The organism is Duganella sp. GW822-FHT06D06 (assembly GCF_058799615.1).
Genome location: NZ_JBXALQ010000010.1, coordinates 115,344 through 171,542 on the forward strand (window position 1 = coordinate 115,344; position 56,199 = coordinate 171,542).

The following is a 56,199-nucleotide window of genomic DNA, read 5'->3' on the forward strand; positions in this document are numbered from 1 at the left end:
GGCCGTGTCCGGTTCCATCAGGCCGTGGCGATCCTTGGGGGCGCCGGCCAGCACCAGTTCTGTCTGCCTCAGGGCGAGCGCCGCGAAGAACACCGCCAGGAAGCCCGACGCCTTGCACAGAGTCGCAACGGCATACACCACGGCGATCATGCCCAGCCCCACCAGGTCGTCCATGATTTCGTGCTTGGGATCGCAGCCGCGCAGACGCCAGCTCAGTCGCGCCACCAGCGCGCCGGCCGCCACGCCGATCAGCAGCGCGCCCGCCGTGGCCCACAGCACGTCGACCAGCAGCCAGCGCAGGTAGTATGCGCCGGTATCGAACACGCCCAGCATGCCGAGGCCGAGAATGACGAAGGGGAAGGCGCTGCCATCGTTCATGCCGGCCTCGCAGGTGAGGGTGAAGCGCAGCTGATCCTTGTCGCCGGCATGGCGCACCTGGACGTCGGTGGCCAGCACCGGATCGGTGGGCGCCAGGATGCCGCCCAGCAGGACGGCGGCCCCGGCCGGCAGATGCAGCACGTAGTAGCCGAACAGCGCCACCAAGCCCACGGTCAGCGACATCGACAGCCATGCCAGCCGCAGCGGCGCGTCCCAGCGCTGGCGCTTGAACGGCACCGGCATCTTGATGCCGGCCGAGAACAGCGAGATCAGCAGCGCAGTCTCGGTCAATATTTCCAGCAAGGCCGATTGCAGCTTGGGATCGAAGCCGAAGATGTTGAGAAAGGTCGGCCCCAGCAGGATGCCGACGCCCAGGTAGACGATGGCGGAGGTAAAGGGCGACTTCGAGATCGTGGAGGCCGCCAACCCGCGCGCCAGCATCAGGCAGCCGACGAGCAAGTACCATAGGGTGGTGTCCACACGCTCTCCTTCGCAGTGACGGGTCAGATGCTAGGCGCGTTCCGTGTTGCGGTCTGTGGGGTAGTGCACCCTGCGCGGAGCGGCAGGAAAGCGGGGGGCGCCGGCGAGGCATCTGCCTCGCCGGGCTGACAGCGGGTTTAGTTCAGCAGCGAATGCTTGCGGGCATAGCCGAAGTAGATGGCCAGGCCGATCACCAGCCAGATCGCGAAGGCGACCCAGGTGAACCAGCTCAGGTAGGTCATCAGCATGACGCAGAAGATCACGGCCAGGCCAGGAATCACCGGCACGCCAGGGCAGCGGAACGCGCGCTTCAGGTCGGGACGCTTCTTGCGCATGATGACCACGGCGATCGACACCAGGCTGAAGGCGGCCAGCGTGCCGATGTTGATCAGCTCGGTCAGCACGTTGAGCGGCACCACGGCGGCGATCAGGCCGAACACGATGCCGACCAGCCAGGTGGCGAAGAACGGCGTGTGGAAGCGCGGATGCACGGTCGACAGGCGTTTCGGCAGCAGGCCGTCGCGCGACATGGCGAAGATGATGCGGGTCTGGCCGTAAGCCATCACCAGGATCACGGTGGTCATGCCCAGGATCGCGCCCAGGTCGACGAAGCCGGCGAACCAGTTTTCACCGGCGTGTTTCAGCGCCAGCGACACCGGATGGTCGACGCCCAGATACTGTTGGTAAGGCACGATGCCGGTCATGATGGCCGAGACCACCACGTACAGCACGGTACAGGCGGCCAGCGAGCCGATGATGCCGATCGGCAGGTCGCGCTCGGGACGCTTGACTTCCTCGGCGGCCGAGGTCACCGCATCGAAACCGATGAAGGCGAAGAACACCAGCGCAGCGGCGCTCAGCATGCCGTTGTAGCCATACGGCAGGAATGGCTGCCAGTTGGCTGGCTCGACGTGGCGCGCGCCGACGACGATGAACAGCAGCACCACGCCGACCTTGATGGCCACCATGATGTTGTTCAGGCGGGCCGATTCACGCACGCCCCAGCTCAGCATGGCGGTCAGGATCAGCATGATGCACAGCGCCGGCAGGTTGATCAGCGTATGCACGCCGGGCAACGCGCCGGGCGCGGCCGTGAGCTCGACCGGCAGATGGATGCCGAAGCCGGAGATCAGCGACTGGAAGTAGCCGGACCAGCCGACCGACACGGCCGAGGTGGCCAGGCCGTATTCCAGCAGCAAGTCCCAGCCTATCATCCAGGCGGCCAGTTCGCCCAGGGTGGCGTAGGTGTAGGTGTAGATGGAGCCGGCCACCGGCACGGTGGAGGCGAATTCGGCGTAGCACAGGGCGGCGAAGCCGCAGGCGATCGCGGCGACCACGAAGGACAGGGTCAGGGCCGGGCCGGCGGTCACCGCGCCGGTGCCCGTCAGGACGAAAATACCGGTGCCGACAATGGCGCCGATGCCCATGAGAATCAGGTCGAAGGGACCGAGTACTTTCGCCAGGCCGCCGGGTTTGCGGCTGTTGGCGATCATATCGTCCAGGTTCTTAGTGCGAAAAAGGCTCAAAATGGCTCCAGTTTTATTTTGGTTATCTCCGTACCCGAGTCTGTGCCTTGTGGGCGCTCGGGCGACGGCAAATAATACAGTAAGTTTCTGGCTATGCCGAGAGCGTTAGGTTGTTAATAACGATGAGATATATAGCAGGAAACGATCCTCCAGCTTGCCCAGGTCCAGGCCGGTGATCTCGCCGATGCGGCGCAGCCGGTAGTCCAGCGTGTTGCGGTGCACGTGCAGGGCCCCGGCGGTGGCGGCCGGGTGACCGTCGTGTTCAAACCACACATTGAGCGTCCGCCGTAGTAACTCCTTGTTTTTATCCTGCGCCTTGAGCCTGGCGATGGGCAGGCGCAGCTGGGTCGCCTCCCAGCCCGAACCCAGTCCCGACAGCAGCACCGGCAGGGTCTGCTCGTAGTAGCTGTAGCGGGTGCGCCGCGGATGACGGGCGCGGCCGATGCGGGCGGCCGTCTGCGCGCTCTGGTAGGACGTCGCCACCCCGGCCATGCCGGACTGGGCGATGCCCAGCGTCAGCGTGTGCGGTTGCTGGCATTCCTCGTGCAGGATGGCGGCCAGCGCCTGCAACTGGCGCTGCGGACTATGGGCGTCGTGGGCGGCCGGGGCGTCGTAGAAGTCCAGCAACACCAGCTGGTGCGCGCCGGCGGAGGCCGTCAGCGCCGACGGTTGCCGGGCCAGCATGCGCAGTTGCAGCCGCTGCAGCTCGCTGAGCGCCTGGTCGGTGCCCATGGCCTTGTCGTCCAGCTCCAGCAGGAACACCAGGTGGCTGCGCTCGAAATTGACGCCCAGCCGCCGCGCCCAGGCGGCCAGGTCGGCCTCGCGCGCGGGCTCGTAGCGGATCAGGTTGAGCACGAAGGCTTCGCGGTAGCGCGAGTCGCGCTGCAACTCGCCGGCCAGGTGGGCCTGTTCCAGGATCATCTCCGCCGTCAGCCGCACCAGTTCGCCGAACTGGCGCACCTGGTCCGGCACGCCGCTCAGGCCGACCGCGCCGCAGACCTGGCCGTTGACCGTCAGCGGCAGGTTGATGCCGGGCTGGGCGCCGTGCATATTGCGGGCGCTGGCGCTGTCGATCTCCACCGTCAGCCGCTTGGCCAGGGCCAGCATGGCGCCGGCGTGCAGCTCGCCGATGCGGGCCGGATTGCCGCTGGCCAGGATGGTGCCGTTGGCGTCCATCACGTTGACGTTGTAGGGGATGATTTTCATGGTCCGGCTGACGATGTCCTGGGCCAGCTCGGTGCTGAGTATGTACATGGGGCGATTCTCCTCGTCTCCCATTGTGCCAAAGAACAAGGAATTCGCATAAATTCTGCGCATGCAAAAGCATTTATTGTGCAAACGCCCAACAAATGACCGAACCGCGCCGGAATTATGGTGCATTTGGCCGATGTTTTTTCGGAGTCGATTCCAGATAATCGTCTGCACAGACTACCTATAAAAACCAAGGAGACAAGCATGAACACCACCACCACCGCCACGCCGTGGCCGGCGGCGTCCGTCCTGGACGGCGCGTACAAGAAGGCCAGCTGGCATTTGATACCGTTTATCTTCATCTGCTACTTCTTCAACTACCTGGACCGCGTCAACGTCGGCTTCGCCAAGCTGGAGATGCTGGACGCCCTCCATCTGAGCAACACCGTGTACGGCCTGGGCGCTGGCATCTTCTTCATCGGCTACGTGCTGAGCGGCGTGCCGAGCAACCTGATCCTCCACAAGATCGGCGCCCGCCGCTGGATCGCGACCATGATGGTGGCCTGGGGCGCCTTGTCGGCCTGCATGCTGTTCGTGCACAACCCGACCTCGTTCTACGTGCTGCGCTTCTTCACCGGCGTGGCCGAGGCTGGCTTCTTCCCCGGCATGGTGCTGTACTTCACCCACTGGTTCCCGGCGCAGAAGCGCGGCCAGGTGATGGCGCTGTTCATGTCGGCGATACCGATTTCCGGCCTGGTCGGCGGCCCGCTGTCGGGCTGGATGTTGCAGCACTTTTCGGCCGGGCAGGGCGGCATGGCGGGCTGGCAGTGGCTGTTCCTGCTGCAAGGCTTGCCGACCGTGTTCCTCGGCGTGGGCGTGTACTTCTATCTGAACGACGGCATCGCCCAGGCCAGGTGGCTGAGCGCCGAAGAAAAAGGCGCGATGCAGGCGGCGCTGGCCAGCGACGAACAACAGCGCCAGGCCAGCAGCGATGTCGGCCAGACCTTCTCGGCCGTGCTGCGCAACGGCAGCGTGTGGATGCTGGGCGTGATCTACTTCTGCATCCAGATGGGCGTGTATGCGATCAACTTCTGGCTGCCGTCCATCATCAAGTCGCTGGGTTACCAGAATTCGGGCACGGTCGGCTGGCTGAGCGCGATTCCCTACCTGTGCGCCGCCTTGTTCATGGTGTGGGCCGGCCGCTCGGCGGACCAGCGCCGCGAACGCCGCTTGCACGTGGCGCTGCCGATGGTGATGGGCCTGACCGGCCTGATGCTGGCGGCCAATTTCTCCAGCAATGCGCTGGTCGTGATGGTGGGCCTGAGCATGGCGACCATGGGCGCGCTGGCGGCGCTGGCGATGTTCTGGTCGCTGCCGTCGGCCTTCCTCGGCAGCGCGGCGGCGGCCGGCGGCCTGGCGCTGATCAACTCGCTCGGCCAGATCGCCGGCTTCGTCAGTCCCTTCCTGGTCGGCTGGATCAAGGACGCCACCCAGAGCACCGACACGGCGCTGTATATTTTGTCCAGCGTGCTGCTGCTTGGTGCGATACTGGTGTTGCGCGTACCCGCCAAACTGGTCAACCGTTGATAGAGTTTTTTAATGAAAATAGTCATTGCGCCCGATTCGTTTAAGGAGAGCCTGACCGCGCTGGCGGTGGCCAACGAAATCGAGGCCGGCTTCCGCGAGTTCTTCCCCGACGCGGAATACGTCAAGCTGCCGGTGGCCGACGGCGGCGAAGGCACGGTGCAGGCGATGATCGACGCCAGCGGCGGCCGCCGCGTGGAGCTGCAGGTGTCCGGTCCGCTGGGCGAACCGGTGGCCGCGTTCTACGGCCTGATGGGCGACGGCGCGACGGCGGTGATCGAAATGGCCGCCGCCAGCGGCCTGGAACTGGTGCCCACGGCGCAGCGCGATCCGCTGCGCACCAGCAGCTACGGCACCGGCCAGTTGATCCGCGACGCGCTCGACGCCGGCGCCCGCCGCTTCGTGCTGGGCGTGGGCGGCAGCGCCACCAACGACGGCGGCGCCGGCATGCTGCAGGCATTGGGCGGACGCTTGCTGGACGCGGCCGGCCGCGACCTGCCACCCGGCGGCGGCGCGCTGGACGGCTTGCAGCAGATCGACCTGTCCGGCCTGGACGCCCGCATCAGGGACTGCGTGTTCGACATCGCCTGCGATGTCAGCAATCCGCTGGTGGGGCCGCAGGGCGCCTCCCATATCTTCGGCCCGCAAAAGGGCGCCACCCCGGCGATGGTCGAGCAACTGGACGCCAACCTGCGCCACTACGCCGACGTCATCTCTCGCGAGCTGGGCCGGCAGGTGGCCGACGTGCCGGGCGCCGGCGCGGGCGGCGGCATCGGCGCGGCGATGCTGGTATTCCTGGGCGGTAGCTTGCGTCCTGGTAGCGAGATTGTCACGGCGGCGGTGGGGCTGGACGCGGCCGTGGCCGACGCCGACCTGGTCATCACCGGCGAAGGCCGCATCGACAGCCAGTCCATCCACGGCAAGACGCCGATCGGCGTGGCCCGCGTGGCACAGCGGCACGGCAAGCCGGTGATCGCGATCGCCGGCTGCCTGGCGCCGGGCGCGGCCGTGGTGCACCAGCACGGCATCGATGCCGTGTTCGGCGCGGTCAGCCGGCCGTGCACGGTCGAGCAGGCGCTGGCCGAAGCGGCGCAGAATGTGCGCAGCGCCGCCCGCAATATCGCGGCCGTGCTCAGCCTGGGCGCACGACTGTAGAACAGGCGGCGCTAAGCGCCGCTCATCTGTGCTAGAGTCGTCCTGGTCCCGTAACCGTCGCCGAGCATGAAGCCAGCACTCCGTCGCCCCCTGCCATCGATCCGAGCGCAAATCTATACGCTGGTATGGGCCTGCGCTTTGCCGGCCGTGGTCGGGGTCGCGCTGCTGGCGCATCATTTCTATCAGCGGGAACGGACCCAGATCCAGCAAGGCACACTGGTCACGGCGCGCGCGCTGATGCAGGCGGTTGATCGCGACCTCAATACCGGCATCACCATGGCGATGGCGCTGGCTAATGCGCCCAGTCTCGACGACGGCGACCTGGCGGCGTTCCACACCCTGGCCAGCAAGGCCCTGCGCCCCGAATTCCCCGGATTTAATTTTGTGCTGAGCGACGGCGATGCGGTCCAGTTGCTCAATACCGTGCGCCCCTACGGCGCGACGATGGCCGATCCCGCCAGCCGGGAGCGGATCCGCAAGGTGTTCGACACCGGCCAGACGGTGGTCTCCGACGTCTTCATCGGCGGCGCCCTGAAGCGGCCGCTGGTCGCGGTGCACGTGCCGGTGATCCGCGGCGGCAAAGTGATTTACTGCCTGTCGGTGGCTTTCGTGCCGGAGCGCCTGGGCCAGGTGCTGCGGGAGCAGGACCTGGCCGGCGACCGGGTGGCCGGCATCTTCGATTCGCGTGGCGTGATTGTGGCCCGTTCAAAGGATGCGGAACGCTATGTGGGCAAGCTGGCGTCGCCGACGCTGCGGGCCAGGATGGCCGACAGCAGCGAGGCGGCGTTTGAATCGGTGACGCTGGACGGCACGCCGGTGTATTCGATGTACAGCCATTCGAAGATGTCCGGCTGGGCGGTGGCGATTGGTGTGCCGCGCAGCACGGTGCTGTCGGAAATGCTGGCCTCGATCCGCTGGATCATCGTGGTCGTGGCCGGCCTGCTCGGCTTAGGCCTGGCAGCCGCCTGGTATTTCGCCCGCCGCATCAATCATTCGGTTAGCGCGCTGTCGCGCGCCGCCAGCGCACTGGGCAAAAAAGGCGACCTGCGGCTGGAGGGCGTGAAGCCGATATTCCGCGAAGTCGACGAGGCGATCCGCACCATGCAGGCGGTGCAGTCGGAACTCGAGCAGTATCGCAACCGCGTGGAGAGCGCGATCGAAGAACGCACCTTGCAGCTGCAATCGGCGCAGCGCGAAGCGATCAACAAGGAGCTGCGCACCCGCACCGTGATGGACAATGTCGGCGACGGCATCATCACCATCAACGCCGACGGCGTCATCGAAGCTTTCAACCACGCGGCGTGCAGCATCTTCGGCTACACGCCGGAAGAGGCGATCGGCGCCAACATCATGCGCATGATGCCGGACAGTCTGCGCGGCGCCCACCATGCCGGCATGGCGCGCTACCTCGCCGGTGGCCTGCCCAAGGTGGTGGGCAAGAACAACGTCGAGCTGCAAGGGCTGCGCAAGGATGGCGCCACATTTGTGCTGGAGCTGTCGATACGCGCGTTGCTGGTCGAAGGCCAGCATCTGTTCGTCGGCATCGTGCGCGACGTCACGGAACGCAAACGGGCCGAGAGGGAGCTGCGGCTGGCGATGGAGCAGGTGCAGATGGCCAGCGCCGCCAAGGACGTCTTCGTGGCCAACATGAGCCACGAACTGCGTACGCCGATGAATGCGGTGCTGGGCATGGCGCACCTGCTCAACACCACCGGCTTGTCGCCGGAGCAGGGCCGTTATCTGGAAATGATACGGGCGTCGGGACAGTCCCTGCTCGGCATATTGAACGACATCCTCGACTTCTCCAAGATGGAAGCCGGGAAGATCGAAGTGCATCCGGTGCGCTTCCTGCTGGAGGAGGTGCTGCATTCGCTGGCCAGCATCATGAGCGTCACCGTCGGCGAGAAGAACCTGGAACTGTGCCTGGGCGTGGAGCCGGATGTGCCGCGTACCTTGGTCGGCGACGCGCTGCGCCTGCAGCAGATCCTGGTCAACCTGGCCGGCAACGCCATCAAGTTCACCGAGCAGGGCGAAGTCTCGGTGCTGGTGGAGCGCGCCGGCGGCGAGGGCGCGGCGCTGCTGCTGCGCTTTACCGTGCGCGACACCGGCATCGGCATGAACGAAGAACAATTGGCGCGGCTGTTCTCGCCGTTCACGCAGGCCGACCTGTCGACCACGCGCCGCTACGGCGGCACCGGATTGGGCCTGACCATTTCCAAGGGGCTGATCGAACTGCTGGGAGGCGCCATCGAAGTGCGCAGCGAGGTCGGCGCGGGCAGCGCCTTCTCCTTTACGCTGCCGATGAAACAGGCCGACGTGGGCGAGGCGCCGCGGACCGGCCGGCGCCGGCACTTGCTGGTGGTGGACGATAACTCGACCAGCCGCGATTTCCTCGGCAAGACCATCCATGCCTGGAACTGGAGCTGCGACGTGGTCGCCTCGGGGGCGGAAGCGTTGGCGCTGATCGGCTCCGGCCGCGTCTACGATGCGGCGCTGGTCGACTGGCAGATGCCAGGCATGGACGGCCCGGCCACCATGCACGCGCTGCAGGCGGAATCCGGCATGCCGGTGATCTGCATGGTCAACGCCTACGGCCGCAGCAAGCTGGTGCAGGACATGGCCACCGTCAGCGCGCCGGTGTTCCTGACCAAGCCGGTGACGGCGTCCAGCCTGTATGACGCGGTGCAGACCGCGCTGGCGCATCGCCAGGAAGACGTCGCCGACGTTCCTGCGGTGGCAGGCGCCAAGGCGCTGGCCGGCGTGAGCGTGCTGCTGGTGGAGGACAATCCTATCAACCAGCAGGTGGCGAAAGGCATATTGGAGCTGGCCGGCGCCACGGTCACGCTGGCGGAGCACGGCGAGAAGGCGTTGCAGCTGCTGCGCGCCGACCTGCGCTGCGACCTGGTGCTGATGGATGTGCAGATGCCGGTCATGGACGGCTTTACCGCCACCCGCGCGATCCGCGATGAACTGGGCTTGACGCTGCCGGTGATCGCGATGACGGCGGGCGTGATGGAGTCCGAGCGCGAACAATGCATCGCCGCCGGCATGGACGATTTCATCGGCAAGCCGGTCGACGTGGAGCAGATGTTCGCCACCATCGCGAAGCGTCTGCGTGCCAGCGTCGGCTAGAAGAAGGTGTTGACCGCGCCGCGCACGTTGTAGTCGTCGTCCACGGTCAGCAACAGCGGCCATTTGTCGAACGTGGTGCAGGGATGCGAGATGCCGCAGCCTATCAGGTCGCCGACCGCCAGTTCGCGGCCGGCGGCATGCTCCGCCGGCAGTCGCAGGTAGGCGTGCTGGTCGTTCATCTTCTCGATGCTGCATCCTTCCGGCAGCGCCGCAGGCGCGTTGGCGCCGGGGCGGTGCGACACCAGCGCGCGCGGCAGCTCCATGTCGTAGGAGGCATCGCGCTTGCCCATGCCGAGGATGGCCAGCGTGGGTTCGGGTCGCGACAACACCATGCTCCAGACTTCCAATGCCGGACGCAGGCCCTGGCCGGGCGCCAGGCCTTCGCGTGCGTTCAGCTGCTCGATCAGGCCGTGGTAGAAACCGTGGTCGTTGGTCAGGTAGCAGCCGCTGCGCAGCACCGGCAGTACCGGCCGGGACAAATTCTTCACCTGAGCGAAACCGCTGGCGACAAAATCGAAATAGGCCGAGCCGCCGGCCGACAGCAGGATCTCGCCGCGCTTGAACAGTTGCTCGGCGTCGGCCTGGCGCAGCAGGTCGGACAACTGGGTGACGAAGTGGCGGACCGCCTCGTGGTCCTGGTCGCGGTCCGGGCCGACCAGCAGGCCTTCGTAGCCTTCGATGCCGGCCAGTTCCAGGCCCGGTGCGGCGGCCACTTCGCGCGCCAGCGCCAGGGCGTCGTCCATGCTGCGGCAGCCGGCCCGTTTGCCGGCCAGGCCCAACTCCACCAGCAGCGGCAGGCGCCGTTCCATGCGCTGCTGTTGCGCCGCCTGCGACAGGCGCGCCACGCCGGCGCTGGAATCGACCAGTGCGTAGAACTCGAACGAAGGATCGCGCTGCATCAGCGTCAGCATGGCCTTGATGTCGGCCGGCGCCACCAGCTGGTTCGCCAGCAACACGCGGCGCACGCCGTAGCGGTAGGCGATCTGCACCTGCGCCGCCGTCGCCAGCGTCATGCCCCAGGCGCCGTTGGCCAGCTGGGCGTCGAACAACTGCGGGCTCATGGTGGTCTTGCCATGCGGCGCCAGCTGCGCGCCATAATGCTCGCAGAAGCCGCGCATCCATTGCAGGTTGTGCTCCAGCGCGGAGGTCTTCAGCAGCGCCACCGGGAAGCTGGTGTCGGCACGCAGCACGTTCCACTGGCGCGCGCCGATGTCGCCCTGGCGCAGCGGCTGCGTGATCGGCAGGCCTTTGACGCCGGGGTGTAGCAGTTGGTCTTCCAGTTTCATCATGGCGGCGGTGCGATTCAAGTGTGGCTCCTGCGGTCGAAAGCGTGCAATGTCGCGCCGAGCGCCTGAAGGCGGTCGCGGCGCAGCATGCCGTAGTTGTAGAATCCGAAATGACGGATGCCCAGTTCCCACAAGCCTTGCAGCGCTTGCGGCAGTTGCGCGCCATCGGCCAGGTCCGGTGGGCCGGGGCGAAGGATGGCGCGAATGCGGTCCGGCGCGCCGATGCGGCGGATGCAATCCCAGGCATCGCTGCGGACTGCGGCGGCATCGGCCTCGTAGAAAGGTATCTCCAGCCAGTCCGCCACGCCGGACAGCGCGCGCAGGTCCGTGCCTTCCAGCCAGCCCTGGGCGGTGGGGCGCTGCACCGTCGCCACCACCGACAACTGCACCTGTGGCGGCATGGCGGCGCGGATGGCGCCGACCAGCTGCGTGACGCGCCGCTGCCGCAAGCGGTTCAGGGCGGCCAGGTCGCCGTCTTCCAGCAGGTCGGCGGCCAGCCATGCTGCGGCCTGGGTCGGTGTGGCGTCGATGGGGGCGTCGAGGTAATGGTCGATGTCGCGGCGGATGCGCTGGCGCAGGCCGTCCATGTCGATCTCGGCAGCCTTGCCGGCGGCCATGCAGGCGTCGCAGAAGCACAGGCCGAGCAGGGAGTCGAGCCAGAGATTGCTGCGGACCTGGGCGAATTCGTGATGGTAGCCGTGGGCGCAGGGCAGCCAACCCGGCGTTTCGACCACCACGCTGGCGACGCCGCGCGCGGCGACGTCGGCGCTCAGCGCCACCGCGTAGTCGAACACCGGCTGCTGCATCGGGCAAAGGCTGTACAGGTAGCCGTCGCCATAGGCGTTGCGGGCGGTGTACCGGGGGTGTGCGGCGCCAAGGCGGCTGTTGTGCAGCAGCACAGTCCAGGCGTGTACCGCGACGCCGCCATTGGCGACCAATTGGGGCAGCACCGCGCGCAGCGCCGGGTCGGAATGGGCTTGTGGTTTGAGTTCGCCGTAGCGCGCCGGGTCCGGCTCGAAATAGACCACGCCGTCTTCGGGGAAGATCACGCGCGGCCCGCTGGCTGCATGCGGACGCAGGAATTTCCCGGCATGGTAGCTGACGGCGAGCGTCGCACCGTTCATGCCCAGGCTGCGCGCCTGGTCTGCAAAGCGGTCCACATCCGGGAGGTCCCACGGATAGCAATACAGCGAGGTATGGTTGGGAGAATTCATGCGCGCCATTCTAGCCTATGCTTCGCCGGTCGGTGCTATATTGGGCGCACCATTTCGCCGACAGGAGAACGCATGCCGACACGCCGCAGTTTCTTTCATGTTGCCGCCGGGCTTGCCGGCGGATCGCTCATCTCGCCGGCCGCGATGGCCGGGCTGCCGCCCATCGCCGAGGTGCTGCCTCAAAATGAAGCCTACTGGGACAAGGTCGCCGCGCAGTACGATCCGGCGCCGGACTTCATCAATCTGGAACAGGGTTACTTCGGCATGATGGCGCGTCCGGTGGCGGATGACTACAAGCGCAATATCGACCATCTGAACGCGCACAGCTCGCGCTTCCTGCGCCAGCAATTCGACGGACCGGGTATCGAGGCGATACGGGCGCAGATCGCCGCCGCCGTCGGCGCAGACGTGTCGGAGATCGCCATCACGCGCGGCGCCACGGAGTCGCTGCAAAACCTGATCGTCAACTACAAGCAGGTCAAGGCCGGCGACACCATCATGTATGCCGACCTGGATTACGACGCGACCCAATACGCGATGAACGAGCTGGCCTTGCGGCGCGGCGCCGACGTGGCCGTGGTGCGCATCCCCGAGCCGCCCAATCGCCAGGCCGTCCTGGATGCCTACGCGCAGGCGATGCGGCGCCATCCGCGCACCCGCTTGCTGCTGCTGACGCATATCAGCCACCGCACCGGCCTGACCCTGCCGGTGGCGGAACTGGTGCAGATGGCGCGCCAGCGCGGCATCGACGTCATCGCCGACGCCGCCCAGTCCTGGGGCCAGACCGACTTCATGGTGGCCGACCTGAAGGCGGACTTCATCGGCTTCAATCTGCACAAGTGGCTGGGAGCGCCGCTGGGCGTGGGCTTCATGTACATCCGCAAGGCGCGGCTGGCGGATATCGGCGTGCATATGGCGGACCAGGATTATGCGGCCACGGACATCCGCTCGCGCGTCCATTCGGGCACCGTCAACACGGCCAACATCATGACGGTGCCGGCGGCGTTCCGCTTCCATGAGCAGATCGGCGTGGCCAACAAATCGGCCCGGCTAAAGTACCTGCGCGACTACTGGGTGGAGCGCGTGCGCGAGGTCAAGGGCCTGCAGATCCTGACGCCGGACGATCCCGCCATGTACGGCGCCAGCACCTCGTTCCGCTTCGCCGGCAAGACCAGCAAGGAAGACAACCAGCGCCTGGCCAAACGGCTGATGGACGAACATGGAATTTTCACGGTGTCGCGCAACGGTCCGTTGGGCGGCAGCTGCGTGCGTGTGACGCCGGCGCTGTTCACCCAACCGCGCCAGCTCGACCGGCTGGCGCAAGCCATCGCAACGCTCGCGCAGGCGTAATCCTGTGCGAGCGTTGCGGGCCGGCCGCGTCAGGCGATGACGGCCTTTTTCTGCCGCACCAGGTAGCCCGCGCCCAGCGCCGCCAGCCATACCGGAATCAGGTAGACCGACAATTGCAGGTCCGGCGTCATATACATCACCACCAGGATACCGGCCAGGAAGGCCAGGCACAGGTAGTTGGTCAGCGGGTAGCCCAGGCTGCGGAATGCCGTGCTCTTGCCCTCGGCCTGTTTCTGCGCGCGGAAGCGCAGATGGATCCAACTGATCATGCCCCAGTTGATAATCAGCGCCGAGACGACCAGGCCCATCAGGAAACCGAAGGCCTTGCCAGGCATGAAGTAGTTGACCACCACGCAGATGCCGGTCGCCAGCGCCGAGACGCCCAGCGCGGCCAACGGCACGCCGCGGTGATTCACCTTCAACAGCAGCTGGGGAGCGTTGCCTTGCTTGGCCAGGCCGTACAGCATGCGGGTGTTGGAATAGACGCCGCTGTTATATACCGACAGCGCGGCCGTCAGCACCACGGCGTTCAGCGCATGCGCCACCAGGTTGCTGTTCAACGCGTGGAAGATCAGCACGAACGGGCTGCCGCCGGTGACCACTTTCTGCCATGGATACAGCGACAGCAGGATGCCCAGCGCGCCGATGTAGAAAATCAGGATGCGGTAGATGGCCTGGTTGGTGGCTTTGGGGATGGTGTGCGACGGATCGTCCGCCTCGGCGGCGGTGATGCCGATCAGTTCCAGGCCGCCGAAGGAGAACATGATGACGGCCATCGCCATCACCAATCCGCCCAGGCCGTTGGGGAAGAAGCCGCCGTGCTGCCACAGGTTGGCCACGGTCGCTTCCGGGCCGGCGTCGCCGGAGATCAGCAGCCAGGCGCCGAACACGATCATGCCGACGATGGCGACCACCTTGATGATGGCGAACCAGAATTCCATCTCGCCGAAGGCTTTGACGTTGGACAGGCTGATAGCGTTGATGATGACGAAGAAGACCAGCGCGGACATCCAGGTCGGTATCGCCGGCCACCAGTACTGCACATAGATGCCGACCGCCGACAGCTCGGCCATGCTGACCAACACGTACAAGACCCAGTAGTTCCAGCCCGACATGAAGCCGGCCAGGTGGCCGCAGTATTTGTCGGCGAAGTAGCTGAACGAGCCGGCGACCGGTTCGTCCACCACCATCTCGCCCAGCTGGCGCATGATGAAGAAGGCGATCAGCCCGGCCACGCCATAGCCGAGCAGCACCGACGGCCCGGCCATCTGGATGGTCTGCGCGATGCCGAGGAACAGGCCGGTGCCGATGGCGCCACCCAGCGCAATCAGCTGGATGTGCCGGCTCTTCAGGCCACGTTTGAGTTCATTCTTCCCATCTGCCATCTGATCCCCTGAACGATAAACAAAGAGCACGATTCTAAAGCAAAAGCAGCGTGGTGGAAGAGAAAATCACGCTCACCGGCGCGGGGCGTAAGCCATGCATTCCACCTCCACTTCGCCGCCCAGCGCCAGGGCATTGGCGCCAAACGCGCTGCGGGCCGGCAGGCGGTCAGCCTTGAAGTAGGTGACGTAGACCTTGTTGAAATCCGCCCACTTGGCCATGTCGGCGATCATGATGGTGCACTTGACCACGTCGTTCATGCCGAGGTTATAGCCTTTGAGGATGGTGGCGATATTGTCCATCGCCTGGCGGGATTGCGCGTCGAAGCCTTTGACCAAGCCATCCGGGCCGGTGCCCAGCTGGCCGGAGACGAACACGTAATCCCCGGCGCGCACCGCCAGCGAGAACGGGCGTCCCGGTTCGTTGCCCTTGTTGTAGTAGTCGATGGCGGAGGTGGCGCCGGACGCGGTGAGGGCCAGTGTCAAGGCCAGTGTTTGCAGGTGCGTAGGTGTCATAGGCAAGGTTTCCAGGTTCGTGGCTCAATGATCGGTGGGACAGGCGGCGGTGTTCTGCATCACGTGCTGCGTCACTTGCTGCAATAGATCTTTCAGTTCTGCCAGGATGGCGTGGGCGGTCGCCACCTCGCTGACCGCCTCCGCGGGTGCGAGCAGTTCCAGTTCCTCGCACAGGTCGGCCATGCGGAAAGCGCCGACACTGCGCGCCGCCGATTTGATGCGGTGGCCAAGTTCGCGCGCGCGCTGCACATCGCCACGCGCCAGCGCGGCCTCTATTTCGCGCACACCCTCCTGCGAACTGAGCAGGTATTTGAAGGCGAACTTGCGTACCTTCACCGGATCGTTGCCGAGCAGCGTGGCCAGCACCGACAAGTCGATCGCGGGCGGGTCGTCGCCGAGCGGGGCGCTGACGGCAGGCTCCGGCAGCGGCGGTCGTCGCAGCTCTGCCGTCAGCACGCGCGGCGGCAACCAGTTGGCGACGGTCTGGTACATCAGCGCCGGCTGGAACGGTTTCGAAATGAAGTCGTTCATGCCGGCGTCGATGCAGCGCATCCGCGCCTCGGTGGTGGCGGTGGCCGTCATCGCCAACACCGGGATGTGGGTCAGGCGCGGGTCGGTGCGGATGCGGCGGGTCGCTTCCAGTCCGTCCATCAGCGGCATCTGCAAGTCCATCAAAACGCAGTCAAAATCGGACTTGTGCAGCAGTTCCAGCGCGTCGGCGCCGTTGTTGGCGAGGCAAACGACGACACCGGCTTCTTCCAGCATTTCCTGTGCAATCTGTTGATTGAAGATATTGTCCTCGACCAGCAGAACGCGGGCCACTTTCAGTGCCGCCATCACGGCCGACGTGTGGGCGCTGGCCAGCAGCTCGCCGGCGGCGTCGCCGATCTGGTCGATCAGCGCCGGCATGTTCTTGTAGGATACGCCCAGCTGCGCCGTGAACCAGAACGTGCTGCCCACTCCGGGCTGACTGCGGACGCCGACATCGCCGCCCATCAACTGGGCCAGCTCCTTGCAGATCGCCAGGCCGAGGCCGGTGCCGCCGAATTCGCGCGTGGTCGATGTGTCGGCTTGCTGGAACGAGACAAACAATTTGTCCATTTCCGCTTTGGACAAGCCGATGCCCTGGTCGCTCACTTCGAAACGCAGCAGGCAATCGTTGGCGTCGCCGACCATCTTGCGCACGCGGATCTCTATCCTGCCTTGTTCGCTGAACTTGATGGCGTTGTTGGCGTAGTTGATCAGCACTTGTCCCAGCCGCAGCGGATCGCCCACCAGCACCGGCGGCAAGGTGGGGTCGAGGTCGAACACCAGTTCCAGGTTGCGGGTGGCCGCCTTCGGCGCCACCACCGTGGTCACCGTCTGCACCACCTGGTCGAGTGAAAAATCGATGTGCTGGATATCCATCTTGCCGGCCTCGATCTTGGAAATGTCGAGTATGTCGTCGATGATGCCCAGCAGGTGCTCGCCGGCGAAGCGGATTTTTTCCAGGTAGTCGCGCTGGCGCGGGTCCAGGTCGGTCTTCAAGGCCAAATAGGCCATGCCGATGACGCAGTTCAGCGGCGTGCGGATTTCGTGGCTCATATTGGACAAAAACTGTCCTTTGGCCATGCTCGCCGCCTCGGCCAGTTGCTTGGCCTGCTGCAGTTCCTTGTTTTTGGCCTCGAGCTGTTCCTCGTAGTGCTTTTCAGAAGTCACATCGTGATAGATGGTGACGAAGCCACTGACCGCACCGTCTATGCCATAGATGGGGCGACCGATGATATTGAGCACCACGCCATCCACCCGGGCTCGGGTGAAGTTGTGGGGCTGGAACTTCAGGCAGAGTTCGATCCGGGCGGCCACCAGTGCGTCGATATCGTCTGTCCCGTAGTCGCCGCGCAAGGCGATGAAACGGAACACTTCGGCCATGGTCACGCCGGGATGCATCACCTCGACCGGAAACCCCTGCAATTGACAAAATGCCGGATTCCAGAACCTGATAGTCAAGTCGCAATCAACAATGGTGACGCCAACCGGCATGTATTCCAGCGCAGCCGCCAGCCTGGGGAAATTCAACCTGATGAATTCTTCACTCTGAACTGTCGATTCCATAGGTCGATCATCCATGCGCGGGATCAAGAGAAAACTCTAACCGATCCAAATACGGTTGTCAGTTCAATTCTGCGGCTTGTGGTGCTGATCGCCGGCGGCGTTCTCCGCCGCCATGGCGTGCCTGGCCTCCTGCCTGAGCTTGGCGCGGCGCTTCTCCGCTTCTTCGATCTGGGCTATCTGCCGTTCCAGCAGCTGGATGGTGCGTTGAACGTCTTCGATTTCCTTGGCCAGTTTCAGGCGCACCGCCGGATCGGGTTCGTTCATCAGCTGCTTCTGCAGCTGTGCCACCTTTTTGCGCAGCGACTTGATGTGCTTGATGATCATGCCGATGCGATCCTGCGCGCTGGCGCTCAATTCCGTCCGGTGCGCGCTGCCCGATGAGACGCTGGAAACCATGGCTACCCTCCGAGTTAATTTTTTACTATGTTAGTCGAATTTTCTTGTAACTTCCAGTCGGCTGAAAATTGGATTCCATAATCGCTGCAAATGTAAGTATGCTTACGGACTTTTGGATGTGGGAGAGCTGGATGACAAGCAGTAGATCAGCAAGCAAGGCACACTTGTCGTCGGCGTTCGCCCGGTCGCCGTTGGGCCATGTGCTGTCCGGCGTCCTGGCCGAGGGATCGGCGTCGAACCGCAGCATTGCCGATTTCGTCCTGCGCAACCCGATGCGGGTGACGGCCCTGAAGATCGACGAGATGGCCGAAGGCTGCCAGGTGTCCACCGCGACCATCAGCCGCTTTGCGCGCGACATCGGCTTCGCCAACTACGGTGCGATGCGCAGCGCCGTCGCCGAGACGCTGCACTCCGAGATGCAGCCGGTGGACAAGCTGCGCCACACCATCGAGAATCGCAAGGGTTCGGTATGGCCGGGCGACCAGAGCATGGAGTACGCGCTGGCCAATATCGGCGCGACCCGCAACGCCCAGTCGCAGGCGGAGATGGAGCAGGTGGTGGCGAAGCTGAGCGGCGCGCGCACCGTGTATGTGCTGGGGTTCGGGCTGTCGTCCTATCTGGCGGGGTTGCTGTCGCTGCACCTGCAGCCGTTTTGTCCGCATGTGGTGGAAGTGGCGGGGCAGGGCGGCACCGAAGTGGCGGCCGGACACCTGGCGACGGTCGGCCCCAACGACTTGTTGGTGGTGATTTCCTTCCCGCGCTATGCTCTGGATGTGATACGGCTGGCGAAATTTGCGCGCGACCATGGCGCTTGCGTGATCTCGATCACCGACGCCCCGGCTTCGCCGCTGGTCGAAGTGTCCGAGCATGTGCTGTACGCGAATAGCGGCCACGCCGTGCTGCCGAGCAGCGCGACGGCGGCGGTGGCGGTGATCGAAGCCCTGGCGGTGTCGCTGATGGTGTCGAACAAGGACAATGTTGAAAAAGCCGCGCGGCTGACGGAGGCGATATCCGCCTATCTGTACGGCCCCGCAACGAAGAAGCGCAAAGCTGCGAAGGGAAGCAAGACATGAGGCGTTTAGTTGGGTTGTTGTTGGCCGGTTTGTTCTGGTGCGCGCAGGCTGGTGCTGCGGACCTCGCGCCGCAAGGCTCGCTGGTCATCGTCGGCGGTGCGCTGCGGGCCGATAACGCGGTGGTCTGGCAGCGTGTGGTGCAGCTGGCGGGCGGCGCGGGTGCGCGGATTGCGGTGCTGCCGAGCGCCGCGGCCAATCCCGAGCGTTCCGGCGCCAACCTGGCCGGCTATCTGAATCGTTATGGCGCGTCCGCGTTTGTGGTGCCGGTGTCGGCCAACCTGAAGGATCGCGACTATCGCCGCGACGCCGACGATGCCGCCCTGGCTGCGGCGATCCGCGCGGCTGGTGGTGTCTACTTCACCGGCGGCGACCAGGCGCTGATCACGCAGGCGCTGGTGCGCCCGGACGGCAGCCGCACCGCGGTGCTGGAAGCGATCTGGAATGTCTACCGGCGTGGCGGTGTCATCGCCGGCAGCAGCGCCGGCGCGGCGATCATGAGCAGCACCATGTACTACAACGCCAAGACCGTATTCGGCACGCTCGCGCAGGGCGTCAACGACGGCCGCGAACTGGCGCCGGGACTGGGTTTCATCGGCGGCGATGTCTTTGTCGACCAGCACCTGCTGGCGCGCGGGCGCTTTGCCCGCATGCTGCCGGCCATGCTGAAGAAGGGATACAAGCTGGGCCTGGGCATCGACGAGAATACCGCGATGGTGATCAATGCTGCGCGGGAGGTCGAGGTGCTGGGCTATCAGGGCGCGCTGCTGCTCGACCTGTCGCAAGCGAGCACCGACGGCGGCAAGGACTTCAATATCTCGAATGTGCGCATCAGCTATCTGGATCGCGGCGACCGCTATAACCTGCGGACACGCCAGTTCACGCCGTCGGCCGACAAGGCGGAGGGCAAGGTCGATCCGCAACAGCCGGCGTTGAGGGAGCCGGTCTATTCCGCCGATATCCTCGGCCACAACGCCGTGCTGGTGATGATGGAAAAACTGATCGACAACTCGCAGGCCGAGGCGATCGGCATCGCCACCGCCGCGCCGGGCCAGGCGCGCCAGGAGTTGGGCTTCGAGTTCAAGTTCAGCCGCCTGGTGGACAGCGTCGGCTACGCGTCCGCCAGCTCGGAGGGCTATTCGATCCTGAACCTGCGGCTCGATGTGCGGCCCTTGCAAATAACGCGGCCCTGGTACAAATAGGGCGTTTGTTTAGCGGATACGCTAAACAAGTGGCTTGCATGAAGCCATGCGGTTGACCGGTGCGGCGTCCAGGGCTATAAAGTCGGATCGCCCCTACCTCTGGAAGCCGAATGCACGCCATTAAACTGATACCTGCCGGCGCACTCGCGCTGGTGTTGGCCCTTCCTGCCATCGCTGCGGAGCCGTCCAGTCCCGCCGCCGCCGTCGATGTGTTTATCGGCACCGGCGGCGACGGCCATACCTTCCCCGGCGCGGCGCGGCCGTTCGGCATGATCCAGCTGAGTCCCGATACGCAGGTGCGGCCGTTCCGCCAGAGCTATCCCTGGGCCGCCGGCTACCGCTACGAGGACGACAGCATACTGGGCTTCTCGCATACCCACTTCTCCGGCACCGGCCATTCCGACCTGGGCGACCTGCTGCTGATGCCTTACAGCGGCGAGACCAAACTGGAACCGGGCTACCCCGAGCGTCCTTTCAGCGGCTACCGCTCGCGCTTCAAACACCAGGACGAGCATGCGGAGCCGGGCTACTACGCCGTCAAGCTGATGGACAACGAGGTCGATGTCGAGCTGACCGCCAGCGAGCGCGTGGGCCTGCATCGCTACCGCTACGCCAAGGGCGCGGAAGCCAAGGTGATACTTGATCTGCGCAGCAGCATCTACGACTACAAGGCCAAGAACCTGTGGTCTCGGCTGCGGGTGCGCGACAACACCCTGATCACCGGCATGCGCGAAACGCGCGGCTGGGCCGCCGGCCGCCAGCTGTACTTCGCCATCGCGTTCTCGCATCCGCTGAAGTCGCGCGCCCTGCGCAATATGGAGGCGGACGTCGAGTACAAGGGCTTCGCCGGCCCGGGCAGCGGTCCTGGAGACAAGGCCATGGTCGAAGGCAAGGCGCTGGTCGGCGCGCTGGACTTCGGCGTGCCGGCGGACGGACAGCTGGAAGTGAAGGTGGCGATTTCCGCCGTCAGCGAGGAGGGCGCGATCGCCAACCTCGCCGAGATGCCGGGCTGGGACTTCGACGCCGAACGGGCCAAGGCCTCCGCCGCATGGAACGAGGCGCTGGGCGCGGTGGCGATCGAAGCGGCGCCGGACATGCGAAAAATGGTCTACACGGCGCTGTACCACAGCATGCTGGCGCCTGGCCTGTTCATGGACCGCGATGGCCGCTACCGTGGGCCGGACAACGAGGTGCACCAGGCGCAGGGCTTCCGCTATCACTCCACCTTCTCGCTGTGGGACACCTATCGGGCGCTGCATCCCTTGCTGACGCTGATCCAGCCGGAACAACGCAATGTGGACTTCGTGCGCTCGCTGATCGAATCGCAGAAGGCCAGCCCCTACGGCATCCTGCCGGTGTGGCAGTTCCACGGACTTGAGACCTGGTGCATGATCGGCTATCACGCCGTGCCGGTGATCGCCGACGCCTATATGAAGGGCCTGAAGGGCTTCGACGCCGAGGAAGCCTTGAAGGCGATGACCAGCAGCGCGGAATACGGCCCCTACGGCGGTCTTCAGCACTACATGAAGCTGGGCTATGTGCCGATCGACCTGGAACCGGAAGCGGCGTCGAAGACGGTGGAATATGCCTTCGACGACTGGACCATCGCCCGCATGGCGGAGAAGATGGGCAAGAAGGATGTCGCCGCGCGCTACTACAAGCGGGCGCAGAACTACCGCAACTCCTTCGACACCAAGACCGGCTTCCTGCGCGCCAAGAAGTCCGACGGCAGCTTCCGCGAGCCGTTCGATCCGGTGCTGTCCAACTTCGGCAGCGACTACACCGAAGGCAGCGCGTGGCAGTATTCCTGGTATATGCCGCACGATAACGCGGGCCTGATCAAGATGCTGGGCGGCGACGCCGGCTTGCAGAACAAGATAGACATGATGTTCGACGCCAAGGTGGACGAGAAGGTGTACGCCCACATGGAAGACATCTCCGGCCTGATCGGCCACTACGCGCATGGCAACGAGCCTTCGCACCATGTGGCCTACCTGTACAACTACGCCGGCGCGCCATGGAAGACGCAGAAGCGTTTGACGCAGGTGGTGGCGTCGCAGTACAACACGACGCCGGCTGGCCTGTCGGGTAACGACGATCTGGGGCAGATGTCGGCATGGCTGGCCTTTACGGCGCTCGGCTTCTATCCGGTGGCGCCGGGCAGCAACGAGTACGTGATCGGCCGTCCGTTCCTGGACAAGGCCGTGATGAACCTGCCGAACGGGAAGGTCTTCACCATCCGCAGCGTGGGCCTGAGTGCGGAGAATGTGTACGTCGCCGGCGTTACGCTGAACGGCAAGCCGTTGGCGCAAACCTTCCTGCGGCACGATCAGATCACGGCGGGCGGCGAGCTGGTATTCACCATGTCCGCCAAGCCCAATACGGAATGGGGCAAGGGCGGCGCAGCGCGTCCGTACACGCAAACGCCGTACTAAGTCTACCAAGTCCGGTTGGCGGCGCCTCGAGCGCCGCTAAAAAACGCTGCACTGCTAGCGCTAACATAGCTTTCCTGGATTTTCAACTGTGCGGACTGGAAAAGTGCCAGCTTGCCCGCCAGCGTCCAAGCGGAGCCAAACTTGCTGCGCCGCAGCATGAAATCTCCTTTACATCGATCCATGAACCGCTACACTACACGGCATGTTAGCGCTAACAACGAAGAGGCGAGTATGAACAGTAGTGCAGTGAGTCGGTGGGTGGTCATGGGTGTCAGCGGTTGCGGGAAGAGCGAAATCGGTTCGCGCCTGGCTGCTGAACTCGGCCTGCCGTTCCTTGAGGGCGACAGTTTCCATCCGGCGGAAAACGTCGCCAAGATGTCGGCCGGCATTCCGCTCAATGACGATGACCGTGCGGGATGGCTGTTGACGCTGCAAGCAGAAATCAGTGAAGCGAAGCAGCGCGGCGAGGGGCTGGTGTTGTCGTGTTCGTCGCTCAAGCGCCGCTACCGCGATTTGCTGCGTCAAGGCGATCCGGACCTGCGCTTCGCCCACCTGAGCGGCGAACGCGCCGTCATCGAAGGCCGGATGCAAGCCCGCGCCGGCCACTACATGCCGCCCAGCCTGCTCGACAGCCAGTTGCGCGACCTTGAACCATTGCAGGCCGATGAAGCCGGCCTGCGCCTGGACCTGACCTTGCCGCCACGGCAGCTGGTCAGTCTTATTTTGCAGTACCCATAGCCGCAGCAATAGCGGGCAATCCATAACTCATCTGGAGAAACCATGAAAACAACAATGACCACAAAGATTCCAAAACGGCGCTGGGGTATAGGCGCGCTGCTGGGCGTAGGCGTACTGATCAACTACATCGACCGTATCGGCCTGTCCGTGGCCGCGCCGCAGATCAAGGAGCTGTTCAACCTGACGCCGGTCGAGCTGGGCCTGCTGTTCAGCGCCTTCGCCTGGTCCTACTCGCTGCTGCAGATTCCGGTTGGCATGGTGATGGACCGCTTCGGTCCTACCCGCGTCGGCCGTTGAGGCGCTTTCCTGTGGGGCGTGGCCGCGACCATCACGGCCTTTAGTTGAGCAAGGAAGAGCTGCGCTATATCCAGGATGGCGGCGCTGCGCCGGAAGGCCCGTCGGAAGCCGGCGCGCTGAACATGCTGGGCTATCTGCTGACCAAATCCAAGATCTGGGGCCTGACCATCGGCTTCGCCGCCTACGGTTATTCGTTCTACCTGTTCCTGACCTGGCTGCCTGGCTACCTGGTGCAGACCATGCACATGAGTATTCTGAAGTCGGCCGGTTGTTTTCGCCCAGAGTAACGTGACCTTCTACGGGGTGATGGACATGGGTATTTCGCAGGACCGCGGCGGCATCGCCGGCACCTCGACCCGCGCCACCAGCGGCATGGCGACCCAAAGCCGCTGGGGCTTCCGTGGCAGCGAAGACTTGGGCGGCGGTGCGACGGCCTTCTTTGTCATCGAAGGCGGCATCCATGCCGACAACGGCAGCTCCACCCAGAACAACACGCTGTTCGGACGCACCAGCATCGTTGGCCTGGGCAGCAAGTACGGCGCCGTTTCCATCGGCTTGCTCTCGCGCCGCACCGACATCTACACCTCGTATGCGGTGATACGCAACCATAACGGCGGCGGCTACACGGAAGGTAACAGCGAGGAGCCAGGTATCGGCAATCGCCAGCTCACCGCCGGCTTGCGCCACCGCTTCTAAGCATTACAGCAAGTCGATACCGAATCGACGCACCAGCAGCGCAAACAGCCCGAAGCAGACGACCGTGATGACGATGCAGGCCAGCAGGGTCGACCAGAAGCCGATCCGTGGCAGCAGCGCCGGAAACGCCAGGAACATCGGCAGCGTGGGTACCACATACCAGAAGGTGTACCACGCGTGATTGGCGATCTTCTGCTCGGGTTGTTTTTCAAGGTACAGCCAGATCAACGCAAGCAGGGTGACCAGCGGCAGCGCGGCGATCAGGCCGCCGATCCGGTCGCTGCGTTTGGCGATCTCGGAAACGCCCACCACGACGGCGGACGTTAAAAGATACTTGATGATGAGCCAGGCCATTGCCTTGCCTTCCTTTAGGGGTAATTAGAATCGATAGCAATGGGCTTGTTGGCTGTCGCTGCGCAACGATGGCATGACCAGTAGCGTGGATGTCTCCTGCTGGCATTCTATCAAAGCTCTCCTGGATGCTTCGATGCCTGCCTCGATGAAGTCTTTCTTTGCCGCGCCGGCAATTGCAGCGGCGAGCTGCGAGTTGCGAGAGCCTGGGCTGGCATTGTCCCGTATCGCTTCGAAGCCGAATTCGCGCAGGTTCTTGCCCAAGGTGAGCCGTGCCAGTTGGCCGCCTGGCGAACTCAGCACGATCTCGTTCCTTGGTTTTTCTTCCGCACCGGCGGCATGCGCCGTGACAGATGCCAGGCCCCCGATCAATAGCGGCAGCGCCAGCTTAAGCATCGCTGTCTGTGGCAACGACGGTCAGCCGGTTGCCGGATGGGTCGCTGATGGACATCTCGCGGCTGCCCCACGGTTTGTCCTCGACGCCGGGGCGGGCGAATTTGAACTGCTTGGCGATGAGCTCGGCGCGGAAAGCGTCCAGTCCGTTTGTGGCGATGCGGATCGCGCCGCCAGGATTGCAGTCGCCGAAATGTTCGGTCAGGTGCAGCGTGCAGTCGCCCCTGGAGACTTGCATGTACAGCGGGAGACCGGGCTCGAAACGGTGCTCCCAGTCGATCTGGAAGCCGAGGAAGTCGATATAGAACTCGCGCGTTTGTGCTTCGTTGCAGCTCCGCAGGACTGGTGTGACGTGGCTCAGGGTCATAGTGATAGTTCTCTCATGCCTTGTGGCGTGTTGATGTGGGCGACCAGGCGCGGCTGGTCGCCATGCCGGCATTCAACCACATCTGACAGCGCGAGGGAAGTCAGCAAGGCGGAAACCCGCTGCGGATCCGGATGGAAAATCTCCAGCCTGGACAGCGACAGGCCGTGGTCTGTCAAGCCGGAAGCAGGGTGGGGATGGTCGTCCCACTCGATCAATGCGGGCGCTATGCCGTCCAGCGCAATGGAGCCGTCGGCCGGTATGGTGATCAGCCAGTTGCGCTGTCCGCGCGACATCGGCTCCACTATGCTCAGATCTTCGGTGCTGGCGGCGGCCGCTGCGCGGATGCTCGCCGCCGGGCTGCGGCGCTACGCCGAGTGTCTTGAAAACCAAAGCCGCGCCGGCGGCAAGCGTGGGCGCGGTGACGGTGAGGTGATCGACGCTGCTCACACCGATGCTACAGGTGCTGGTCGATCAGGACCGGATTGCCGTCCGGGTCGGTGAGGATGATGCTGGCGGGGCCGGTGGTGCTTTCGTCCGCCTCGCTGTCCAGGCCGATGCCCAGCGCCTTCAGCTGGCGCTGGATCTCACGCACGTCGGTGAAGCCGTCCAGCGCCTTGGCGTTCTGGTCCCAACCCGGATTAAAGGTCAACATATTCTTCTCGAACATGCCCTGGAACAGGCCGATGATATGGTCGCCGTTCTTCAGGATCAGCCAGTTCTGCGCGGCGCTGCCGCCGAACTCCTTGAAGCCCAGCTTTTCATAGAAAGCCCGCGAAGCGGCAAGGTCCTTGACCGCCAGGCTGATGGAAAATGCGCCGAGTTGCATGTCGATCTCCTTATATGGACGATCGGTCAACTCTAGCACACGGGGGGCACTCAGTACACTTCCGGCACGATGATTTCGAGCGGCACCGGGCGGCGCACATAGTCGTCGTGGTATTCGCGTTCCGGCAGCTGGATCGCCGGATGTTCGACTTCCACATAGGGCATCTGTTGCAGCAGATGGTGGATGCAGTTCAGGCGCGCCTTCTTCTTGTCCACGCCTTGCACCACCCACCACGGCGCTTCCGGGATGTGGGTGCGCTCCAGCATGATCTCCTTGGCCTTGGTGTACTCCTCCCAGCGGCGGCGGGACTCCAGATCCATCGGGCTCAGTTTCCACTGCTTGAGCGGATCGTGGATGCGGCCCAGGAAGCGCGCGTTCTGCTCTTCATCCGAAATCGAGAACCAGTACTTGATCAACTGGATGCCGGAACGCGCCAGCATGCGCTCGAATTCCGGCACGGTCTGGAAGAACTCTTCGTACTGGTCGTCGGTGCAGAAGCCCATCACGCGTTCGACGCCGGCGCGGTTGTACCAGCTGCGGTCGAACAGCACGATCTCGCCGGCGGCCGGCAGGTGCGAGGCGTAGCGCTGGAAGTACCACTGCGTGCGTTCGCGGTTGTTCGGCGCCGGCAGCGCGGCCACGCGGCACACGCGCGGATTCAGGCGCTGCACGATGCGCTTGATAACACCGCCTTTGCCGGCGGCGTCGCGGCCTTCAAACAGGATCACCACCTTGTGGCCGGTGTGGACCACCCAGTCCTGCAGCTTGACCAGCTCCGCTTGCAGACGGAATAGCTCGCGGAAGTACTGGCGGCGGGCTTCCTTGGCTACTTCGCTGCGTTCGCTCACCAAGACTTCGCGGGTGACCGGATCGATCTCGCGGTCTTCCAGTTCCATTTCCAGCTCTTCGTCGTAGCTGTCGGTCAGTTCGCGCTGTACGCGCTCCATCAGATCGGTTTCATTCAGTCGCATGGTGCATCCTTGGTTCAGAAAATGTGGGAGAGCAGCCAGAACAGCGAACCCGATAGCAGGATCGCGACCGGCCGCACGACCAAGACCAGGGCGGTGAGGGGGCGCTTTTACTATCGGCGGGACTGATGCGCGCGGGTTGGGCGAACGTGCTCGGGCCATTCAGCTCCAGTGTGAAAGTGGTGAATGTACTTGTTGAATATGACGGAGGTATGACGACAACTCTGGCAATATTGTCAAAAGTAATAATGTGTGAGCCAATGTGAACCACGCTATTGGCAGTCAGCGACGATCGCGAGAAGTGGTACGGGGATGCCTGGCGACCTGGCAATGGATGTGCTGATTGACGAAAATGGGAAGTTCGTCAATGCCACGGTGTTGAAGTCGCCCGATGCGATCACCACACAATTTGCAGCTGCACAGTTCGTTAAAGCGAAGTTCAAACCAGCCATCTGCGGTGGCACCCCCTGTGCGCAGCTTTACCCGCTGCGCATTCGCTTTGACTAGCGAATCGCGATCCCCAACGGCGATCCCGTCATTCCGTCGTGGGCGGCTTCCCGTTGCGTTTCGCCCGGCGCAGCGCGGGTGGCCAGCTCCAGTTCCTCGAAGGCGTCGTAGGTCAGCGTCATCAGGCGGTCCGGGTCGGGCACCAGGTCGGTGTCGACGAACAGGGCCAGCTGGATTTGGCCTGCATACGAGATGAAGGCCAGCCCCACGCCCAGCTTGCCCGCTTGCGGCACCCAGCAGATCAGGTCCGTCATGCGCGAGCCGGCCAGGTAGCGGCGGCTGCCAGGGCCTTCGATATTGGTCAGCACCACCGAGCCCTTGGACGTGAACAGGTTCAGCGCAAAGTGCTGCAAGGCGGTCGGCAGGCAGCCGGCGATCGACAGGAAGGCCATCGTGGCGAGCGGCTGGTGCGAGCGTTTGATGGCGGTCATGCGCTCGCTCGACTGGCGCAGGCGCACACAGGGATCGTCTACGTTGGTGGGTAAATCCACCGCCACCAGACCAAACTCGTTCCCCAGCTGGAAGGCGTTGGCCTTCTCGCGCAGGTTGAAGGTGACGGCGGCGCGCAGCGCGCGGCCGTCGGGACGTTGTCCGCGCTCGCCGAGATACTGGCGCAGCGCGCCGGAGACGGCCGCCACCCACACATCGTTCAAGGTCACGCCCATGCGCTTGGACATGGCGCGCACGCGGTCCATTTCCAGCGGCGGCAGCCACACCAGCTGCTTGGCGCCGGTCATCGGCGCCTTGAACTGGCTCGGCGCGTCGGGCCACAGCACCGACAGCCGCGCGACGTGGAAGGCGATCTTCAGCCACGAAACGCCGCGCACCACCGCCGAGCATACGGCGTTCTGCGCCACGGTGGCGCGGTGAGGATGGCCGACCGGCGAGGGCGTGCGGCCATGCACGCCGTTGTCGTCGGTCAGGTGATTGAGCACGTGCACCAGCCCCAGGCCGTCGGTGATGCAGTGGTGGACGCGGAACACGATGGCGTGCCCGCCGTTGACGCGGTCCAGCACCGTCATGTGCCACATCGGCCGGTCGCGTTCCAGCGGCAGGTGGGCGATGCGGGTCATGTGGCCTTGCAGCTCTTCGCGGCTGACTTCTTGCGACATCTGCTCCAGCTTGATGTGCTGGGCGATATTGAACTGTTCGTCCTCCACCCAGTGCGGACGGCCGCGCCGCTGCACCACCTTCTGCGTGAAGCGAGGATAGTTCGGCAGGCGCAGGCCGATGGTCGAAACCAGCCGCTCCATGTCGACCGCACCCTCGAACAACAGGATGCTGTTGATGACCATCAGGTTCTTGTCGGTGTCCATGCGATGCCATGCATAGTCGCGACGTGTCATTGCCGCCGGTGCTGCGGTTGGTTTGCTCATATGACGCTGTCTCCTCGTGCGGCGCCGGATCTTTGCCGGCGTCCGCTTATATTTTTACCGGTCTGGCTTCAGTTTCCTGCTCTGGAACCGGCGCCGCTGCCGCCGCCGCCTCCAACGATTTGGGTGAGCGCGGCCGCAGCGCATAACGGTTCAAGCCCGTCATGTGGATGCGGCACAGGTAGTCCGGCCAGTCGATGACGGTCGGGTCGACCATGTAGCGCGCCCGGTCTTCGCTGCCGAAGCGCTGCGCCAGCGCCAGCAGCGATTTGTTATGGAACACGTAGCGCGGCGCGGTGTAGAACGAGAACGTCAACGCCAGCAGCTGCGTGGTACGCAGTGCCTCGAGCTTGGGCGATTCGCCCGCGCCCAGCAGGCGGCGCACGCCGCTCCACGCTGTCGCGCCCAGGCTCATGGCCCGCAGCATCAACAGGAAGACCGGACGGCTGACGACGCGGAAGCCGTGTTTCGGCTCGTTGTAGAACAGCCGCTCGTAGTTGCGCCAGTTGCGCTGCGATTCGGTCTGGAATAGTTCGATCACGCGGCCGACCGAGATCGGGTTGGCGGAACCGGTGCACGCCTGGTAGATGCGGGTGGCGCCCGGTTCGGCCAGCGCTTCGGCGGCGGCCAGGATGATGCTGTTGGCGACCAGGTCGGCCGGCACGATGTCGACGATCTCGTTCGGCTTGGCCGGGAAGAAGCTGGTCTTGCCGCGCGCGTAGGCCAGGATGATGGCGTCGGCCACCTTCACGCCTTCCAGCCAGCCGGGCACCGGTTCCTGCAGGGTGCTTTCGATGATGGATGGGCGCACGATGGTCAGCGTCTTGCCGCGCATGGCCTGCATCGCCAGCTGCTCGCCCATCCACTTGGTGAAGGTGTAGGTGTCGTTCCAGCCGTGGTAGTTGGCTTCGGCGATGCCCAGTTCCGTCAGGCGGCGCGTCAGCTGCTCGGCGTCGGTGGTTTCGGCCTTGATGGCGGCGACGCGGTGTTGCAGGTGTTTGAGTAAACCGTATAAATCATAATGGCCGTCGGCGTGGCGCGGGATGGCGGCGCGCGCCGGGGTGACATTCTGCTCCAGCATGGCGCCACGATTGTAGCCGTTGACGTAGCAGGTGGACACCTGCACCAGCGGCGCGTTGCTGGTGCGCGCCAGCTCGGCGACGTTCTGGACGCTGAGGGCGTTGATGGCCAGCGCCTCGTCCAGCGCTTCGCGGAAGTTGACGCTGGCGGCGGCGTTGATCACCAGGTCGACGCGGCGGGCCAGGGCGTTGAACTCGGCCAGCGCCAGGCCGAAGCACGGCTCGGTCACCTCGCCGGTTACGCATTCGATGCGCTCGGCGAAGAACTCGGCCAGGAAGGCCGGCCGTTCGGCGCGCAGGCGGTCGAAGACGGAGGAGCTGGCGATATCGCGCTCGAAGCGGGTGCGGGCGTCGCCGTTGGTCTTGCCGCGCCCGCCGCGTATCACCAGCACGATGCGGCCGATGTCCGGCACGCTGCGGATGAGCTTTTCCAGCACTACCTTGGCGAGAAAACCGGTGCTGCCGGTAATCAGTACGCGCTTACCCGACAGTGCTGGGTGTACGTTCAATGCTGGTTTCATAGGGGTTCTCAGAAACGGTGTCATTACTGCAATGAGCCGATCTTAGAGCGAAACCGGGGAGTGACTGGCGATTATGCAGTGGCTTTGGAAGCCAAACGCATGGCTGCGCGAGTCATGCGGAGTGATCGCGAGGGAAACGGATATGGTCCCATTTGCAATATTGAGGCATTTGCGCAACGCTCCCGTCGCCGCGCGGCTGGCGGCGATGGGCGGGAGGCTGTCTTTAGTGCTGGGCTTCGGGATACAGGCCGTGCACGCGGCCGAACAGCCGGCTAAGTCCCAGCAGGGCGTCGATGTGCGGGGTGGCCAGCTGCAAACGCTGGCCGATCTCGCGCACGGCGGCCACCAGCGCGTCCAGCTCCAGCATGCGGCCGGCTTCGGCGTCTTGCAGCATGGAGCTTTTGAAGGCGCCCAGCTTGCGCGTGACCAGGTGGCGCTGCTCGGGTGTTTCGGTGATGCGGCAGTTGATGCGCGCACCGATGATGGCTGCCTCGCGCATGGCGGCGCGGCAGAATTCGGCCACCAGCTGGTCGTCCAGGATGCGGTCCGCCGTCGCGCCGGTGATGGCCGATACCGGATTCAGGGTCATATTTCCCCATAATTTATACCAGATGTCGTAGCGGATATCGGCCGACACCTTGACGTCGAAGCCGCCCAGGCGCAGCAGGGCGCCCAGCTTCTGTGCCCGTTCGGAGTCGCCGCCGGCGGGTTCGCCGATGATCAGGCCATTGCCCATTTTGTGGCTGACCAGTCCTGGCGATGGCGTGGAGGTGCTGGCGTGCACCACGCAGCCCAGTACCTGACGGTAGGGCAGCGCCGCCGCGATCAGGCCGCCTGGGTCGACGCTGGCCAGCGGCTCGTCGCCGATGGCGGCCACGCCCTGTCCAAACCACCAGGGCACGCCGTTCATGGCGGGGAGGATGAGGGTTTCAGGTCCGATCAGCGGCGCGATCTGCTGCGCCACGGCGGCCAGCGCCTGGCCCTTGACGGCGATGATCACCACGTCCTGCGGTCCGAGTTCCGCCGCGCTGTCGCTGGCGCGGGCGGCTGCCTGGATCAGCGTGTCGCCCTGTTGCAGGCGCCAGCCGTGTTGGCGCAGCGCGGCCAGGGTGTCGCCGCGCGCGTAAGCGCTCAGATCACAGGCGTGGGCCGCAGCCAGGCGGGCGCCGATAAAGCCGCCGATGGCGCCGGCGCCTACTATGCATACCTTCATTCGATACTCCGGGTGGGGTAAAAAACGAAAGCTTAGCAGAAGTATATGTCTGGCGTGCGGCGCCCTGGCTACTAATTAGTTGCGGATATCGAGTGCGCGGTTCAGGCTCAGCGCCGCCAGCGAGCAGACCGCGCCCGACAGCAGGTACAAGCCCACATACGCCAGCCCGAACTGCGACGACACGCCCAGCGCCACCAGCGGTGCGAAGCCCGCGCCGACCAGCCATGCCAGGTCGGACGTGAAAGCGGCGCCGGTGTAGCGGTATTGCGCCGGGAAGTTGGCCGTCACCGCGCCGGCTGCCTGGCCGTACGACAGGCCCAGCAGGGCGAAGCCCAGCATGATGAAGGCATCCTGCGCCGCTTCGCCGCCGTTGAGCAGCATCGGCACGAAGCCGCTGAACACCGCGATCAATATGGCCAGCGAGCCCAGCGTGCGGCGGCGGCCGATGCGGTCGGCGATCAAGCCGGACGCCACCACGCCGACGGCCATCAACACCACGCCCACCATCTGCGTGCCGAGGAAGCCGGTCACCGAACGCGGCGAGTAAATCGTGATCCAGGACAGCGGGAACACCGTCACCAGGTGGAACAGCGCATAGCTGGCCAGGGCGGCGAGGGCGCCGATGATCAGGTTGCGGCCCTGCGAGCTGGCCATTTCGATCACGCTGGTCGGTTGCAGTTCGCGCTCTTCCAGCAGCTTGGCGTACTCGCTGGTGGAGGTCAGGCGCAGGCGGGCGAACAGCGCCACCACGTTGATGGCGAAGGCTACATAGAACGGATAGCGCCAGCCCCAGTCCATGAAGTCGAGGTCGTTCAGGTTGCCGATCAGGTACCAGAACAGGCCGGCGGCGATGAAGAAGCCGGTCGGCGCACCCAGTTGGCCCAGCATCGCGTACCAGCCGCGCTTGTTCTCAGGCGCATTGAGCGCCAGCAGCGACGGCAAGCCGTCCCATGAGCCGCCCAGAGCCAGGCCCTGGCCGATGCGCAACACCGACAGGATGATGATGGAGTAGAAGCCGTTGTCGGCGTAGGATGGCAGGAAAGCAATGCCGGCGGTGGTGGAGCCCAGCAGCAGCAGCGCCCCGGTCAGCTTGGCCTCACGCCCGTAGCGGCGCTGAACGGCCATTGAAATCACGGTGCCGATAGGCCTTGCAATAAAGGCAAATGAGAAGATGGTGAACGCGTACAAAGTGCCTTCCAGGCGCCCGTCGAACGGGAACAGCAGCGAAGGGAACACGAGTACGGAGGCAATCGCGTAGACAAAGAAATCGAAATACTCGGAAGCGCGGCCGATAACCACGCCGACCGCTATTTCGCCGGGTGAGATGTGATCGTCGTCCCGTGCATTGATGTTACGTGCATCATTACCGGCCTGAGATGGTTCTTGGGCGCCAACATGCACGCCGTTTGGTGTTGTCGTAGTGGCCATAATCTCTGTCTCTTTTACGTTGATATTTTTATCACGTATATGTCCCGGCTCCTAGGACAAAGTGTCCAATGGCAAGAACATTCCGTGATTGGTACAGTAACACATCATCCACATACTGTAACGTAGATTACCTCATGATTCCTCCTCTCGCGCGTCGTGGACTGTTCCTCGCACCGCTGTTGTGGCTAGCAGGCTGCAACACGGTCGTGTTGAACCCGTCCGGTGATATCGCAGCCCAGCAGGCACACCTTGTCGTTGTGTCAACACTGCTGATGCTGTTGATTATCGTACCCGTCATGTTTTTGATTTGCCTGTTCGCCTGGCGCTACAGGAAGTCGAACACTTCCGCTGAATACAAACCGAACTGGGACCACTCGACCAAGCTCGAACTGCTGATCTGGGGCGCGCCGCTGCTGATCGTCATCGTGCTGGGCCTGATCACCTGGATCTACACCCACTTGCTGGACCCATACCGTCCACTGAGCCGCATCGACGAAAACCGTCCGGTGGCCATCGGCGTCAAGCCGCTGGTGGTGCAGGTCGTGGCGATGGACTGGAAGTGGATGTTCATCTACCCGGAACAAGGCATCGCCACCGTCAACGAACTGGTGACCCCGATCGACGTGCCGGTACGCTTCCACATGACGGCCTCGTCCGTGATGAACGCGTTCTACATTCCTGCGCTGGCCGGCATGGTCTACACCATGCCCAGCATGGAGACCCAGCTGAACGCGGTGATGAACAAGGTCGGCGTGTACGACGGCTTCTCGTCGAACTACAGCGGCGCCGGTTTCTCGGACATGAAGTTCAAGTACCACGGCGTCAGCCAGGGCGACTTCGACGCCTGGGTTGCCAAGACCCGCGCCGGCGGCGGCACGCTGACCCGCGCCGGTTACCTGGACCTGGACAAGCCGAGCATCAAGCATCCGATCATGCGTTTCGGCAGCGTCGACAAAGGCCTGTACGACCTGGTGCTGAACCGTTGCGTGGCCGAAGGCTCGACCTGCATGAACGCGCAGATGGAGCAGGACGCCATGCGCATGCAGGCCGCCGCCGCCGCGAAAGAATTGCCGAAAGATGTGTGCGAGCCTAAAGTCGCCACCGCCACGGCCCAACCACTCCGTAAAGAATGACCATGTCTGATCTCAACCTGACCAAACTGATCTTTGGGCGGCTGTCGCTGGAAGCAATTCCGTACCACGAGCCCATCCTGATCGCCACCTTCGCCATGGTGGCGCTCGGTGGCCTGGCCTTCCTGGCCGTGATGTTCAAATTCCGCCTGTGGGGCCCGTTGTGGCGCGACTGGATCACCTCCATCGACCACAAGAAAATCGGCATCATGTACATGGTGCTGGCGATTTTCATGCTGCTGCGCGGCTTCGCCGACGCGCTGATGATGCGCGCGCAACAAGCGATCGCCTTCGGCGACAACGTCGGCGCGCTGCCGCCGCACCACTACGACCAGATCTTCACGGCCCACGGCACGATCATGATCTTCTTCGTGGCGATGCCGCTGGTCACCGGCCTGATGAACTACGTGGTGCCGCTGCAGATCGGCGCGCGCGACGTTTCGTTCCCGTTCCTGAACAACTTCTCGTTCTGGATGACCACCTTCGGCGCCATGCTGACCATGGTCTCGCTGTTCGTCGGCGAATTCGCGCGTACCGGCTGGCTGGCCTTCCCGCCGCTGTCGGGCATCGCCGCCTCGCCTGACGTCGGGGTCGACTACTACATCTGGTCGCTGCAGGTGGCCGGGGTAGGGACCACGCTGTCGGGCGTCAACCTGATCGCCACCATCGTCAAGATGCGCGCGCCAGGCATGACCATGATGAAAATGCCGGTCTTCACCTGGACCGCGCTGTGCACCAACGCCCTGATCGTCGCCACCTTCCCGATCCTGGCCGTCACCCTGGCGATGCTGTCGCTGGACCGCATGGTCGGCACCAACTTCTTCACCAACGACCTCGGCGGCAACCCGATGTTGTACGTCAACCTGATCTGGATCTGGGGCCACCCTGAGGTCTACATCCTGGTGCTGCCGGTGTTCGGCGTGTTCTCGGAAATCGTCTCGACCTTCAGCGCCAAGAAGCTGTTCGGCTACACCTCGATGGTGTATGCCACCGTCGTGATCACCGTGCTGTCCTACCTGGTTTGGCTGCACCACTTCTTCACGATGGGCTCGGGCGCGTCGGTGAACTCGTTCTTCGGCATCACGACCATGATCATCTCGATCCCGACCGGCGCCAAGATCTTCAACTGGCTGTTCACCATGTACAAGGGCCGCGTGCGCTTCGACGTCCCTATGCTGTGGACCATCGGCTTCATGCTGACCTTCACCATCGGCGGCATGACCGGCGTGATGCTGGCGGTTCCACCGGCCGACTTCGTGCTGCACAACTCGCTGTTCCTGATCGCCCACTTCCACAACGTCATCATCGGCGGCGTGGTGTTCGGCTGCTTCGCCGGCTTGAACTACTGGTTCCCGAAAGCGTTCGGCTTCAAGCTCGACGAGTTCTGGGGCAAGGTATCGTTCTGGTGCTGGCTGGTGGGCTTCTGGGTTGCCTTCACGCCGCTGTACGTGATGGGCTTCATGGGCGTTACCCGCCGCATGAACCACTTCGAAGATCCGTCGCTGCAAAAATGGTTCGTGATCGCCGCCATCGGCGCGCTGATCATCGCCGCCGGTATCGGCGCGATGCTGGTGCAGTTCTATGTCAGCTGGAAAAACCGCGACGCCCTGCGCGACGTGACCGGCGACCCATGGGGCGGCCGTACGCTGGAGTGGGCCACCTCGTCGCCACCGCCGGACTACAACTTCGCCTTCACGCCAGTGGTGCATGAGAGCGACAGCTGGGCCGACATGAAGGCCAACAACTACCAGCGTCCGACCAAGGGCTTCGTCGCCATCCACATGCCGAAGAACACCGCCGCCGGCTTCATCATCTCGGCGCTGACGTTCGCGCTGGGCTTCTGCATGGTCTGGCAGATGTGGATCCCGGCCGCCCTGTCGTTCGTCGCCATGATGGTCGCGATCATCAAGCATACCTTTAACTACAAGCGCGACTACTACATCCCTGCGGAAGAAGTCATCCGCACCGAAGAAGCGCATACCCGTTTGCTGGAAAGCCATGTCTGAAACTATCGCTAACGGCGCCGTGAGCGCCGACCCAAGCGCACGCTACTACGTGCGCGACCACCACCCGGAGAACGGCACGCTGCTGGGCTTCTGGCTCTACCTGATGAGCGACTGCCTGCTGTTCGCCGGCCTGTTCGCGGCTTACGCCGTGCTGGGCCGCAACTACGCGGGCGGCCCGACCGGCGCCGAGCTGTTCGACCTGCCGACCGTGGCGATCAACACCGGCTTCCTGCTGATGTCTTCGATCACCTACGGTTTCGCGATGATCGCGTCGCAGCGCAAGAACCTGAAGGCCACCATCGTCTGGCTGGCCATCACCGGCCTGTTCGGCCTGGCCTTCCTGTACCTGGAACTGGATGAATTCGTTCACCTGATCCACGAAGGCGCCGGTCCGCAGCGCAGCGCGTTCCTGACCTCGTTCTTCGCGCTGGTCGGCACCCACGGCCTGCACGTGAGCTTCGGTTCGATCTGGCTGATCACGCTGATCTTCCAGCTGGCCAAGCACGGCCTGACGCCGGAAAACAACCGTCGCCTGATGTGCCTGTCGATGTTCTGGCACTTCCTGGACGTGATCTGGATCGGCGTATTTACCTTTGTCTACCTGATGGGAGTTCTGCCATGAGCGCACATAACCACGACCACCACGGTCATGATAGCCACGACAGCCACGGCCACGGCCACGGTCACGGTCACGACGACGGCGCGCCGCACGGCAGCCTGAAGGACTACGCGATCGGCTTCATCCTGTCGGTGATCCTGACCGCGATCCCGTTCTGGCTGGTGATGAACAAGGCCTTCGACAAGTCCAGCACCACCGCCGCGGTGATCCTGGCCTTCGCCGCCGTGCAAGTGATCGTCCACATGGTGTACTTCCTGCACATGAACGGCAAGATCGAAGGCGGCTGGTCGCTGCTGGCGACCATGTTCACGCTGGTGTTGCTGGTCATCGTACTGGCCGGTTCGATCTGGGTCATGTACCACATGAACGTCAACATGATGCCGTCCATGGGTACGGACGTGCACAACATGCGCGACATGCAATGATGGAAGGGGCATCGCGCCCACGTTCCCGCGCCCTGCGCATCAGCCTGGCCATTGCGGCCGGGTTGATGTTTGCAGGGTTTTTTGCTTTAGGGACGTGGCAAATAATGCGCCTGCAATGGAAGCTGGCCTTGATCGAACGCGTCGAGCAGCGCGTGCACGCGGCGCCGGTGGACGCGCCCGGCGTGGCGCTATGGCCGCAGCTGAATGCCGAGGCGGACGACTATCGCCGTGTGCGCCTCAGCGGCCACTACCTGAAGGGTTCCGACACGCAGGTGCTGGCCTCGCTGGACCGTGGCATCGGCTACTGGGTGCTGTCGCCGCTGTGCACGGCCGATGGCGCCATCGTCATGGTCAATCGCGGTTTCATCCGCGCCGGATCCGGCGGCTGGGCGCCACAGGCCGCGCCGCCGGCCGCCGGGGCCGATGCCTGCGCCGCCGGCGGCGAGACGGTCGCGGTCAGCGGCCTGTTGCGCCTGGGCGAAGTCGCCGGCCGGCTGCGCCAGAACGAACCGGCCCGCAACTACTGGTACACCCGCGACGTGCAAGCCATCGCCCGTGCGCGCGGACTGCCGGCCGTGGCGCCGTATTTCGTCGATGCCGACGCCGGTTCCGGCTCGCCGGCAGAGGGCGAGCCGCTTGGCGGCCTGACCGTGGTTTCCTTCGTCAACAACCATTTGGTTTATGCTGTCACCTGGTACGCGCTGGCGCTGATGATAGTCGGTGGCGCCGTATGGGTCGTCCGCGACGGGCGCAAATCACAGACTAAAGCATAAATGGCAAGGAAAAACGACAATCCGTACGACCGGGGCCGGCCCAATGCGCCGGTGATCGAGCCGCTGGCGGCGGTGAACGCTTCGGCCAACACCATCACCCACGCGGCCGGCCACAAGAACATGCAGCAGCTGATCCAGCTGCGCTGGATCGCGGTGGTGGGCCAGATCACCACCATCTTCGCCACCACCATGGTGTTCGACGTGCGCCTGCCGCTGCCGGCCATGCTGAACGTGCTGGCCTGCCTGATCGCCTTCAACATCGCCAGCACCCTGCGCTGGCAGGAAAACCAGGTGGTGTCCAACAGCGAGCTGCTGCTGGCGCTGACGGTGGACATCGCCAGCCTGACGGCGCAGCTGTACCTGAGCGGCGGCGCCACCAATCCCTTTGTGTTCCTGTACCTGCTGCATGTGATCCTCGGCGCGGTGCTGCTGGAGGCATGGTCGACCTGGACCATCGTCGTCGTCACCGGCACCTGCATCGGCGGGCTGGCCTTGTTCTCCGAACCGTTGGCCCTGCCATTGGACCACGGACGTGGCATCTCCAGCCTGTATGTGCAGGGCATGCTGATCTGCTTCGTACTGGACGCGGCGCTGCTGGTCATCTTCATCACGCGCATCATGCGCAACGTGCGCGTGACGGCCTCCAAGCTGGCCGACCTGCGCCAGCGCGCGGCGGAGGAAGACCATATCATTCGCATGGGCCTGCTGGCGTCGGGCGCGGCGCACGAGCTGGGCACGCCGCTGGCGACGCTGGCGGTGATCCTCGGCGACTGGAAGCACATGCCCGAGTTCAAGGCCAACGCCGTGCTGCTGGAGGAGATCGTCGAGATGCAGACACAGCTCAAGCGTTGCAAATCCATCGTCAGCGGAATTTTGCTGTCGGCCGGCGAGACGCGCGGCGAATCGTCGGCGGCCACCACCATCAACACCTTTCTGGCGGAACTGGTGGCGGAATGGCGGGTCGGGCGGCCGGTGGTGGCGTTCGAGTTTGACAACCGCATCGTGCCGGATCATCCGGTGGTGTCCGACTCGACCTTGAAACAGATGATTTGCAATGTGCTCGACAATGCGCTGGAGGCGTCGCCGCAATGGCTGCGCATGGAGGCCAGCGTCGAAGAAGACCAATTGGTGCTGAAGGTGATGGACGCGGGGCCGGGCTTCGCGCCGGAGATACTGGCGCAGTTGGGCAAGCCCTACAACTCCAGCAAGGGTCGGCCGGGCGGAGGCCTGGGCCTGTTCCTGGTGGTGAACGTTGCGCGCACCTTGGGCGGCGCGGTGACGGCGTCGAACTGGCCGCAGGGCGGGGCGCTGGTGCGCCTGACGCTGCCGCTGTCGGAAATTGAAATCAAACCGGAAAGTAATCAATATGACTACTGAAGAAGAACGCGTGTTGTTGCTGGTCGAGGATGACGCCGCCTTCGCCCGTACCTTGAGCCGCTCGTTTGAACGGCGCGGCTACAAGGTGCTGCTGGCCGAGAACGTGGACGAAGCCAGCGCGCTGCTGGTCGACCACGCGCCCGGCTACGCGGTGGTGGATCTGAAACTGAAGGGCAATTCGTCGGGCCTGGCCTGCGTGCAGATGCTGCACCAGCACGATGCGGAAATGCTGATCGTGGTACTGACCGGTTTCGCCAGCATCAACACGGCGGTGGAAGCGATCAAGTTGGGCGCCTGCCAATACCTGGCCAAGCCGTCCAACACCGACGACATCGAAGCGGCCTTCGAGCACGTGGCCGGCGCGGCCGAGCTGGAACTGACCAACCGCGCCACCTCGGTCAAGACGCTGGAGTGGGAGCACATCCACACGGTGCTGGCCGAGACCGACTTCAACATCTCGGAAGCGGCGCGGCGCCTGGGCATGCACCGCCGCACCCTGGCGCGCAAGCTGGAGAAGCAGCGCGTCAAATAACACGGGGGTCAAGTCTGACATTCGGACACGAGCTCTGCCGTAGTACCGCTTACGGCAGAGCTCGTGTCCGAATGTCAGACTTGACCCCAACTTGTTAGATTTGCACTGTTTATGATATTCTATTTTTAGGATGTCATTTCGTCACCATAAACAGGAGCATATTTTGAAGACAGCGTTTTCGTTTGGCCGCTTGGGACTGACCGTCCTGGCGACGGCAGTATGTGGAACTTGGATGAGCACCGCTACGGCGGCGGGTATCTCGCTCACTGGCGCTTCGGTGTATGACATCAACGCTGCCGGCAACTACATCGGCAACGGCTGGGACACCACCGGCAGCAATGGCGCGGCCAATCTGTATCTGCTCGCCGCGCCGAATGACGCCGGTTCGCTGATCAACAGCGGCAACGGCGCGGCTGCCTCCATCCATCAGGATCTCTCCAGCCCCGGCACCTACACCTACTACTTCCGCGCAGACGGCGGCGGTTTCAACTGGCCGACGCCTTCCGCTGGCCTGAACCTGTTCTTCAACGGCGCCAGCGGCCCAGGCATTTCCGCCTATGTGCCGTTTAATACCGTCAATCCGGCACCGACGGCCCACGGCAACAGCGGACTTGGCATCATCAATGCCGATGAAGTGCAGAGCGCAAATTCCCTGTCCTTCAGCAGCGGCAATACCACGATCACCTTGAGTAACTTCAGCTGGCTGGACTATCGCAATCCAGCAGCGCCGAACGCCGTGCCGGATCTGGTCGGCGTGTTTGGCAGTACCCCGAATGGCCTGGCCGATTATTCGGGCAGCTTCACCGTCAGCGTCACCGCGGTGCCGGAGCCTGAACAATGGGCGCTGATGCTCGGCGGGATCAGCTTGCTGGCCGCGTTCGGCAAGCGTCGTCGCAAGCCGGCCGCCAAGTAAATTCAACGCCGGACCTGTTGGCGGGCCCGGCTGCGGTTGACGGTCTATTTCGCGAGCTGCGTGACCGTCAGCTGCATTTCCAATCGCGACTTATCGTCCAGTTCTATCCTGACCCTGCCTGGCTCGCCCAGCGCCACCAGCAAGCCTGGTTTACCCACCTCTTTGCCGCCATGTTTCACGCTGCTGCTGATGAATACCTTGCCGTTGTCGGTAGGCTTGAGCGTGAGCCTGGTCTCCCATTGCTGCGCGCCTTCACCGCTGCGTAGCGTCGCCGTTTCGCCGGCGCGCGTGTGCAGGTGCGGCGATGAGCTGGTGCCGCCGACTTCCAGTTTGACTGCGACATCGTACAGCGGCCCAGCGGGTGTCTGCTGCGCCGCCCAAGCGGCCCAACTGGCGGCGGCCACAGCGGAAGCGATCAGAAGGCGGCCGGTCAAGCGTACAGCATGCGACGTGGTGCGGTTCAGGTTCATGATTCTCTCGTTCAAAGGGTGGGTGGATTGCCATTGACATGCAAGCGGCGCGTCGCCGGCGGACAGCTGGGTTTTCAGCATGGCGTTGGCGTAGCTGCGACGCCCGTTGGGATGGCGACGGATCACTTCAGCGTCGCAAGCCAGTTCCTGGTCGATGCGCATCAGCCGTTCGGCGACATGGGCCAGGGGATTGAACCAGTTCAGGCAGCGCAGCAGCGCGGCGGCGGCATTGGCCAGCGGATCGCGGCGGCTGGCGTGGGCGCGCTCGTGGGCCAGTATCAACGCGCGTTCCTGCGCGGTGTAGCGGTGGTCGAAGTCCGCCGGCACCACGACCATGGGCCGCCACAGACCGACCAGCGCGGGGCCGGCATGCAGGGCAGCGGCGTAGGCGAGGTCGCCGTGTCGGACCAGTTGGCCCAGGCCGCGCAGGTAGACCCGCTGTTGGCCCGCCTGGCGCGCCGCCATGCTCAGGGCGCCGGCCAGCCAGACCAGCAATACGATGCCGCCCGTACCAGCCGGCGCGGACACAGGCGCCATGCCGGACAGGGCGGCCGCCAATGGCTGGGCGGAAGGCGCGACGTGCAGCGCCAGCGCACTGCCGGCCGGCGCGGCGGGCAGCACGGCGGCCAGTGCGCACAAGGGCAAAGCCAGCCACGCAGCGTAGGCGACCGCGGGACCGAAGCAGCGCCGCAGCGGCAAGCGCAGGGCGATCACGGCGACGGCGGCCACGCTGAACGCCGCGGCGGCGCGCAGCAGCACGGGCAGCGCGGTGGTGACGTCAGTTGCTATCATCAAGTTCTCCGATCAGGCGCTTGAGCTCCTCCAGATCCGTCTTGCTCAATTTGCGGTGGCGGCTGAAGTGCGCCACCAGCGGCGCCACGCGGCCGTCGAACAGGCGATCCAGGAAGCCCTTGCTTTCGCTGTGCAGCCACTGCTCGCGGGTGATCGCCGCCGAGTACAGATAGCGCCGCCCGTCCTTCAACACCTTGACCGCGTTCTTGCGCAACAAGCGGTTCAGCAGGGTCTTGACGGTGGATTCCTGCCACGCGCGCTCGTCGCCGATCGCGCTGGCGACTTCCTCCGCGCTGCGCGGGCTGTGCGACCACAAGGCCTCCATGACGACCGATTCGGCTTCGCTGATTTGGGGGATGGCTTTCATTGTCTCTTCCGTTTACATGTGTAATCGCTGGTGATGATTACAGCTGTAATCGCAATTGTCAAGCTGTGTCCGCTGTACTCCGCTGGCCACACTGGGGTAGGATGATGCGGTGGTCCAACCGCAAGACTAACTTTCAAAGTGAGTCCCACATGCTGATCAGACGCTGCGCCGTATTGTTGCTGGAACCCCGCGAGGATTTGGATATCGACTGGAAGGCGCTGTTCGCCGGCGACGGTGCGCTGGGCGCGACCATACGCTGGATGGCGCTGGCGCCGCATCTGGGCGAGGAAGTGGAAGTCACGCTGGAAGAAATGGCGGCGCTGGGCGGCATCGGCCTGACGCTGTGGCAGGAGCGCGACACCAGCGAACAAAAATTCGGCGCCGCCGTTGTCGCCCGCCTGCTGGAGTGCGGCCTGCTGATCGGCGACGATCCGCGCTTCCGCGACAGGGACGAGGTGCTGCGCTCGCAGAACTGGCGGCCGCTATCGGCCGTCGCCCATATCTTCAGCCGCTGGGGCGATATGCGGGTCGACAAGGGCATGCAGTTCCCCAGCTTCGAGGAACTGGTGGTCTCGTACGGCCCGCCGCCCGGTCCGGCCATCGAGCGTTGCGCCCGCGACGAAGCCATCGCGCTGCCGGCCCCCGATCGCGCGCGCCTCGACGACACGCTGTTCCAACGCTACACCGGCCGCAATTTCGATCCCGCCGCCGTGCTGCCGGTCGCCACCGCCGCGCGGTTGTTGCAGCGCGCCTTTGGCTCGCAGGGCGAACGCGAAATGGCGCCGGGCGCCTTCGTGCTGAAGAAGCTCAGTCCATCGGCCGGCGGCCTGCATCCGGTCGAGGCCTATGTGCTGGCGCAGCGCATCGAAGGCGTCGCGCCTGGCTTGTACCACTATCATCCGGTGCGTCACGCGCTGGAGCCGCTGGCGGCGATGGATACCACGCAAACGGCGGAACTGGCGATGCGCATGGTGGCCGATCAGGATTGGTTTGTCGATGCGCCGATGATGGTGGTGCTGGCGGCGCGGGTGGAGCGCAACTTCTGGAAGTATCGCAATCACGCCAAGGCTTACCGCGCGCTGCTGCTGGACGCCGGCCATCTGTCGCAGACGTTCTATCTGCTGGCGACCGAGGCGGGGATGCCGGCCTTTGTGACGGCGGCGGTGAACGAGATCGATATCGAGCGGGTGTTTGGGCTCGACCCCTTGAAGGATATGGTGATCGCTGTCTGCGGTTGCGGACCGGCGTCCGGCGCGCAGGATACGGTGGAAATGCGTTATGAACCGTGAGCGATCGCGGGGCGTGGCTTAGCGTTGGCCCGACAGGAAGAACGGAATCGCGCCGGCGGCGTTTTCCAGCTTGCACTTGATGGCGTGGCGGCTGGCGATGAAGACTTCCTTTGCCGGCAGGCTGCGCAAGGACGGGATCTTGTCGGCGTCGAGCTGGATGCCCAGCGTGCCCAGTGCCAGTTGTGGATCGTTCAGGAAGCTGGCGCGGAACGTGTCGTCGCCGGACAATTTGGACAGCAGCAGATCGAGATCTTGCGGGGAATGCGTGGCCATGTCGTTACCTTTCGTGTGGGTTTGAGGAAATCTCGCGTGTCGAAACGCAAGCTCATCGTAGGCCAAAGCAAGCGTTACCTCAAGCAACTTTCGCAAGCGCCATGCAACTCGCAACTTGCTAGGAAGTCTGGGCCAGGTCGGACATTCTTGCTTCTTGCTCAAGCATGTCTTGATGCGCACTCTCCATCACGATCCCGAACGCCAGCGCGAAAGCTTGCAACAAATCGGTCAGCGCCGAGGGATCGTCCCGTAACCGGTCTTCCAGCGCGGTGGCGGTTTCAAACAATTCTGTTGCCGAGATATTACCGGCGGCGCCGCGTATCTTGTGCACCTGGTCGGCCGCCTTCAAGAATTCGCCGTGGTGGATTGCATCTTGAATCTGTTGCAAACTCGCACCAAAATCCTTGGCGAACAGGCCAAGCAGCCGCGACAGTAAGCTGCCGTGGCCGCCCAGCCGCGCCATCGCCGCATCCAGGTCGATGCCGCGCCGGGCGCCGGCGGAAGCCTGGTAGTCCGGGCGGGCGGCCGGCGCCGGAGCGGCGCTGTCCAGCTCTTGCCGGCTCAGGTCCGGCTCGACCCAGGTCGCCAGCACCGCGTACAGGGTGTCGGGGTCGATCGGCTTGGTGACGTAATCGTTCATGTCCATCGCCAGGCAGCGTTCGCGATAGCCGGCCACCGCGTGCGCGGTCATGGCGATGATCGGCAGCTTGCCGTGGAGCGCGTCGGCGCGGATCAGGGCGGTGGCCTGGTAGCCGTCCATGTCCGGCATCTGGATGTCCATCAGCACCGCGTCGTAGTCGCCGGCGGCGGTCATGCGCGCGGCTTCCTCGCCGCTGCCGGCCAGGTCCACCCTGACGCCGGCCCGTTGCAGGATCTCGCTGGCGACCTGCTGGTTGATGCTGTTGTCGTCCACCACCAGCACGCGCGTGCCGCGGATGCGCTGCACCGCCACCGACGGCGGCGCCGCCAGCTTGGCGGCCGGCTGGCCGCTCTCCATGCCCAGCGCCGCCAGCACCGCGCCGCGCAGCAGATAGGAATTGGCTGGCTTGTCGAGGAAGGGCATCAGGCGGCTTTGCTCGGCGGTCTGGCGGTTATGCTCGCGCGCGTAGGCGGTCACCATCAGCACCGCCGGCACGGCCGCCAGTTGCGGGTCTTCGGCCATCAGGCGCAGGGTTTCGATGCCGTCCAGGTCGGGCATGTCGGCGTCCATCATCAGGATGTCGTAGTCCTCCAGCTGCAAGGCGGCCACCGCCGCCGCGCCCGAGGCCACCGCGCGCGCCTTCAGGCCCAGGCTCGCCAGCTGGACCTTCATCATGTGGCGCACCGCCTCGCTGTCGTCCACCACCAGCACCCGCTTGCCCTGCACCGACGGCGGCAGCGGCGCCTGGCGCGGAGTCTGGTCGGCGGCCGGTTGCAGCGCCACGGTGAAACTGAAGCTGCTGCCCACGCCAGGCTCGCTGTCGACCTGGATCACGCCGCCCATCTTGCGCACCAGTTGCTGCGAAATCGCCAGTCCCAGTCCGGTGCCGCCGTACAGGCGCGTGGTGCTGGCGTCGGCCTGGGCGAAGGCCTGGAACAGGCGCGCCTGCTGCTCCTGGCTGATGCCAAGGCCGCTGTCTTCGACCACGAAGCGCAGCGCGATGTAACCATCCGCCGGCAGCGGTGCCGCGTGATCGCGCTCGACGCGCAGTTCGATGTGGCCGCGCGCGGTGAACTTGAGCGCGTTGCCGACCAGGTTGACCAGGATCTGGCTCAGACGCAGCGGGTCGCCCAGCAGGTTCGATGGCACGTCCGGCGCGGCCCAGATCACCAGCTCCAGCCCACGCTCGGCGGCGCGCCAGGCAAACAGGTCGGCCAGCTGGCTCAGGGTGTCCGGCAGGTCGAACGGCAGGGCTTCCAGTTCCAGCTTGCCCGATTCGATCTTGGAGAAGTCCAGCACGTCGTTGATGATCTCCAGCAGGCTCTGGCCGGCGCGGCCGATCTTGCGGAAGTAGTCGAGCGGCTGCGGCCCCAGGTCGAGGTGCGAGCCCAGGCCGGCGAAGCCGAGGATGGCGTTCATCGGGGTGCGGATCTCGTGGCTGATATTGGCCAGGAAGTCGCTTTTGGCGCGGGTGGCCGCTTCGGCGTTGGCGCGCGCCTGTTCCAGCAGCCGCAACGCGCGCGCCTTCTGGTAGGCCGACACGAACGGCTCCTTCAAGGCCTTGAGCAGATCGAGGTCGCTGGGCGCGAAGGCGGCCTGGTACTGGTAGTTTTCGAACACCAGGTAGCCTTCCACCTGGCCGTCGATCACCACCCGCACCGCCAGCAGCGCGCAGACGTCGCCGGGCAGGGAATGATGGTGGTGGACTTCGAAGATGTCCGGCGCGATCATGCAGTTGGCCGGCGCGTAGCGCAGCTCGGCCTGGCGCAGGTCGATGTTGTAGGCGTCGGCGGCGGCGTCGATGCGGCCCCAGGCCGCGCGCAGCGACAGCGTCTCGGTGCCGGCTTCGCGCACCAGCGCCACCGCCGAGTCGATGCCCTGGATGACGGTCGATTCATGCAGGATGGTGTGCAACAGCGCGTCGAAATCGAGCTGCTCGTTGATCGACTTGACGATGGCGTTGAGTTTTTCCAGGTGTTGGGTACGCGAATAGACCAGCGCCTGCAGCTGCTCGCCTTTGAGGTGCAGCTGCCGCACGCGCCAGCGCACCAGCGCCCAGGCCAGCGCGCAGGCGGCCAGGAAGTAGCCGCCCCACGCCCACCAGGTCTGGTGCCAGGCCGGCAGCACCACCACCTGCAGTTGCAGCTCTTCGGTGGTCCACTGGCCGTCGCGGTTGCTGCCGCGCAGGCGCAGGCGGTAGGCGCCGGGCGGCAGCCGGTTGTAGCTGGCGATGCGGCGGCTGGCGTCGACCTCCACCCAGCGCTGGTCGAAGCCTTCCAGCAGATAGGCGTAGCGATTGCGCTGCGGGGCCGAGAAGTCCAGCGCCGCCAGCTCCACTTCGAAGTTCCGGTTTTCCGGCTTGAGCGTCAAGGTCAAGCCCTGGCTGCCGGCCAGCCGGTCGGGCGTCAGCACATGCTGGTCCACGCGCACCGCGCTGATGACCAGCGGCGGACGGTAGCCCCAGTCGTTCAGCCGTCCCGGGTAGACCACCGCCATGCCGGACGTGGCGCCGAACACCAGGTCGCGTTCCGGCGTGACCGCGCTGGCGCCGATGAAGAAGGTGCGGAAGGCCAGGCCGTCGGCGCGGGTCAGCGCGCGCGCCTTGAGGGTGGCGGCGTCGATCACGGCGATGCTGTCGGCGGTGGCGGCCCAGACCCGGCCCACGGGGTCGGACTGCAAGGACATGATGGTGCCGGAGGCCAGTCCCGCCGTGGTGCCGACCCGCTCGAACAGCGGCGCGCCTTGCGCGTCGCGCCCGCTCATGACGCAGATGCCGCCGCCGTAGGTGCCGACCCACAGGCGGCCGCGCGTGTCCAGCACCAGCGTGCTGATGACGGCCTCCGACAGGGCGTGCGGCTGGGCGGGATCGGCGCGGATCTGTTCCACCTTGCCGGTTTCCGGGTCCAGCCGGTTGAGGCCATTGCGGGTGCCGACCCACAGCGCGCCGTCGGCGTCGGCGATCACGGCGTGGATGCGGTTGTCGCTCAGGCCACCGGCATCGGCCGCGCCTTGCACATAGCGCCGCACGGTGCCGGCCGTCGGATCGTAGCGCAGCAGGCCTTCGAAGGTGCCCAGCCAGAGATTGCCCTTGTGGCGCAGGATGGTGCCGATGCGCGGATAGGGACTGGCCTGCGGCAGCGGCACGCGGCGCACGCCGCGCGCCTGGCCGTGCGTGCGGTAGAGCCCCAGCTGGGTGCCGATCCAGGCGTCGCCGGGATCGGCTTCGGTCATCGACAAGACCATGCGGTTGGGCAGCGCGGTGTCGGGGTGGGCGGGGTCGGGGCGCAGCGCGGCGCGGCGCGCGCCGTCCGGCCGCACGATGTCGATGCCCTGGTCGGCCAGGGCGATCCAGACCTGGTGCCGGCTGTCGGTCATCAGGGAGCTGACGGCCGCTTCCGGCGCGCCCTCGGCGCCGAACACCGAATCGACGCTTTCGTTGTGCGGATCGAACATGTCGACACCGCGTTCGGTGGTCACCCAGATCATGCCGCTGCGGTCGCGCAGCAGGGCGGCGGTGCGGTCGTTGCTGAGACTGAGCGCCACCGCCGGCTGGTGCAGGATGCGGCGGCCCTTGCCGTTGCGGTACTCCACCACGCCGCCGCCGTAGGTGCTGGCCCACCAGGTGCCGGGCGTGGTCTCGATCACCGCCAGCACCATATTGCCCTGCATTTCCCTGACCCCAGGGATGCTGAGGATGCGACCCTGGTCGGCCCCGGCGTCGACCAGCCCGACGCCGCTCTTGAGCGTGCCGAAGGCGATCTGTCCGAGGCTGTTCTCGCCCAGCGAAAGCACGGTGTCGCTCCAGCCGCCGCGGCCCTCGCCGCTGACTGCGACCTGGGTGATGGCGCCGCCTTCCCTGAGCCGGGACAGGCCGGTGCCGGTGCCGATCCACAGCGTGCCGCTGCGGTCCATCAACAGCGAGCGGACCTGGTTGTCCGGCAGGCCGGGATGCTCTTCGTGGGTATAGCGGCGCAAGCTGCGCTCGACGGTGTCGTAGTACTTCAGCCCCGCCGAGGTGCCTATCCACAGATTGCCCCTGGCGTCGCTGGCGATGGCGTTGATCTGACCCTTGCCCAGTTCTTCGATGGGGCGGGTGAATTGTTCGCGGCGCTGGTCGAACATGGCGAGACCGGCGGCGGCGGTGCCGACCCACAGGCGGCCACGCACATCGACATGCAGCACCTGGATAAAGTCGCCGGGCAGCGACATCTGGGCGCCGCTGTCGTGGCGGAAGCTACGCATGTGATAGCCGTCCCAGCGCGCCAAGCCGGCCTGGGTGCCGACCCAGAGATAGCCGTCGCCGTCCTGCGCCAGCGCCATGCCGACCGGATGGGGCAAGCCTTGTTCCAGGCCGAGGTGGTCGAACAGGGGCGTGGCCAGTTGGTCCCAGCGCTCAGGGCCGGCGACGGCGGCGCCGCACAGCATCATGCAAGCGGCCAGCGCCGCGCACAGCCAGCGGCGGGCGGCCAGACAGGCGAGCGGGGTGGGGGCGTGGACGTTCAAATCGGGGCGCGCTCCTGGAATGTAGCTTCCAGCATACGGAAATGCCGCCGGAATGTCCACGCAAAGCCACGGGAAACCTGCGCCATCGCTCGCACAATGGATACAATCGCCACATGGACCATGAAACCAATATAAAACCGGAAATACTGGTGCTGGCGGCGAGTCCGTCGGCCGCCGTGATGGCGCAGCTGGAGCACTCGTTCCACTGCCACCACCTGTGGCGCCAACCCTGCGAGGCGCAGCCGGAATGGCTGGCGGGCGTGGCGGGGCGCATACGCGGGGTGCTGACGACGGGGGCGATCGGCATCGGGCCGGCGCTGCTGGAGCAGTTGCCGCGGCTGGAGATCGTGGCGGTCAACGGCATCGGCGTCGACGCGGTGGCGCTGGATGCGGCGCGCGCGCGTGGCATTTTTGTCACCAACACGCCGGGGGTGCTGACCGAGGATGTGGCGGATCTGGCATTGACGCTGTTGCTGTCGGCGGCGCGCCGCTTGCCGGCGCTGGACCGGCATGTGCGCTGCGGCGCGTGGGAACGCGGCATGCCGCTGGCGCCAACGCGCGCGTTGCGCGGCAAGGTGTGCGGGGTGTTCGGGTTTGGCCGCATCGGCCAGGCGGTGGCGGCGCGGGCGGCGGCGTTCGGGATGCGCATGCGCTATTTCCAACCGCGCCCGGTGGCTGGTGTGGCGGCCAAGCGCTGCGCCACGCTGCTGGAGCTGGCGCGGGCCAGCGATTATCTGGTGCTGTGCGCGCCCGGCGGCGCGGCCACGCGGCATGCGGTGGACGCGGCGGTGCTGGCGGCGCTGGGGTCGGAGGGCACGCTGGTCAACATCGCGCGCGGCTCGCTGGTGGACCAGGAGGCGCTGGTCGCCGCGCTGCGCGACGGTACCTTGGGCATGGCCGCGCTGGACGTGTTCGACAACGAGCCGCATGTGCCGGCCGCGCTGCGCGAGCTGGAGAACGTGGTGCTGACGCCGCACGTGGGCAGCCTGACCGTGGAAACCCGCCACGCGATGGGTCAACTGGTGCTCGACAACCTGCTGGCCCACTTCGGCGGCCGGCCGCTGCTGACGCCAGTCGCCTGATCAAGTCATTCGGATCGATTCAGGAGTGGCAGGGCGCGGCGACATCTTCGGCCGCCGGCGGCGTGGCAGAGGGAGGCGGCGGCAGCTGCGTGTGCAGCTTGACGCAGTTGCGGCCGGCGCGCTTGGCGGCGTACAGCGCTTCGTCGGCGTGGCTGTAGGCGGTTTCGAAGCTGGTGCCGGCGCGGTTCCAGCTCACACCCACGCTGGCCGTGATCTGGCGGTCGATCGGCGCCGCGAACACCTGGTCGGCGATGGCGTCGCAGATGCTGGCGGCCACCCGCATGGCCACCTCGATGGCGCTGGTCGGCCACACCACCGAGAATTCCTCGCCGCCGACGCGGCCTATCGCCACCGTGGGCCCCAGCAGCTGCTGGAGGCAGCGCACCACGTTCTGGATCACGGCATCGCCGGCCGGGTGGCCGAAATCGTCGTTGACCCATTTGAAGTGGTCGATATCGAGCACGATCAAGGCCATGTCGCCGCGCTCCAGGCAGCCGGAGGCCTGCTCGATGACGGCGGCGCGATTGAGCGCGCCGGTCAGCGGATCGTGGGTGGCGCGGTATTCCAGCTGCTGCGCCAGTTCGTGCAGCTGGCGGTTCATCTGGTTCATGTCCAGCTCCGCGCGGTCGCTGCGGCGGATCAGGCGCCGGCTCTCGCGCATCAGGCGCTCGTAGTGGACGATCATTTCGGCCAGCGCCGCGCGGGCGTCGGCGCGCGGATCGGCATGGGCCGCCCTGGCGTTGGCCAGCGCCGCGCTTTCCAGCGCAAACAGGTCGGCTTCTTCGCGGCCGGGGATGATCACCATCAGTTGCCCACCGGGTGGTCGTGGAAATCGAGCGCGCCGAAATCGTCCTGCAGCTCCTGGCCGAATTCGAGGATGGTGTCGTCGTCCTCGTCGTGGTACCAGTTCAGGCGCACCTGGTTGCCGGCGATGGCGGCCTTGTTGAGCGCGTCGAAGAAGGAGAACAGCATCTTGGTGCTGGAGCTGTTGAAGTAGGCCAGCGAGACGTTGACGGTGATGCTGGCGTCGGCGCAGCCGTCCAGGTAGGCCTGCACGCGCGCGATCAGCGGGCCGTAGAAGGCTGCCGCGTTTTCAGGGTAGGACTCGCCCTTGATCGACAGGGTGTCCTGGTCGAAGCGGAAGTCGATTTCCGGCGAGGTGGGCGAGGCGCTGATGAAGAGGGGTTCCATATTTGTTCCAGTACTTATTTAAATGATCGCTTTGATGCAGAACACCGTGCTGTCCGGGTGGTGCGCTTCCTGCACGAACTCGAATTCCAGCGGTTCGCTGGCGTCGCGCGCCATGGTCAGGAAGCCCAGGCCGGCGCCCTTGCTGTCGGCCGGCGTCTCGTCGCGCAGCGCCTTCTTGTAGGCGGACTTGATCTCGTCCATCGTCATCGTGTGCAGCGGCTCCAGGCGGTTGCGGATGCGCTCGACGTTGGCGTTGTCGACCGGATTGGCGCACAGCAGGAAGAAGCTGTCGTCCTTCATGCCGATGCAGAACGAGCCGCGCCGCATCTGCTGGTCGCTTTGCTCGTCCGGCGTCAGCGTGTCCGACGAGTAGTGCATGATGTTCTGCGACATTTCGACGAAGGACGAGAAGATGCGGCGGCGCGTCGGTCCCGCCGCGCCGGCCGTGTCCAGGCGCGCCTTGATGGTCTCGGAAATGGCGGCCACCACGTGCTGCGAGAAATAGCCCACGTAGAAAAAGATGATGTGGCGCTTGCGGGCCACGTCCCAGAAATCGTTGAATTCTTCGTACAGCAAAATCGGCGCTCCTATGGGCGGAAACAGAAAAAGGTCAGGTCGTCGCGGCGCGGCTGCTCGCCTTGCCAGGCCTGGTAGTCGGCCAGCATGGCGTCGCTGACGTCGCGCGCGCCGGCGCCGCGCTGGGCCAGCATCACGTCGCGCATGCGGCGCTTGCCGTAGGCGATTTCCTTGGGGCCGCCGATCTGGTCGATCAGGCCGTCCGTGGTCAGGAACAGCAGGCTGCGCTCCGGGATGGCGATGATCTTGTTGGTCCAGACATAGTCCAGCGGCGTGTCGACATAGCCCACGCCCATGCGTTCGCCGTCCACCGTCTGCACCGCCTGCTGGTCCGGGTCGAGCTGGAACAGCGGCAGCTTGGCGCCGGCGAAATGCAGCTGGCGGCTGGCGTTGTCGAACCACAGGAAGGCGGCGTCCATGCCGTCGTTGGAGGCCGGCGCGCCGTGCTGGCTGTGGCGCTGGTCGACCTGGCCCAGCATGCTCTTGACGCCGCGATTGACTTCGGCGATCAGCGCGGCCGGATCGCGCGGGCCCAGTTGTTGCAAGGCCTGCGCCAGGGTCGACGACGAGATCAGCGTCATGAAGGCGCCCGGCACGCCGTGGCCGGTGCAGTCGGCGATGGCGGCGAACCAGCCGTCCGGGTAGCGGGCGAAGTGATAGAAGTCGCCGCCGACCACGTCGCGCGGCTGCCATTCCAGGTGGGCGTCGCGCAGCGTGTCGGCCAGCGCCAGGTCGGAAGGGCGCAGCAGCGAGCGCTGGATCACGCTGGCGTAGTCGATGCTGTGCATGATCTGGCGGTTCTTCTCGGCCTGCATATTGGCCACCACGTTCATCAGCTGCAAGCCGAAGCCGACGCCGGCCAGGCCGCCTTCGCGGGTGACGATGAAGCCGTCGGCCAGCGCCTTCTCGCCCGATTCGACGGCGCGGAAGGTCAGCTCCTCGATGCTCATGGCGGCATCGACGATCAGCGGTTCCTTGTCCATGAAGGCGATGCAGCTCTTCTTGCCGTACAGCTCATGGTAGAAGGGCTTGGACATCTGCGACATGAAGATGTTGCGGCTGATGAGGCCGATCGGGCGGTCGCTTTCCAGCACCGGCAGACTCATCAGGTCGCGGCGTTCGGTGAACAATTCCAGTACGCCGAAATTGCTGGTGTCGGACAGCACCGAGACCGTCTCTACGCACAGGTCGGCGGCGACGGACAGGCGAAAACGGGGCAGGTGCAAACGAGAGGCATTGAACTCCACGGCCAGTAACCTTTGGTTGACTACAGTGCCGTTAATGCTAATGGGAAATTGTTACGGGCCGATTACATCTTAACCAAAAGAAAAGAATGTTATCAGTCTGCGCATAGCGACAACATGAAACCCAGGTGTTGGCTGATGGCGCCGCGTTCGGCGTCCAGGCGCTGCTCTGCGCTTTCGGCGGCGAACTCGTCGCGGATGGCGTGGCACTGCGCCAGCGTCGCGTCGAGCGAGCGCAGCATGCCGTGCAAGCCGGCCTCGCTGTACCAGATGCGCAACAACTTGCTCAGCGCGAGCACGGCGTCTTGTTCGGATTGCAGCAGTTCGGCTTCGGCGGCGGGGTGTTTGCTCACGATTTTCAGAGGAGGCAGGTGGTCAAAGCAGTATATACGGATTCGGTAAAACATTGCCCTTGAAAAATATATATTGTTTTCGCATAAACATATATGAATAAGTTTCCACACGGTAATATCGCGGTCATATTCGACGCGTATATTCACAGTCATCTTGTGCGAACCGCACTTCTCTTGCTGAAACGTTATGAAAATTCCCCAACTCAATACCGCTGTTCGTGTGATGGCCTCGTTCGCCGCCCTGTTGTTCCTGATGGCCTGCATGTCCGGCGTGGCGTTGTGGCGCCTGCAGACGGCCAACGACAGCACTTCCAACCTGGTCAACCAGAAGCTGGCGCGGCAGCAGCTGAGCTCCGAGCTGCTGGGCATGACCGAACTGAACGGCCTGCGCGCCACCTCTATCGCCCGCAGCGACAGCCTGGAAGTGGGCGACATCTTCCAGGCCCAGCTGACCGCCGGCGAGAAGCAGGCCGCCGCGCTGGAAGCCAAGCTCGCGGCAATGCCGGCGCAGGGCGCGGAAACGGATTTGCTGCGCGCGGTGGCGGGTAGGAAGGCCGCCTACCTGGCGCTGCGCGCCGAACTGTTCAAGCTGAAGGACAGCGGCCGCACCCAGGAAGTGGGCGATTTGCTGGACAACAAGATGGCGACCGTGTTCCAGGCCTACACCGGCGCGCTGGGCAAGCTGCTGGCGTATCAGACCGAGCAAGCGAAGGCGTTGGCCGCAGAGTCGGCCAGCCAGTTCCAGGGCAGCCGCGCGATGCTGGCCGGCCTGGGCCTGGCGTCGCTGGTGCTGGGCGCGGGATTGGCGCTGGCGCTGACCCGCAGCATCGTGCGGCCGCTGACGCGGGCGGTGACGCTGGCCGAGCAGGTGGCCGCAGGCGAGCTGCATGTCGCTATCGAGCATGGCCGCAGCGACGAGATCGGCCAGCTGTTCGACGCGCTCAGCCACATGACCGGGCGCCTGGCCGATACCGTCGGCCGGGTGCGCGACGGCGCCGTGGCGATCGACGCCGCTTCGCGCGAGATCGCCAAGGGCAATATGGATTTGTCGCGCCGCACCGAGCACCAGGCCGGCGCGCTGCAGGAGACGGCGTCGGCGATGGTCGAGCTGACCTCGGCGGTCAAGCAGAACAGCGGCAACGCGCGCCAGGCCAACCGCCTGGCGCAATCGGCGTCGGCGGTGGCGGGCAAGGGCGGCAAGGTGGTGTCCGAGGTGGTGCAGACCATGGACAGCATCAACGCCTACGCGCACAAGATCGTCGACATCACCAGCGTGATCGACAGCATCGCTTTCCAGACCAATATCCTGGCGCTGAACGCGGCGGTGGAGGCGGCGCGCGCCGGCGAACAGGGCCGCGGCTTCGCGGTGGTGGCGTCCGAGGTGCGCAACCTGGCCCAGCGTTCGGCCAGCGCGGCCAAGGAGATCAAGCTGCTGATCAACGAATCGGCCGAGCGCATCGCCAGCGGCAGCGAACTGGCGCAGGCGGCCGGCGCCACGATGGAGGAAATCGTGTCGAGCGTGCAGAAGGTGACCGGCATCATGTCGGCCATCAGCGCCGCCAGCGCCGAGCAGGAGCACGGCATCGAGCAGGTCACCGCCGCGATTAGCGACATGGACGATGTCACGCAGCAGAACGCCGCGCTGGTGGAGGAAGCAGCGGCCGCCGCCGACGCGATGCAGGACCAGGCGCGCGAACTGGCGCAGCTGGTGGGCTCGTTCAAGATCGATGCCGACGGCTGGAGCAAGAGCAGCGTGCGTGCATTCCCGGCCGCCGTGCCGCGTGCGGCCCTGCCGGCGCCGGAAGCGATCCGGCTGCGCCGCGCCGCTTGATGCGGTCACCCACGCGCCAGTGCGGCGCAGGTGGCAGCGTTGTAGAATGAACGCGTGCCGACCACGCGTTCTTGCCATGACCCATTCCCGCCGCATCCTGATCCCGATTCCACTGCATGACTTCGACCCGACCGAGGTCGCGCTGAGCTGGCGCATCCTGCGCGACGCCGGCCACCATATCGAGTTCGCCACCGTTGACGGCACGCGCGGCCATGCCGATCCGATGATGCTCAGCGGTGAAGGGCTGGACCCGTGGGGCTGGCTGCCCGGCTTGCGCAAGCTGCGGCTGTTCGGCCTGATGCTGCGCGCCGATCACCACGGCCGCCAGGCCTACGCCGCGCTGGAGCTGGACACGGCGTTCCTGCAACCCAAGCGCTTCCAGGACCTGAACGCGGCGCAGTACGATGCGCTGCTGCTGCCCGGCGGCCACGCCAAGGGCATGCGGCCCTACCTGGAAGACAAGGTCTTGCAGGCGTTGGTGGCGGAGTTCTTCGAGAACGGCAAGCCGGTGGCTGCGGTCTGCCACGGCGTGCTGCTGGCGGCCCGCTCGATCTCGCCGCGCACCCAACGCTCGGTGCTGTACGGCCGCAAGACCACGGCGCTGACGTGGAAGCTGGAACGCAGCGCCTGGGACTTGACGCGCTTTCTGGCCCGCTTCTGGGATC

52 protein-coding genes (2 of these 52 running past the window's edge) are annotated in these 56,199 nt (G+C 65.0%); 24 read left to right on the top strand and 28 right to left on the bottom strand.

Annotated elements, in window-relative coordinates; translation table 11 throughout:
• The 3 genes from AC1RMD_RS19205 to AC1RMD_RS19215 all read right to left on the bottom strand — a co-directional run.
• A protein-coding gene (locus AC1RMD_RS19205) for a cation:proton antiporter (protein ID WP_492928353.1) crosses the window boundary here: on the bottom strand, positions 1-858 show its 5' portion. Its footprint begins 444 nt before the window's first position; 858 of the gene's 1,302 nt are visible here — the first part of the coding sequence; it begins with the start codon at positions 856-858; its stop codon lies off the left edge, out of view.
• 137 nt (positions 859-995) lie between these two features.
• On the bottom strand, positions 996-2,384 hold the full coding sequence (bcaP, locus tag AC1RMD_RS19210) for a branched-chain amino acid transporter BcaP (protein ID WP_492928354.1): 1,389 nt from the start codon (positions 2,382-2,384) through the stop codon (positions 996-998).
• A 105-nt stretch (positions 2,385-2,489) separates the two neighbouring features.
• Positions 2,490-3,638: a sugar diacid recognition domain-containing protein gene (locus AC1RMD_RS19215; protein WP_492928356.1), complete on the bottom strand. Its 1,149-nt coding sequence runs from the start codon at positions 3,636-3,638 to the stop codon at positions 2,490-2,492.
• Between the two features lie 201 nt (positions 3,639-3,839).
• Between AC1RMD_RS19215 and AC1RMD_RS19220 the strand changes: the two genes are divergently transcribed.
• The 3 genes from AC1RMD_RS19220 (at position 3,840) to AC1RMD_RS19230 (ending at position 9,446) form a co-directional block, all read left to right on the top strand.
• The gene (locus tag AC1RMD_RS19220) at positions 3,840-5,162 is read left to right on the top strand and encodes an MFS transporter (RefSeq protein ID WP_492928358.1); all 1,323 of its coding nucleotides are present in this window, start codon (positions 3,840-3,842) and stop codon (positions 5,160-5,162) included.
• A gap of 12 nt (positions 5,163-5,174) precedes the next feature.
• A complete protein-coding gene (locus tag AC1RMD_RS19225; RefSeq protein ID WP_492928360.1) occupies positions 5,175-6,314 on the top strand; it encodes a glycerate kinase in 1,140 nt (379 codons plus the stop codon).
• A 66-nt stretch (positions 6,315-6,380) separates the two neighbouring features.
• The gene (locus tag AC1RMD_RS19230) at positions 6,381-9,446 is read left to right on the top strand and encodes a response regulator (RefSeq protein ID WP_492928362.1); all 3,066 of its coding nucleotides are present in this window, start codon (positions 6,381-6,383) and stop codon (positions 9,444-9,446) included.
• Here AC1RMD_RS19230 and AC1RMD_RS19235 read toward each other — a convergent pair.
• Entirely contained in the window at positions 9,443-10,753 is a 1,311-nt protein-coding gene (locus tag AC1RMD_RS19235) for an amino acid deaminase (protein WP_492928363.1), read from the bottom strand. The genes AC1RMD_RS19230 and AC1RMD_RS19235 overlap by 4 nt on opposite strands.
• Positions 10,750-11,946, bottom strand: a complete 1,197-nt coding sequence (locus AC1RMD_RS19240) for a hypothetical protein (protein ID WP_492928365.1) — start codon at positions 11,944-11,946, stop codon at positions 10,750-10,752. Before AC1RMD_RS19240 ends, AC1RMD_RS19235 begins: the two co-directional genes overlap by 4 nt.
• A 72-nt stretch (positions 11,947-12,018) precedes the next feature.
• Between AC1RMD_RS19240 and AC1RMD_RS19245 the strand changes: the two genes are divergently transcribed.
• Positions 12,019-13,296 (top strand): aminotransferase class V-fold PLP-dependent enzyme, encoded by a 1,278-nt coding sequence (locus tag AC1RMD_RS19245; protein WP_492928367.1) that lies wholly within the window; start codon positions 12,019-12,021, stop codon positions 13,294-13,296.
• Between the two features lie 29 nt (positions 13,297-13,325).
• Here AC1RMD_RS19245 and AC1RMD_RS19250 read toward each other — a convergent pair whose 3' ends face one another.
• From AC1RMD_RS19250 to AC1RMD_RS19265, 4 genes are all read right to left on the bottom strand, one after another.
• Positions 13,326-14,681 carry an amino acid permease gene (locus AC1RMD_RS19250; RefSeq protein ID WP_492928368.1) on the bottom strand — a complete coding sequence of 452 codons (1,356 nt, stop codon included), beginning with the start codon at positions 14,679-14,681 and terminating at the stop codon, positions 13,326-13,328.
• Between the two features lie 72 nt (positions 14,682-14,753).
• Positions 14,754-15,194 carry a RidA family protein gene (locus tag AC1RMD_RS19255; RefSeq protein WP_492928370.1) on the bottom strand — a complete coding sequence of 147 codons (441 nt, stop codon included), beginning with the start codon at positions 15,192-15,194 and terminating at the stop codon, positions 14,754-14,756.
• 24 nt (positions 15,195-15,218) lie between these two features.
• Positions 15,219-17,288, bottom strand: a complete 2,070-nt coding sequence (locus tag AC1RMD_RS19260) for a response regulator (protein ID WP_492928371.1) — start codon at positions 17,286-17,288, stop codon at positions 15,219-15,221.
• A gap of 63 nt (positions 17,289-17,351) precedes the next feature.
• A complete protein-coding gene (locus AC1RMD_RS19265; protein WP_492928373.1) occupies positions 17,352-17,684 on the bottom strand; it encodes a hypothetical protein in 333 nt (110 codons plus the stop codon).
• Positions 17,685-17,815: 131 nt separating this feature from the next.
• Between AC1RMD_RS19265 and AC1RMD_RS19270 the strand changes: the two genes are divergently transcribed.
• The 7 genes from AC1RMD_RS19270 to AC1RMD_RS19300 all read left to right on the top strand — a co-directional run bounded on the left by AC1RMD_RS19270 (position 17,816) and on the right by AC1RMD_RS19300 (position 24,122).
• A complete protein-coding gene (locus tag AC1RMD_RS19270) occupies positions 17,816-18,757 on the top strand; it encodes a MurR/RpiR family transcriptional regulator (RefSeq protein WP_492928376.1) in 942 nt (313 codons plus the stop codon).
• Complete coding sequence (locus tag AC1RMD_RS19275; RefSeq protein WP_492928379.1) at positions 18,754-19,956, top strand: cyanophycinase; 1,203 nt, start codon at positions 18,754-18,756, stop codon at positions 19,954-19,956. Before AC1RMD_RS19270 ends, AC1RMD_RS19275 begins: the two co-directional genes overlap by 4 nt.
• Positions 19,957-20,066: 110 nt before the next feature.
• Positions 20,067-22,391, top strand: a complete 2,325-nt coding sequence (locus tag AC1RMD_RS19280) for a GH92 family glycosyl hydrolase (protein WP_492928381.1) — start codon at positions 20,067-20,069, stop codon at positions 22,389-22,391.
• 264 nt (positions 22,392-22,655) lie between these two features.
• On the top strand, positions 22,656-23,129 hold the full coding sequence (locus AC1RMD_RS19285; RefSeq protein WP_492928523.1) for a gluconokinase: 474 nt from the start codon (positions 22,656-22,658) through the stop codon (positions 23,127-23,129).
• Positions 23,130-23,171: 42 nt separating this feature from the next.
• Positions 23,172-23,426 (top strand): MFS transporter, encoded by a 255-nt coding sequence (locus tag AC1RMD_RS19290; protein WP_492928383.1) that lies wholly within the window; start codon positions 23,172-23,174, stop codon positions 23,424-23,426.
• Positions 23,427-23,470: 44 nt separating this feature from the next.
• Positions 23,471-23,713, top strand: a complete 243-nt coding sequence (locus AC1RMD_RS19295; protein WP_492928385.1) for a hypothetical protein — start codon at positions 23,471-23,473, stop codon at positions 23,711-23,713.
• 1 nt (position 23,714) lies between these two features.
• Positions 23,715-24,122 carry a porin gene (locus AC1RMD_RS19300; protein ID WP_492928386.1) on the top strand — a complete coding sequence of 136 codons (408 nt, stop codon included), beginning with the start codon at positions 23,715-23,717 and terminating at the stop codon, positions 24,120-24,122.
• Between the two features lie 3 nt (positions 24,123-24,125).
• Here the strand turns inward: AC1RMD_RS19300 and AC1RMD_RS19305 are convergent, their stop codons facing one another.
• The 6 genes from AC1RMD_RS19305 to ppk2 form a co-directional block, all read right to left on the bottom strand.
• A complete protein-coding gene (locus AC1RMD_RS19305; RefSeq protein WP_492928388.1) occupies positions 24,126-24,476 on the bottom strand; it encodes a DUF3147 family protein in 351 nt (116 codons plus the stop codon).
• A 24-nt stretch (positions 24,477-24,500) separates the two neighbouring features.
• Positions 24,501-24,869, bottom strand: a complete 369-nt coding sequence (locus AC1RMD_RS19310; RefSeq protein WP_492928389.1) for a hypothetical protein — start codon at positions 24,867-24,869, stop codon at positions 24,501-24,503.
• The gene (locus AC1RMD_RS19315) at positions 24,862-25,233 is read right to left on the bottom strand and encodes a glyoxalase superfamily protein (RefSeq protein WP_492928391.1); all 372 of its coding nucleotides are present in this window, start codon (positions 25,231-25,233) and stop codon (positions 24,862-24,864) included. Before AC1RMD_RS19315 ends, AC1RMD_RS19310 begins: the two co-directional genes overlap by 8 nt.
• On the bottom strand, positions 25,230-25,526 hold the full coding sequence (locus AC1RMD_RS19320; protein ID WP_492928393.1) for a VOC family protein: 297 nt from the start codon (positions 25,524-25,526) through the stop codon (positions 25,230-25,232). The genes AC1RMD_RS19315 and AC1RMD_RS19320 overlap by 4 nt, the downstream gene beginning before the upstream one ends.
• Positions 25,527-25,687: 161 nt before the next feature.
• Positions 25,688-26,059, bottom strand: a complete 372-nt coding sequence (locus AC1RMD_RS19325) for a VOC family protein (RefSeq protein ID WP_492928395.1) — start codon at positions 26,057-26,059, stop codon at positions 25,688-25,690.
• A 50-nt stretch (positions 26,060-26,109) separates the two neighbouring features.
• Positions 26,110-27,030, bottom strand: a complete 921-nt coding sequence (gene ppk2, locus AC1RMD_RS19330; protein WP_492928396.1) for a polyphosphate kinase 2 — start codon at positions 27,028-27,030, stop codon at positions 26,110-26,112.
• 309 nt (positions 27,031-27,339) lie between these two features.
• Between ppk2 and AC1RMD_RS19335 the strand changes: the two genes are divergently transcribed.
• Positions 27,340-27,534, top strand: a complete 195-nt coding sequence (locus AC1RMD_RS19335; protein ID WP_492928398.1) for an energy transducer TonB — start codon at positions 27,340-27,342, stop codon at positions 27,532-27,534.
• Here AC1RMD_RS19335 and AC1RMD_RS19340 read toward each other — a convergent pair.
• The 4 genes from AC1RMD_RS19340 to AC1RMD_RS19355 form a co-directional block, all read right to left on the bottom strand.
• Positions 27,531-28,910, bottom strand: a complete 1,380-nt coding sequence (locus AC1RMD_RS19340; RefSeq protein ID WP_492928402.1) for a wax ester/triacylglycerol synthase family O-acyltransferase — start codon at positions 28,908-28,910, stop codon at positions 27,531-27,533. The genes AC1RMD_RS19335 and AC1RMD_RS19340 overlap by 4 nt on opposite strands.
• Positions 28,911-28,956: 46 nt before the next feature.
• A complete protein-coding gene (locus AC1RMD_RS19345; RefSeq protein WP_492928404.1) occupies positions 28,957-30,507 on the bottom strand; it encodes an SDR family oxidoreductase in 1,551 nt (516 codons plus the stop codon).
• Positions 30,508-30,730: 223 nt separating this feature from the next.
• On the bottom strand, positions 30,731-31,720 hold the full coding sequence (locus tag AC1RMD_RS19350) for a 2-dehydropantoate 2-reductase (protein WP_492928405.1): 990 nt from the start codon (positions 31,718-31,720) through the stop codon (positions 30,731-30,733).
• A gap of 75 nt (positions 31,721-31,795) precedes the next feature.
• Positions 31,796-33,148 carry an MFS transporter gene (locus AC1RMD_RS19355; RefSeq protein WP_492928407.1) on the bottom strand — a complete coding sequence of 451 codons (1,353 nt, stop codon included), beginning with the start codon at positions 33,146-33,148 and terminating at the stop codon, positions 31,796-31,798.
• Positions 33,149-33,282: 134 nt separating this feature from the next.
• On the opposite strand from AC1RMD_RS19355, the gene cyoA reads away from it, so the two are divergent.
• The 8 genes from cyoA (at position 33,283) to AC1RMD_RS19395 (ending at position 40,923) form a co-directional block, all read left to right on the top strand.
• Complete coding sequence (gene cyoA, locus AC1RMD_RS19360; RefSeq protein ID WP_492928410.1) at positions 33,283-34,281, top strand: ubiquinol oxidase subunit II; 999 nt, start codon at positions 33,283-33,285, stop codon at positions 34,279-34,281.
• A gap of 2 nt (positions 34,282-34,283) precedes the next feature.
• Entirely contained in the window at positions 34,284-36,284 is a 2,001-nt protein-coding gene (gene cyoB, locus AC1RMD_RS19365) for a cytochrome o ubiquinol oxidase subunit I (protein ID WP_492928412.1), read from the top strand.
• On the top strand, positions 36,277-36,906 hold the full coding sequence (gene cyoC / locus AC1RMD_RS19370; RefSeq protein ID WP_492928414.1) for a cytochrome o ubiquinol oxidase subunit III: 630 nt from the start codon (positions 36,277-36,279) through the stop codon (positions 36,904-36,906). Before cyoB ends, cyoC begins: the two co-directional genes overlap by 8 nt.
• Entirely contained in the window at positions 36,903-37,328 is a 426-nt protein-coding gene (cyoD, locus tag AC1RMD_RS19375) for a cytochrome o ubiquinol oxidase subunit IV (RefSeq protein ID WP_492928416.1), read from the top strand. The genes cyoC and cyoD overlap by 4 nt, the downstream gene beginning before the upstream one ends.
• Positions 37,328-38,101, top strand: a complete 774-nt coding sequence (locus AC1RMD_RS19380) for an SURF1 family protein (RefSeq protein WP_492928525.1) — start codon at positions 37,328-37,330, stop codon at positions 38,099-38,101. The genes cyoD and AC1RMD_RS19380 overlap by 1 nt, the downstream gene beginning before the upstream one ends.
• Positions 38,102-39,478: an ATP-binding protein gene (locus AC1RMD_RS19385; RefSeq protein ID WP_492928418.1), complete on the top strand. Its 1,377-nt coding sequence runs from the start codon at positions 38,102-38,104 to the stop codon at positions 39,476-39,478.
• Positions 39,468-40,010 carry a response regulator transcription factor gene (locus AC1RMD_RS19390; protein ID WP_026334555.1) on the top strand — a complete coding sequence of 181 codons (543 nt, stop codon included), beginning with the start codon at positions 39,468-39,470 and terminating at the stop codon, positions 40,008-40,010. The genes AC1RMD_RS19385 and AC1RMD_RS19390 overlap by 11 nt, the downstream gene beginning before the upstream one ends.
• Before the next feature lie 232 nt (positions 40,011-40,242).
• Positions 40,243-40,923 (top strand): PEP-CTERM sorting domain-containing protein, encoded by a 681-nt coding sequence (locus tag AC1RMD_RS19395; protein ID WP_492928420.1) that lies wholly within the window; start codon positions 40,243-40,245, stop codon positions 40,921-40,923.
• Between the two features lie 44 nt (positions 40,924-40,967).
• On the opposite strand, the gene AC1RMD_RS19400 is transcribed toward AC1RMD_RS19395, so the two are convergent.
• Complete coding sequence (locus AC1RMD_RS19400) at positions 40,968-42,185, bottom strand: M56 family metallopeptidase (RefSeq protein ID WP_492928421.1); 1,218 nt, start codon at positions 42,183-42,185, stop codon at positions 40,968-40,970.
• Positions 42,172-42,552, bottom strand: a complete 381-nt coding sequence (locus AC1RMD_RS19405; RefSeq protein ID WP_492928423.1) for a BlaI/MecI/CopY family transcriptional regulator — start codon at positions 42,550-42,552, stop codon at positions 42,172-42,174. The genes AC1RMD_RS19400 and AC1RMD_RS19405 overlap by 14 nt, the downstream gene beginning before the upstream one ends.
• 149 nt (positions 42,553-42,701) lie before the next feature.
• Here AC1RMD_RS19405 and AC1RMD_RS19410 point away from each other — a divergent pair, with 149 nt between their 5' ends.
• Complete coding sequence (locus AC1RMD_RS19410) at positions 42,702-43,841, top strand: putative peptide maturation dehydrogenase (RefSeq protein WP_492928424.1); 1,140 nt, start codon at positions 42,702-42,704, stop codon at positions 43,839-43,841.
• 18 nt (positions 43,842-43,859) lie between these two features.
• On the opposite strand, the gene AC1RMD_RS19415 is transcribed toward AC1RMD_RS19410, so the two are convergent.
• Together AC1RMD_RS19415 and AC1RMD_RS19420 are read right to left on the bottom strand one after the other, a co-directional pair.
• The gene (locus AC1RMD_RS19415) at positions 43,860-44,114 is read right to left on the bottom strand and encodes an NHLP-related RiPP peptide (RefSeq protein WP_492928426.1); all 255 of its coding nucleotides are present in this window, start codon (positions 44,112-44,114) and stop codon (positions 43,860-43,862) included.
• 118 nt (positions 44,115-44,232) lie between these two features.
• On the bottom strand, positions 44,233-49,257 hold the full coding sequence (locus tag AC1RMD_RS19420) for a response regulator (protein WP_492928428.1): 5,025 nt from the start codon (positions 49,255-49,257) through the stop codon (positions 44,233-44,235).
• 113 nt (positions 49,258-49,370) lie between these two features.
• Here AC1RMD_RS19420 and AC1RMD_RS19425 point away from each other — a divergent pair, with 113 nt between their 5' ends.
• Positions 49,371-50,339, top strand: coding sequence for a 2-hydroxyacid dehydrogenase (locus tag AC1RMD_RS19425; protein WP_492928429.1), 969 nt, complete (start codon positions 49,371-49,373; stop codon positions 50,337-50,339).
• Between the two features lie 19 nt (positions 50,340-50,358).
• On the opposite strand, the gene AC1RMD_RS19430 is transcribed toward AC1RMD_RS19425, so the two are convergent.
• The 5 genes from AC1RMD_RS19430 to AC1RMD_RS19450 form a co-directional block, all read right to left on the bottom strand.
• Positions 50,359-51,144, bottom strand: a complete 786-nt coding sequence (locus AC1RMD_RS19430; protein ID WP_492928431.1) for a GGDEF domain-containing protein — start codon at positions 51,142-51,144, stop codon at positions 50,359-50,361.
• Entirely contained in the window at positions 51,144-51,530 is a 387-nt protein-coding gene (locus tag AC1RMD_RS19435) for a DUF1987 domain-containing protein (protein WP_492928432.1), read from the bottom strand. The genes AC1RMD_RS19430 and AC1RMD_RS19435 overlap by 1 nt, the downstream gene beginning before the upstream one ends.
• Before the next feature lie 18 nt (positions 51,531-51,548).
• Positions 51,549-52,106, bottom strand: coding sequence for a SiaB family protein kinase (locus AC1RMD_RS19440; protein WP_492928434.1), 558 nt, complete (start codon positions 52,104-52,106; stop codon positions 51,549-51,551).
• Positions 52,107-52,117: 11 nt separating this feature from the next.
• Positions 52,118-53,332: a SpoIIE family protein phosphatase gene (locus AC1RMD_RS19445; protein WP_492928435.1), complete on the bottom strand. Its 1,215-nt coding sequence runs from the start codon at positions 53,330-53,332 to the stop codon at positions 52,118-52,120.
• A gap of 113 nt (positions 53,333-53,445) precedes the next feature.
• On the bottom strand, positions 53,446-53,703 hold the full coding sequence (locus AC1RMD_RS19450) for a hypothetical protein (RefSeq protein ID WP_492928437.1): 258 nt from the start codon (positions 53,701-53,703) through the stop codon (positions 53,446-53,448).
• A 187-nt stretch (positions 53,704-53,890) separates the two neighbouring features.
• Between AC1RMD_RS19450 and AC1RMD_RS19455 the strand changes: the two genes are divergently transcribed.
• Positions 53,891-55,534, top strand: coding sequence for a methyl-accepting chemotaxis protein (locus AC1RMD_RS19455; RefSeq protein ID WP_492928439.1), 1,644 nt, complete (start codon positions 53,891-53,893; stop codon positions 55,532-55,534).
• Between the two features lie 76 nt (positions 55,535-55,610).
• A protein-coding gene (locus AC1RMD_RS19460) for a type 1 glutamine amidotransferase domain-containing protein (protein WP_492928441.1) crosses the window boundary here: on the top strand, positions 55,611-56,199 show its 5' portion. The gene runs 275 nt beyond the window's last position; 589 of the gene's 864 nt are visible here — the first part of the coding sequence; the start codon lies at positions 55,611-55,613; the stop codon falls past the right edge of the window.

What these genes read in the sequence shown, in the direction of transcription:
- AC1RMD_RS19320 (WP_492928393.1), bottom strand. Translation starts at nt 25,526, where the DNA reads ATGTCGCGCGGACAGCGCAACTGGCTGATCACCATACCGGCCGACGGC.
- AC1RMD_RS19380 (WP_492928525.1), top strand. Translation starts at nt 37,328, where the DNA reads ATGGAAGGGGCATCGCGCCCACGTTCCCGCGCCCTGCGCATCAGCCTG.
- AC1RMD_RS19415 (WP_492928426.1), bottom strand. Translation starts at nt 44,114, where the DNA reads ATGGCCACGCATTCCCCGCAAGATCTCGATCTGCTGCTGTCCAAATTG.
- AC1RMD_RS19255 (WP_492928370.1), bottom strand. Translation starts at nt 15,194, where the DNA reads ATGACACCTACGCACCTGCAAACACTGGCCTTGACACTGGCCCTCACC.
- AC1RMD_RS19265 (WP_492928373.1), bottom strand. Translation starts at nt 17,684, where the DNA reads ATGGTTTCCAGCGTCTCATCGGGCAGCGCGCACCGGACGGAATTGAGC.
- cyoB (WP_492928412.1), top strand. Translation starts at nt 34,284, where the DNA reads ATGTCTGATCTCAACCTGACCAAACTGATCTTTGGGCGGCTGTCGCTG.
- AC1RMD_RS19245 (WP_492928367.1), top strand. Translation starts at nt 12,019, where the DNA reads ATGCCGACACGCCGCAGTTTCTTTCATGTTGCCGCCGGGCTTGCCGGC.
- AC1RMD_RS19325 (WP_492928395.1), bottom strand. Translation starts at nt 26,059, where the DNA reads ATGCAACTCGGCGCATTTTCCATCAGCCTGGCGGTCAAGGACCTTGCC.
- AC1RMD_RS19270 (WP_492928376.1), top strand. Translation starts at nt 17,816, where the DNA reads ATGACAAGCAGTAGATCAGCAAGCAAGGCACACTTGTCGTCGGCGTTC.
- AC1RMD_RS19290 (WP_492928383.1), top strand. Translation starts at nt 23,172, where the DNA reads ATGAAAACAACAATGACCACAAAGATTCCAAAACGGCGCTGGGGTATA.
- AC1RMD_RS19410 (WP_492928424.1), top strand. Translation starts at nt 42,702, where the DNA reads ATGCTGATCAGACGCTGCGCCGTATTGTTGCTGGAACCCCGCGAGGAT.
- AC1RMD_RS19305 (WP_492928388.1), bottom strand. Translation starts at nt 24,476, where the DNA reads ATGGCCTGGCTCATCATCAAGTATCTTTTAACGTCCGCCGTCGTGGTG.
- AC1RMD_RS19225 (WP_492928360.1), top strand. Translation starts at nt 5,175, where the DNA reads ATGAAAATAGTCATTGCGCCCGATTCGTTTAAGGAGAGCCTGACCGCG.
- AC1RMD_RS19425 (WP_492928429.1), top strand. Translation starts at nt 49,371, where the DNA reads ATGGACCATGAAACCAATATAAAACCGGAAATACTGGTGCTGGCGGCG.
- AC1RMD_RS19310 (WP_492928389.1), bottom strand. Translation starts at nt 24,869, where the DNA reads ATGCTTAAGCTGGCGCTGCCGCTATTGATCGGGGGCCTGGCATCTGTC.
- cyoD (WP_492928416.1), top strand. Translation starts at nt 36,903, where the DNA reads ATGAGCGCACATAACCACGACCACCACGGTCATGATAGCCACGACAGC.
- AC1RMD_RS19260 (WP_492928371.1), bottom strand. Translation starts at nt 17,288, where the DNA reads ATGGAATCGACAGTTCAGAGTGAAGAATTCATCAGGTTGAATTTCCCC.
- AC1RMD_RS19250 (WP_492928368.1), bottom strand. Translation starts at nt 14,681, where the DNA reads ATGGCAGATGGGAAGAATGAACTCAAACGTGGCCTGAAGAGCCGGCAC.
- AC1RMD_RS19395 (WP_492928420.1), top strand. Translation starts at nt 40,243, where the DNA reads ATGAGCACCGCTACGGCGGCGGGTATCTCGCTCACTGGCGCTTCGGTG.
- AC1RMD_RS19215 (WP_492928356.1), bottom strand. Translation starts at nt 3,638, where the DNA reads ATGTACATACTCAGCACCGAGCTGGCCCAGGACATCGTCAGCCGGACC.
- AC1RMD_RS19390 (WP_026334555.1), top strand. Translation starts at nt 39,468, where the DNA reads ATGACTACTGAAGAAGAACGCGTGTTGTTGCTGGTCGAGGATGACGCC.
- AC1RMD_RS19430 (WP_492928431.1), bottom strand. Translation starts at nt 51,144, where the DNA reads ATGGTGATCATCCCCGGCCGCGAAGAAGCCGACCTGTTTGCGCTGGAA.
- cyoA (WP_492928410.1), top strand. Translation starts at nt 33,283, where the DNA reads ATGATTCCTCCTCTCGCGCGTCGTGGACTGTTCCTCGCACCGCTGTTG.
- AC1RMD_RS19345 (WP_492928404.1), bottom strand. Translation starts at nt 30,507, where the DNA reads ATGAAACCAGCATTGAACGTACACCCAGCACTGTCGGGTAAGCGCGTA.
- AC1RMD_RS19240 (WP_492928365.1), bottom strand. Translation starts at nt 11,946, where the DNA reads ATGAATTCTCCCAACCATACCTCGCTGTATTGCTATCCGTGGGACCTC.
- cyoC (WP_492928414.1), top strand. Translation starts at nt 36,277, where the DNA reads ATGTCTGAAACTATCGCTAACGGCGCCGTGAGCGCCGACCCAAGCGCA.
- AC1RMD_RS19400 (WP_492928421.1), bottom strand. Translation starts at nt 42,185, where the DNA reads ATGATAGCAACTGACGTCACCACCGCGCTGCCCGTGCTGCTGCGCGCC.
- AC1RMD_RS19315 (WP_492928391.1), bottom strand. Translation starts at nt 25,233, where the DNA reads ATGACCCTGAGCCACGTCACACCAGTCCTGCGGAGCTGCAACGAAGCA.
- AC1RMD_RS19435 (WP_492928432.1), bottom strand. Translation starts at nt 51,530, where the DNA reads ATGGAACCCCTCTTCATCAGCGCCTCGCCCACCTCGCCGGAAATCGAC.
- AC1RMD_RS19220 (WP_492928358.1), top strand. Translation starts at nt 3,840, where the DNA reads ATGAACACCACCACCACCGCCACGCCGTGGCCGGCGGCGTCCGTCCTG.
- AC1RMD_RS19230 (WP_492928362.1), top strand. Translation starts at nt 6,381, where the DNA reads ATGAAGCCAGCACTCCGTCGCCCCCTGCCATCGATCCGAGCGCAAATC.
- AC1RMD_RS19340 (WP_492928402.1), bottom strand. Translation starts at nt 28,910, where the DNA reads ATGAGCAAACCAACCGCAGCACCGGCGGCAATGACACGTCGCGACTAT.
- AC1RMD_RS19455 (WP_492928439.1), top strand. Translation starts at nt 53,891, where the DNA reads ATGAAAATTCCCCAACTCAATACCGCTGTTCGTGTGATGGCCTCGTTC.
- AC1RMD_RS19355 (WP_492928407.1), bottom strand. Translation starts at nt 33,148, where the DNA reads ATGGCCACTACGACAACACCAAACGGCGTGCATGTTGGCGCCCAAGAA.
- ppk2 (WP_492928396.1), bottom strand. Translation starts at nt 27,030, where the DNA reads ATGCGACTGAATGAAACCGATCTGATGGAGCGCGTACAGCGCGAACTG.
- AC1RMD_RS19280 (WP_492928381.1), top strand. Translation starts at nt 20,067, where the DNA reads ATGCACGCCATTAAACTGATACCTGCCGGCGCACTCGCGCTGGTGTTG.
- AC1RMD_RS19335 (WP_492928398.1), top strand. Translation starts at nt 27,340, where the DNA reads ATGCCTGGCGACCTGGCAATGGATGTGCTGATTGACGAAAATGGGAAG.
- AC1RMD_RS19385 (WP_492928418.1), top strand. Translation starts at nt 38,102, where the DNA reads ATGGCAAGGAAAAACGACAATCCGTACGACCGGGGCCGGCCCAATGCG.
- AC1RMD_RS19275 (WP_492928379.1), top strand. Translation starts at nt 18,754, where the DNA reads ATGAGGCGTTTAGTTGGGTTGTTGTTGGCCGGTTTGTTCTGGTGCGCG.
- AC1RMD_RS19350 (WP_492928405.1), bottom strand. Translation starts at nt 31,720, where the DNA reads ATGAAGGTATGCATAGTAGGCGCCGGCGCCATCGGCGGCTTTATCGGC.
- AC1RMD_RS19405 (WP_492928423.1), bottom strand. Translation starts at nt 42,552, where the DNA reads ATGAAAGCCATCCCCCAAATCAGCGAAGCCGAATCGGTCGTCATGGAG.
- AC1RMD_RS19285 (WP_492928523.1), top strand. Translation starts at nt 22,656, where the DNA reads ATGGGTGTCAGCGGTTGCGGGAAGAGCGAAATCGGTTCGCGCCTGGCT.